Genomic DNA, 43,995 nt, shown 5'->3' on the forward strand with positions numbered 1-43,995 from the left:
CGCGTGGGGGGCCTGTGGATGTTCCTGGTCGGCGGGGTTGGATCCGGTGGGGTCGGCGAACCAGTCGTAGGGCGCGGCATCGTCGCCCGACACCTCCCAGGGCTGCGCGCCCGGCCGGTCCTCGGGCTCCGGCAGGTCCGGGGGCGGGCCTTGGAAGACGGGAATGGCGGGACGGGCCCTGGGGGCCGTGCCTTCGCCCGCAGGGCTGCCGAAGGGGGGCCTGCCGGGCGGGATGCCGGAGGCGGCGTCGGAGGGTGTGAACGCCGGTGGAACGTCTCGCCCGTCGGTCTGGCCGAAGCTCGGCGGTGGCGTCGCCGGTGCGGCCGAGTTGTCGGCTTCCGTGCGATCGTGCTCAGACCCGGGTTCCTGGCCACGCATAGGGCGAGCCTAGCGAGAGAGACGAGATCGTTACGTCGGTATAAGCGTTCCCGAAAGGATCCGGCATCCCGTTTGGGGCGTTACGCGTACGAAGCCGGGTTTCAGTTTCGTGGGCTTCCGGTGACCGAACGGTTGTCCAGCGCCTCGAACACCGTGGCCTTCGTGATGTCGTTGATGGCGGCGAAGAGCTGCTTACTGCCCTTCTTGTCGGGCTTTGTACCGTCCTTGTTCTGGAACCACACCATGATCGCGTAGTGGCCGTGCGTCAGGATCCGGGTGCCGCCGCTGCCCGAGCCGATGAACTTGGTGACACTGTCCTTACCCGCCAGCGGTTTGACGTAGTTCTGGGTGTCTCCGGCCTTGGCCACCTTGCTCGCGGCCTTGCTGGTGGTGAGGTTGGCCACGCCGATCGTGCCGATCACCTTGCCCGCCTTGTCGCGGAAACTGGCACGGAGGAGCTGAGTGCACTTGCCGGACTTGAGCGCCTTCTTGAGATCGTCGCCCAGGGCGCCGTCGTCGCACTTCTTGTCCTTCTTGGTGATCGTCCGCTCGTACGACCGCTTCGACACGGTGATCTTCTTCTTGCTGCCGAAGACCTCCTTCACCGAGATCGGGTCGGGGTCGGTGGAGCGGCTGCCCGCGAAGCCGTACTCGCCGGGAGGGGCGGACGGCAGGGGCACCGTGGTCATGCGGGGCTTGGCGGTCGTCGCGGGGACGGGGTCGTCGGCGTTCCACATGAACACCAGGCCGCCGCCGAGCAGGCCGAGCACGGCCACGCCGCTGATCGCGAACCACAGCGGGGCGCGCGAGCGCGAGCCCTCGTCGTACGGACTCCACCCGACCTTGCTCTGCGGGGCCGCCGGCGCCTGCTCCTTGGGCTCGCCCTCGGCGCGACCCTTGCGACGCGGTCGACGGAAGGCGCTGCCCGGTTCCTCGGGCGGGTTTCCCATCCCGTAGGGGGCGCCACCCGTGCCGCTCTCACGTTCCCCGTTGCCGTTGGAAACCATGGGGCGACATTACCGTGATGTTCGTCATCGGGTTCCGAAGTCCTGGGTCCACCACGGGCCGTCGGGGCCGTCGGCGACGCCGACGCCGATGGCCTTCAGCCGGCAGTCGAGGATGTTCCTGCGGTGGTCGCGGCTGTCCAACCACCCGCGTACGGCCTCGTCGGGGGTGTCGTAGCCGGCGCCGATGTTCTCGGCGGCCCCCCAGTGGTATCCCGCGCGCTCCATGCGTTCCCACGGGGAGTCGCCGCCGGGGGAGTTGTGCGCGAGCCGCCCGGTGCGGGCCATCTCCAGCGAGTGCGTACGGGCTGAGCGGGTGAGCCCGCGGTCGACCCTGAGCGGCCCGCACCCGTGCCGGGCCCTGGCCGCGTTGGTGAGCGAGACGACCCTCGACGCCATGCCCGCCATGACGCGCACCCCGCCTTCGTCGCTGCGGAGCTCCGCGGAGCCGTCGCCCTCGCTGTTGAAGCCGGGGATCTGCCCGTCGGGTTTCTTGGTGACCTTGGGGGTCGTCCTGCCGCGGGGGGTGGCCCTGGTCGTGATCTCCCGAGGGATGCGCTCGGCCTGCGGTTGGGCCTTCTTGGACGCCTTGGGCGCGGCCTGGGCGGTGGCGGCCGCGGGAGGGACGGTCTCTTCGAGGTAGACGTGGCGGGCGGGCTCGGCGTCGTCGGTCAGCCGGCCGATCAACACGCCCGTGAACAGAACCGCCATCAGGCAGGTCAGCACACCCAGGTGATTCCGGCGCCGAGCGCCCCGCTGGGTTGGCCGGGTGTGAGAGTTCTGCCACATACCGCCATCAACGATAGGGATGTCTGGTCCTGGGAAAGAAGGGGTCCCAGGGAAACGAAATCGAACCGTTCTGCGGTCGGGTAGACTCGTGCGAGGTTACCGGTCTTTTGACCAGCACGCCTCCGGGCGGGTAGCCTCATCGTTCGTTGTGTGCATAGGTCCAGCGTGACCAATGCGCGGCGCGTCCGGCGTCATCTCCCGTGTTGCGGAGACGGAAGGTCCGGGCCGTCGTGTGCCCGCACCGACCGACCAATGTTGCTGTCGCATCCGACAGCGCCGAAGACGCGAGCATAAAGAAGGCTACGACCGTGCGCACGTACTCACCGAAGCCCGCCGACGTCCAGCGTCAGTGGTACGTCATCGACGCGACCGATGTCGTGCTGGGCCGGCTGGCCAGCCACGTCGCGACCCTGCTCCGCGGCAAGCACAAGCCGATCTTCGCCAACCACGTCGACACCGGTGACTTCGTCATCGTCATCAACGCGGACAAGATCGCGCTGAGCGGCAACAAGCTCGAGCAGAAGAAGGCGTACCGTCACTCGGGCTACCCGGGCGGTCTGCGTTCCGTCAGCTATGGCGAGCTCATGGAGAAGCGGCCGGAGAAGGCCGTCGAGAAGGCCGTCAAGGGCATGCTGCCGAAGAACTCCCTGGGCCGGAAGATGGCGAAGAAGCTGAAGGTCTACGCGGGCTCCGAGCACCCGCACCAGGCCCAGCAGCCGGTGCCGTTCGAGATCAGCCAGATCGCCCAGTAAGTAGACCCGCGGGGGAGACCCCGGCGCCGAGTTTCGAAAGTAAGAGGAGAACCGTGGCTGAGCCCACCGGTGTCGAGACGGCCGTAGAGACGGCTGTGGTGGAGGACTTCTCCAGCGAGGAGTTCCCGTCCGAATACACCACCGAATCATCCGCCAGCGCTGACGCTCCCGTGCGCAAGCCCGTCACCACGGGCAACTCGTACGGCACCGGCCGCCGCAAGGAGGCGATCGCCCGCGTGCGCATCGTCCCCGGCACCGGCAAGTGGACGATCAACGGTCGTTCGCTGGACGTCTACTTCCCCAACAAGGTCCACCAGCAGATCGTCAACGAGCCCTTCGTGGTGCTCGGCGCCGAGGAGGCGTTCGACGTCATCGCGCGCATCGACGGCGGCGGCGTCACCGGCCAGGCCGGCGCGCTGCGCATGGGCCTGTCCCGCGCCCTGGCGGTCCTGGACGTCGAAGTCAACCGCCCGCCGCTGAAGAAGGCCGGCTTCCTCACCCGTGACGCCCGCGCCACGGAGCGGAAGAAGTACGGCCTCAAGAAGGCCCGCAAGGCTCCGCAGTACAGCAAGCGCTAAGTTGGCGCGCCTTTTCGGCACCGACGGGGTACGCGGGGTCGCAGGTCGCGACCTCACAGCGGAGCTCGCCATGGACCTCGCGGTCGCGGCGGCTCACGTCCTCGGCGATGCGGGCGCGTTCTCCGCTACCGGCCCCAGCCGTAAGAGCAGGCCGGTAGCGGTCGTAGGCCGGGACCCACGCGCCTCGGGGGAATTCCTCGAGGCCGCGGTGGTCGCCGGCCTCGCGGCGTCTGGAGTGGACGTACTACGCCTCGGCGTGCTGCCCACCCCGGCCGTCGCCCACCTCACGGCCGCCCTCGGCGCCGACCTCGGCGTCATGCTGTCGGCGTCGCACAACCCGGCGCCCGACAACGGCATCAAGTTCCTGGCCCGCGGCGGCTTCAAGCTGTCCGACGCGGTCGAGGACGAGATCGAGCGGCGGCTGGGCGAGGAATGGAGCTTTCCCGTCGGCTCGGCCGTGGGCCGCGTGCGGGACGCGTACGGCGAGGCCGACCGCTACATCTCCCACGTGCTGACCACGATGAGCACCACGCTCGACGGCCTCGACATCGTGGTCGACTGCGCACACGGCGCCGCCCACATGGTGGCGCCCGAGGCGCTGGTGCGCGCGGGAGCCAGGGTCGAACCCATCGGCTCCAGGCCCGACGGGCTCAACATCAACGCCGGCCACGGCTCGACCCACCTGGACAAACTCCAGCAGGTGGTCGTCTCGCGCGGGGCCGACCTGGGCGTCGCCTACGACGGCGACGCCGACCGCTGCCTCGCCGTCGACCACACCGGCTCGATCATCGACGGCGACCGCATCATGGCCGTCCTCGCCGCCGCCATGCACGCCGAGGGCCTGCTGGCGAAGGACACCGTGGTCGCGACCGTGATGTCCAACCTCGGCTTCAAGCTCGCCATGCGCGAGGCCGGCATCACCGTGGTCGAGACCGCGGTGGGCGACCGCTACGTGCTGGAGCGCATGAAGGGCGACGGCTACAACCTGGGCGGCGAACAGTCGGGGCACGTCATCATGCTCGACCACGCCACCACCGGCGACGGCCTGCTCACCTCGCTCCACCTGCTGGGCGTGGTGGCCAGGACGGGCGTGCCGCTCAAAGAGCTGGCCTCGGTGATGACGCCGCTGCCGCAGGTCCTGATCAACGTCAAGGACGTCGACAAGGGCAAGGCCTCAGTGCCCGAACTCGTCGCCGCCGTCCAGGAGGCGGAGGCCGACCTGGGTGAGACGGGGCGGGTGCTGATCAGGCCGAGCGGCACCGAACCGATGATCCGGGTCATGGTCGAGGCCGCGTCGGAGGAGCACGCCACCCAGGTGGCCGACCGCCTCGCCGACGTGGTGCGCAAGGCCTGCATCTGACTCACGTCGGGTACGGCACTCGCTGCCGTACCCGACGCTCATGAGCGGGACCTGAGCTGGGCGTCCATGGTCCAGATCCTTACCTTGACCCCGGTCACGCGGCTGCGATACAGCTCGCGTTCGGCGAGGATGCACAGGTCGCCGAGGCCGAGCTTGCTCATGACGTGATCGGTCAGCGGAACACCTGTGCCGGCTCCGGCGATGAGAGATGGCAGGAAGTCACCCCCCATTCGACCGTGTGCAGGACCCACGGCGCCTTTCCGTCGATCACCGATTCCAGGAGTTCGGCAAGTTTCCCCGCGTAGAGCCGGCGCAGTCGGCCGTCAGACAACTGGGCGATGTGGTTGCCGGTCTCGATCACCGTGGTTACGGGAAGGATGAGGCCGCAGTCACGTTCGTCCTCAGAAATTTGGTCAGCTCAACGTTACAGGTGACTACTCGTCTCCCGTGAGGGAGAAGGATCGCAGCCTGCGGCCCGCCCAGAAGACGGCCGCGACGGTGACGATGAGCAGAGCCGGTACGGCGAAGCCGAGCGTCACGTCGGCCTTGAGGAACGCCGAATCGGAGATCTGGTCGGCGATCGACTTGGCCCACTGCTGGATCGAGAACCTGCGGGCGCCCGGGACGAACCCGCCCACCACGGTCTCCCACACCAGGGCGTAGATGACGCCGATGGCCACCGCGTGCCGGGTCAGGACGCCGAGCAGGAGGAAGACGGCGGCGTAGGCGATGCCGGCCAGCAGCGCCCCGAAGGCGAACCCCGTGGCGATGCCGTCCTCGTTGCTGACCAGGAGCCAGGCCGCCACGTACGTCGGGACCGCCCCGAACACCGCCAGCAGCGACGCCGCCACCAGGAACTTCGTCCGGACGATGGCCGGGCGGGAGATCGGCTTGGACAGCAGGTGGATGATCGTGCCGTCGTCGATCTCCGGGGCGATGACCCCCGTGCCCGCGATCAGGCCCAGCAGGGGCAACATCGTGTTGATGGCGAAGTTGTCCATCAGCAGCATGGCCGAGCGCTGACCCGTCTCACCGAACAGGCGCAGCAGCACCGCCAGGGCGATGAGACCCAGCGGCAGCACCAGCAGCAGGATGATGCGCCGGCGGCCCAGCAGGGCGCGGTAGGTGATACCCGCCACTACGGTGTTCATCGCCTCACTCCGTTCGGCAGCTCGGTCGCTTCGGTGCCGGCGTCTTCGTCCGTCGCTGTGGTCGCTGCGCTCCCGTCGCTCCTCCTCCAGACGCCGGCGCTTCCTCGCGGGTTCATGGCGGCACTTCGATGGGAGATCGCCGGCGGTTCGGTTGCCGGGGTTTCGGATGGTCGCCGGTGCATCAGGTGCTCCTGGTGATGAGGTAGGAGAAGACGCTTTCCAGGTCCTCGTCCGCGGGGGAGATCTGGTGCAGGTGTACGCCCTCCTCCTTGGCGACCCGAGGGAGGAGCCGGGCGAAGCGGCGGAACTCGGTGGCCTGGACCTCCAGGCCGTCCGGGCGGAGGGTGATGCCGCCGGCCGAGGCGTCGCGGATGAGGGCGGCGGCGAGTTTCCTGTCGTCGCTCGAACGGATCATGAACAGGTGCGGCCGGTCGGTCATCAGGCGGCGGATCTCGCGGAAGTTGCCCGACGCCGCGTGGCGGCCCGCCACCAGGACCTCGATGTGCTGGGCGACCCGTTCGACCTCCTCCAGGATGTGGGAGCTGAACAAGATGGTCTTGCCGCCGGCGCCCATGGAGCGGATGAGGTCCATCAGCTGGAGGCGCTGGCGGGGGTCCATGCCGTTGAACGGCTCGTCGAGCAGCAGCACCGGCGGGTCGTGGACGAGCGCCGCGGCGACCTTGACGCGCTGGCGCATGCCTTTCGAGTACGTCTCGACGCGGCGGTCCTTCGGCTCCTCCATCTCGACCGTGGCAAGGGCCTTGCGGGCGGCTTGCGCGGGGTCGGGCAGGCCGTGGAGCCTGGCGGCGGAGAGCACGAACTGCCAGCCGGTCAGGAAGCCATACACACCCTCCCGTTCCGGGACTAGGCCGATATTTCGGTAAATGTGGTGGTTCTTCCAGACCGTATTTCCGTCCAGCGTGACCGAGCCGCCGGACGGTGCGAGGAAGCCGGCCATCATGTGGAGGAGCGTCGACTTGCCCGCGCCGTTGGGCCCGAGAAGGCCGGTGACGCCGGGGCCGATGGTCATCGTCACGTCGTTGACCGCCACCACGTTGCCGTACCAGCGGGAGACCTGCGAAAGCTCGATCTTCATCGCGAGGCCGCCTTCCGGTAACGCAGCGCGAGGGCGCCGAGCCCGACGCAGATCAGCACGACGAGGATCACCGCCGAGGCGGGGCCGTTCGGATAATCGCCCTCGATGGAGTGGGGCGGCGTGCCGAACACCCAGGACTGTACGGAGTCGACCAGCCAGAACGGGTTCATCAGCCACGCCCACGCCGCCTGCGCCTCGTTGCCGGTCGAGGCCAGCGTGCCGTAGACCACCGGGACCGCCGCGAAGGACAGCAGGTAGACGGTGATCACCGAGGCCACGCCGAGCCCGCGCCGGGGCGTGAACGAGGCCAGCGCCAGGCCGAAGGACGACAGGAGGAGCGCCAGGACGAGTGTCATGGTCATGGCGCCGGCGTACTCGCCGGTGGCGGGCGGGCCGGGGAGGTCGATCACGAGTTCGCCGGCGTACATGAGGGTGAGCGGCACCGCGACCAGCAGGAACAACGACGCGGTCATGGCGGCCACCTTGGCGCCGACGTACTCGACGATCGCCACGGGACGTGACAGGTAGAGCGGCAGCACGCGGTAGCGCAGGTCGGGGGCGACGACGGTGGGGGCCTGCGCGGCCAGGAAGACCGCCACCACGGCCTGCATGATGACGGCGTAGGCGCTGTAGGCGATCTCGCTTCGCTGGATCAGGGCCATCAAAGCGATGTTCACGATCGCGGGGATCAGCATGATGGTGGCCAGGGAGAACGGCATGATCTTGCTGCGTGCCGGGCGCCCGAGGCCGAAGACGCCGCGCAGGCTGTGCAGGGCCAGCGCTCTGGTGGCGTAGCCGCGGCCGAGCCGGGGGCCGTCGTAGTGCCGGTAGCCGATGTCGTAGATTTCAGACACTGGTGCTCTCCTCCCGGAAGACGTCCTCGATGCGGTGACGTCCCTGCTCCAGGCGGATGAGGCAGAGATCCAGGTCGACGGCGGCGTCGCGGATGGCGTCGTACGTCTCGGGCCCGAGCACCTTCACCACCAGCATGCGGCCCTGCGGCGACACGGTCTGGCCGTCGCTCGTCAGGCGGGCGGTCAGCGCGTCAAGGCCCTCGTCGACCTCGACCGTGACGGTCTGCGTGGCCTGGGTGAACTCGCCGATCGCAGAGGAGCGCAGCAGCCGCCCGGCGTCGATGACAATCACGTGGTCGCAGATGCGCTCCAGCTCGCCCAGCAGGTGGGAGGTGACGAGCACGCTGATGCCGAACTCGGTGCCGATGCGCCGGATCAGCGTCAGCATCTCGTCGCGGCCGCGCGGGTCGAGCCCGTTGGTGGGCTCGTCGAGAAAAATCAGTTTCGGGTCGTGGACCAGGGCCTGGGCCAGCTTGACGCGCTGCTTCATGCCGGTGGAGTAGCCCCCGACGGGTCGGTAGCGCTCTTCTGCCAGGCCGACGTGGCGCAGGACGTCGGCGGCCCGTTCGCGGGCCGCCGTACGCGGCAGCCCGGACATCTGGGCCAGGTGGACGACTAACTCGGTGGCGGAGACGTCGGGCGGAAGACACTCGTGCTCGGGCATGTAGCCGACGAGCCTGCGGATCTCCGCGCCCTGCGCGGTGACGTCCAGATCGAGCACCCGGGCGGTGCCGCCGGACGGTGGCAGCAGGCCGAGCAGGATCTTGATCAGTGTCGACTTGCCCGCGCCGTTCGCCCCGACCAGGCCGGTGACACCGGACCCCACGGTGACGGAGAGCTGATCGACCGCCGTGACGGTGGGAAAGCGCTTGGTCAGCCCCTCGGTGGCGAGGATGTGCATGTGCCGGACACTACCGGGCAGATCAGCGCTGTGGCCTCGTTCACACGGATGAACGACGTCCTACTTGAGGCCAGAATTTCCGCTGGACCATCAGGGTCGTGGTGCCCGCCAGGATCATGCCGGCCACGTTCATCGACAGCTGCGACACAGAGCCCGCGACCTGCGCCCACTGGCCGAACGCGAGCGCGACGGCCAGGTAGCCGGCGGCGGGCACCGTGGTGACGGAGATGAACACGCCGATCAGGGCCGTCGACTTGCCCGCCGTGATCGACAACACGCCGGCCACGCCCGCGAGCAGTGCCACGATGAACGACCACCGGTCGGGCGTGACGATGAACCTGACCTCCTCGCCGGTGGCGAGGTCGCCGGGGCCGATCCAGCCGAGCCCGTGGGAGACGAGCGCGCAGGCGAAGGTGACCGCGATCGCCGCCGCGAACCCCGTGATCAACGTACGGAGCGCGTGGACGACCAGCCGCCACCTGCGGCGCAGCAGGCCGAAGCAGACGGCCGCGATCGGACCGAACTCCGGGCTCAGCACCATCCCGCCGATGATCAGAATGAGGGAGTTCTGCAGCACGCCGATGCCGGCCAGTTGCGTGGCGATGGCGAGGAAGACCAGGAACGCCCACGTGATGCCCGACTCGTCCTGCACCCGGCGCGCGAACTCCTCCCAGATGACCGCGTCGTCGGGCTCCCCCGGCGCCTCCTCGACCGCCTCCTCCGCCGTCCTGGACAACGACAGGTCGACGTGCTCGACGGCGATCGAGCCCTCCTCCTCCAGCCATCCGAGCCGGCCCAGCACTTCGTTGGCCGACTCCCTGGCCGCGTCGCAGAGGATCACGTCGCCGCTCGGCAGGCGGGCGGCCCCGGGCAGAACGACGATGTTGGTGACGCCGGGGCAGTCCTCCAACACCCTCGTCACCTCGTCGGCGCGTGAGAGCGGGCTGATCAGGCGTAGATGGAGCATCCGGCCATTGTCGTCGATCGGACGTTGACGTGGTTTTGACCGGCGTACGCGAGGGTTTCTCGCATGTGCCGCTTCAACTGCCACGAACACGGTGAGGAGTGCTGGTTCGCCGGCATCGACGACCAGGGGTGCGGGGGCAGGTTCGCGCGCTTCGTGTTCGAGGAGGCGTTCAGGTCTGGCGGAGCCGTACGCGTCGCACCGAGTGATCGGCGGCCTTCTTGAGAACCAGGTCGGCGCGGCCTCTGGTGGGGGCGATGTTCTCGACGAGGTTACGTTCGTTGATGTCGCGCCAGACGTTGACCGCGAACTTCGTGGCCTCGTCGTACGACATTTCCGCGATGTGCCGGAAGTACGACTTCGGGTCTTCGAAGGCGGTCCGGCGGAGCTTGTGGAAACGTTCGACGTACCAGGTGCGGATGTCCTCGACCTTGGCGTCGACGTAGATGGAGAAGTCGAAGTAGTCGTTGACGGCGAGGGACGTGGGAGGGGCGGGCTGCAGGACGTTGAGGCCCTCGATGATCAGGATGTCGGGGCTTTTCACGGTCTGGTGGGCACTGGGGACGATGTCGTACTCGAGGTGGCTGTAGACCGGCGCCCGCGTCTCCGCGGCCCCGGCCTTGACCTCCGCGACGAACCTGACCAGTGCCCGTCGGTCATAGCTCTCGGGGAAGCCCTTGCGGTGCATGATGCCCTTCTTGTCCAGCACCGCGTTCGGGTAGAGGAAACTGTCGGTGGTGACCAGCTCCACGTGCATGTGCTCGGGCCAGCGGGCCAGGAGGGTGTGCAACAAGCGCGCCGTCGTCGACTTGCCGACCGCGACGCTGCCCGCGATGCCCAGGATGTACGGCACGCGCTGTTCGTCACGCCCGAGGAAGGCGCTCAGCACGCTGCTGCGTTGTTTGGACCCGGTGAAGTGCAAGTTCAGCAGCCGGGTCAGGGGGAGGTAGATGTCGGTGACTTCGGTCAGGTCGATGGGGTCGTCGACGCCGCGCAGCTCTTCCAGCTCGTCTGCGGTGAGAGTCAAGGGCGTGTTCTTGCGGAGCTCGCTCCACTGCTCCCTGCTCAGTTCCACGTAGCCGTTGTTCACCTAGGCAGCGTAGCGATGCGGGAGAGGCCGGATCCTGCCGGGGCGCGGGGAGGTTGTCCACAGGCTGTGGACGGCGATCCGGGGCTGCGAGAATCACCCCCGATTCCGATATATGAAGGTTTGTCGGGGGTTACTGTTGCGGGCGGGAGGCTTCCGTGGACCGTCGTCGTTTCATCACCAGCGTGGTCGCCGCAGCCGGCGTCGCGGGCCCCTTCGCCGGGGTGGCCTGCGCGGGCGCCCAAGGGGGTGCGAAGCCGGTGCGCGCGTACGGGCCGCCGCGTCCCGTACGCGATCTCCGTGACGGCAAGGTGCGCCTGCACCTGCCCGACGGGTTCAAATACCGCTCGTTCAGCCTCGCGGGCGACCGGTTCGGCGACGGCTCGGCCGTGCCCGGCAGGCACGACGGCATGGCGGCCTTCGCCGGCCCCAAGGGCAGCGCCGTCCTGGTCCGCAACCATGAGGTCAACGGGCCCGTCGGCGCGTTCGGCGACAAGGACAGAGCGTACGACCCCATGGCCGGGGGAGGCACCTCGACGCTGCAGGTCACCCGCTACGGAGAGGTGATCAAAAGTGGCCCGTCGCTCAGCGGCACCATGATGAACTGCTCGGGCGGCCCCATGTCATGGGGCGCATGGGTGACGTGCGAGGAGACGGTCAACGGCCCCGACGTGGGTGACGACTTCTCCGGCGGCGACAACTCCAAGCTCACCCGGCCGCACGGCTACATCTTCGAGGTGCCGCTCGGACGCCCGGCCGACGCCCGGCCGATCAGGTCGGCGGGACGTTTCGCGCACGAGTCGGCCGCCTTCGACCCCTCCACGGGCGCCATCTACCTCACCGAGGACAACTTCGGCTTCCCGTCCGGCTTCTACCGCTATCTCCCGCCCAAACACCCCGCCGTGGCCGGGCGGCTGCTCGACGGCGGCAGGCTGCAGATGCTCGCGGTCAAGGGCGCCAAGCGCAAGGACCTGTCCACGGGCCAGGAGCCGGGCGCCTCCTACGCCGTCACGTGGGTGGACATCGACGATCCCGACCCCCGCTTCACGGGCACGCCCTCCAACGACGAGGCCGTCCAGGCCGTGGGCCGGCAGGGCAGGGAGGCCGGCGCGGCGATCTTCTCCCGGTTGGAGGGCGCGGTCTACCACCAGGGGACGGTCTACTTCGTCTCGACCCAGGGCGGGGCCACCGCGTCCGGCGACACCCCGCCCGACGGGTTCGGCAAGGGACGGGGACAGGTCTGGGCGTACGAGACGTGGAGCCACCGGCTCAAGCTCGCCTACGAGTCACCGCGCTCGGAGGTGCTCGACCTGCCCGACAACGTGACGGTCAGCCGCCGCGGCACGCTGGTGTTGTGCGAGGACGGCGACGGCGCCAACTTCCTGCGCGGGCTCACCAGGTCGGGGGAGATCTTCGACTTCTGCCGCCTGGAGCCGATCCCCGGAGACGCCGGAGCCGAGTTCGCCGGCTCCACGTTCGGACCGGGCGGCCACACGCTCTACGTCAACGTCCAGGCCGAACACGGCATGTCGATCGCCATCTGGGGGCCGTGGGAGAAGGGGTTGTTCTAGGCTTGGTGCGGTGATCGTGGGCATCGGGGTGGACATCGTGGACATCCCCCGCTTCGAAGCGACGCTCCGCCGCACGCCGCGGCTGCGCGAGCGGTTGTTCACCGAGGCCGAACGGCCGCTGCCGGTGCAGTCGCTGGCGGCCAGGTTCGCCGCCAAGGAGGCCGTGGCCAAGGCGCTCGGCGCTCCCCGAGGGCTGGGGCACCAGGAGGCGGAGGTGCGCTGCGACGACCTCGGCAAGCCCGAACTCGTGATCACCGGGCGGGCCGCCGAGGTGGCGCGCGAGCTCGGGGTCAGACGCTGGCACCTCTCACTCAGCCATGACGCGGGCGTCGCCGTGGCCTACGTGATCGCGGAGGGATAACTTCGGATCATGCGCACCGCCTACACAGCCGACCAGATCCGTGGCGCCGAGCACGCGCTCATGGCCCTCCTGCCGGAGGGCACGCTGATGCAGCGGGCCGCGTGGGGGCTCGCCGCCGTCTGCGCCGACCTGCTCGGCCGCGTGTACGGCAAGCGCGTCGTGCTCCTCGTCGGCAGCGGCGACAACGGCGGCGACGCCCTCTACGCGGGCGAACGGCTGGCCCGGCGCGGGGCCCGGGTGGGCGCCGTGCCGGCCGGGTCCAAGATCCACGAGGCGGGCCTGCTGGCGTTCAGACGGGCGGGCGGCCGGGTCGTCGACCGGGCGGCGATCGACGACGCCGACCTGATCATCGACGGGCTCGTCGGCATCGGGGCGTCGGGGGCGTTGCGGGAGTCGCACGCGGAGCTGGCGGCCCAGGCGAACGCCGCCCGCGGCGCGATCGTCGCGGTCGACATGCCGAGCGGGGTCGACGCGAGCAGCGGCCAGGTGCCCGGAGCGGCCGTGCGGGCCAAGGTGACCGTGACGATGGGCGCGTACAAGACCGGGCTGCTCGTCGATCCCGGCGCGGCCTGCGCGGGCACGGTCGAGCTGATCGACATCGGGCTCGGCGCCCACCTGCCCGATCCCGACGTGGCGGCGCTGACCGGCGGCGACGTCGATCTGCTGCTGCCGCGGCCGGCCCACGAGTCGGACAAGTACCGCAGGGGAGTCCTGGGGGTCGCGGCGGGCGGCGACCTGTACACCGGCGCCGCCGTGCTCGCCGTGGGCGGCGCGCTGCGCGCGGGCGCGGGCATGGTGCGCTACGCGGGGACGCACGCGGCGGTCGCGCAGGTGCGCAGGCACTGGCCCGAGGCGGTCGTCACCGAGCTGGACCGGCCCTCGATCGACGGCGTCGGGCGGGTGCAGGCGTGGGTGCTCGGGCCGGGGCTCGGCACCGACGACTGGGCGCACGAGCTGGCGGCCAGGGTGCTCGCCTCCACCGTGCCCGTGCTGATCGACGCCGACGGGCTGACGCTGGTGGCCAGAGACCGGTCGTTGCTGCGCCGCGGCGCGCCCGTGCTGATCACCCCGCACGCGGGCGAGCTGGCGCGGCTGATCAGGGCCGAGCGCGACGACATCGAGTCGGCCCGGCTGGAGCACACCCGCGGGGCGGCGGCGGAGCTCGGCGTGACCGTGCTGCTCAAGGGCTCCACCACGGTGGTGGCGGAAGACGCGCGGCCGGTACGGGTCAACGTCACCGGCTCGCCGTGGCTGGCCACAGGGGGCACGGGCGACGTGCTGTCCGGGGTGGCCGGCTCGCTGCTCGCCCAGGGGCTGAGCTGCTACGACGCGGCGTCCTGCGGGGCCTACCTGCACGGGCTGGCCGGACGGCTGGCCGCCCGCGGCGCGCCGCTGACGGCGGCCGACGTGGCCACCGCCGTCCCCGCGGCCATCCGCGCGGTGAGCGGCGGCACGGCCTGACCGCGCGGCCCCGGTGGCGAAAGTCGTCGCCGCCGGGGCCGTGAGGGGTGAAAATCGCGCTCGACCACGTACGTGACCTGCCACACTAGAAGGATGTACTCCCCGATGGCCACGCCCGCGCAGGCTCGGGTCGACCTGGCTGCGATCAGGCACAACGTGGCCCTGCTCAAGGAGCGGGCCGGTGGCGCGGAGCTGATGGGCGCGGTCAAGGCCGACGCCTACGGTCACGGCCTGGTGCCCACGTCCGAGGCGGTCCTGGAGGGAGGCGCGAGCCGGCTCGGCACCGCGTTCGTCAGGGAGGCGCTCGCGCTGCGCGAGGGCGGTGTGACGGCGCCGATCCTGTCCTGGCTCGTCACCCCGGGAGAGCCGATCGACGAGGCGCTGCGGGCCGACGTCGAGCTGTCGGCCTCCGACGAGGGCATGCTCGGCGAGATCGCCGCCGCCGCACGGCGTACGGGCCGCACCGCGAAGCTGCACCTGGAGGCCGACACCGGCATGAGCAGGGGCGGCTGCCCGCCCGCCGCCTGGCCGGCGCTGCTGGCGGGGGCGCTGCGGCTGCAAGCCGAGGGCGTCATCGAGATCGCCGGTCTCTGGTCCCATTTCGCCTGTGCCGACATCCCCGGCCATCCGTCGATCGGGCGGCAGCTGGAGGCGTTCGAGGCGGCGCTGAAGCTCGCCGAGCAGGCGGGGGCCGCCGGCTCCCATGTGATCAGGCACATCGCCAACTCCGCCGCCACCGTGACGCTGCCCGAGGCCCGCTACGACCTGGTCAGGCCCGGCATCGCCCTCTACGGCCTGAACCCCGTGCCCGAGCTGGGCGACTTCGGTCTCAGGCAGGCCATGACACTGGTGGCCCAGGCGGGGCTGGTCAAGCGGGTCCCCGAGGGCTCCGGGGTGTCCTACGCCCACCTCTACGTCACCGAGCGCGAGACGACGCTCGCCCTCGTGCCGCTCGGATACGCCGACGGTGTTCTGCGGCACGCGACGGGGAAGGCGGAGGTGCTCGCGGGCGGGCGACGCAGGACGGTCGCCGGCCGGGTGTGCATGGACCAGTTCATGATCGACATGGGCGACGACCCGCTGTCGGCCGGAGACGAGATCGTGCTGTTCGGGCCGGGCGACAGGGGCGAGCCGACCGCTCAGGAGTGGGCGGATAATCTCGGCACGATCACGCATGAGATCGTGACCAGGATCGGTTCGCGTGTGCCGCGGGTCTACGAGCACAGGAGTTCGCGATGACCCGGGGCACCTCGCGGCGGGCATGAGCGGGAGAAGGGTCGGGGAGATGACGACGACAAGACGGCGCAGGGTAGGGATCGCCGGCGCGCTCGTCGGTGCGGCTTCCGCCGGTGTCGCGGCGGCGGCGCTGGCCAAGCGCTACGCGGTCGGCCGCATCAGGTTGCGCCCCGATGACGAGGCCAGCGAGCCGTTCGGCGAGTTGCGGGGCAGGGAGCGCACGCTCGTCACCTCCGACGGCAAGGCCCTGCACGTCGAGATCGACGGCCCCGACGACGCGCCGCTGACCGTCGTCTTCTGCCACGGCTACTGCCTCAGCCTGGAGTCCTGGCACTACCAGCGCAAGGACCTGCGGGAGAACTACCGGCTCGTGCTGTGGGACCAGCGCTCCCACGGCCGCTCGCAGCGCGGCGGCTCCGACGACAGCACGATCGACCGGCTGGGCGACGACCTGGCCGAGGTGATCGACGCCTACGTGCCCGGCCCGTGCGTGCTCGTCGGCCACTCCATGGGCGGCATGACGATCATGGCGCTGGCCGACCGCCGTCCCGAGTTGTTCGGCGAGAAGATCCGCGCGGCCGCGCTCGTCGCGACCTCGGCGGGCAAGCTGGCCGAGATCACCCTCGGCCTGCCCGCGCTGCTGTCCAAGGTCGTGCACAAGGTGGCCCCCACCACGGTGTCGATGCTGGGCAAACGCGGCGCGCTGGTCGACCGCACCCGCCACGCGGGCAGCGACATCGCCTTCCTGATGACCCGCTACATGGGCTTCGGCGACTCCAGGAACGTCAGCCCGACCCTCGTCGACTTCGCCGAGTCGATGATCAGGGCGACGCCGACCGAGGTGGTCGCCGACTTCTACCCCGCGCTGATGAACCACGACAAGCTCTCCGCGCTGCACGTGCTCGACCCGGTGCCCACCGCGATCCTGGTGGGCGACGGCGACTGGCTGACCCCGCCCGAGCACAGCAGGGCGATCGCCGCCGCGCTGCCCAAGGCGCAGCTCACCGAGGTGCCCGACACCTCGCACCTGATCCAGTTGGAGCGTCCGGGCATCGTCAACGACGCGCTGCGCGACCTGGTGAAGAGGGTGGAGCTCTAGTGCGGCTCGCCACCCCGGAGGACATGCGCGCCTACGGCGCCCGCCTGGCCGCGCGGCTGCGCCCTGGAGACCTGCTCGTCCTGTCGGGCCCGCTCGGCGCCGGCAAGACCACGCTCGTGCAGGGCATCGCGGAAGGGCTCAAAGTACGCGGCCCGATCACCTCGCCCACGTTCGTGATCGCCAGGGTGCACCCGTCGCTGCGCGGGGGGCCGCCGCTCGTCCACGTCGACGCCTACCGGCTGGGCGGCGACCTGGAGGTGGACGACCTCGACCTGGACGCCTCGCTGGAGGAGTCGGTCACCGTCGTCGAATGGGGCGAGGGGCTCGTGGAGGGCCTGGCCGACGACCGGCTGGAGATCCACATCGACCGCGAGGCGGGCGACGAGGCCCGCGTCGTGACCCTGCGCGGCGTGGGCGAACGATGGGCCGACACGCCGCCTGAGCCGCCTCAAGAGTAAAACGGCGGTCAAGTACCGGCAATGCTGGCACCCTTGACGTACCCGGACGATGATGTAAATCATGATCATTGGCTAGGGTTCGCCCAGAATTTCTGGGTATCAGGAGGGGCGACGTCCATCTCTTTGGTGGATGCTGGGGTGCAAGACGGCAAAGTGGGGTGCGGCCGGTGCTCAGGGACAGGCGAGTCGCGTACGCGGGGGTCATCGTCATTCTCGGTCTGACCGGCTGCACAGCCTCGGCCGAAGCAGATCCGACGACGACACCCACCCCCACGGCGAGCGGCACCACCGCGGCCCCGACGGCCAGTGGCAGCCCGAGCGCCACCGCCACCAGGCAGACCATCTCGGTGCAGCTCAACCCCGACCGCGTCACCGCGGGCGAGACGTCCACGGTGTGGATCCTCGCCAACTGCCCGGTCCCGACCGGCGGTCCCGCCCACACCGGCACCGCCACGTCCAAGGCGTTCATCAACGGCGTCACGCTCAACCCGGTCCCCGCCGCGTCGATCACCCCCACCCCGACCGCCACGCCGGCCAACGGCTCGCCCTGGGTGCGCGGCGACGCGCAGGTCTCCGGTACGGTCCGGCGCGGCAGCTACCGCGTCGACGTCAAGTGCGACGGCACCAACGACATGGGCAGGGCCACGCTCAGGATCGTCGCGGCCGAGCCCGACGACGACCCGACAGGACTGCCCAGCAAGGCACCCAAGGCGGGCGGCGGCGGCACGTACGCGAAGGACGCGAGCGACGAGTCGTCGATCCCGCTCGGCCCCGCCGGCGCGCTGATCGCGCTGGCGCTGGCCGCCGGCGTCGGCATAGCGGTCAAGCGCCGTAAGGCATAGACCATGGCCCGTCCAGGACGGGTGGTGCTCGCGGGCGCCGTGACGGGACTGCTGCTGGTCGCGTTCGGCAACAACCTCAAGACCGGCACCACCCCCGCGAAAGCCGTCGTACCGGAGAGCATCGACATCCCGTCGATCGACGTCGAGGCCCCGCTGATGGAGCTCGACCTGCTGAAGAGCGGCGAGATCGAGCTGCCGCCCTACGAGAAGCCGAAGATGGCCGGCTGGTTCACCGGCAGCGCCGTGCCCGGAGAGAAGGGCGCCTCGGTCATCATCGGCCACGTCGACACCAAGACGGCGCCGGCCGTGTTCTACAAGCTGCGGAACTTACGCAAGGGCGAGACCGTCAAGGTGGAACGCAGCGACGGCAAGACCGTGACATTCAAGGTGGACGGCATCGAGCAGGTGCACAAGGACGCCTTCCCCGCCAAGCGGGTCTACGTCGAGGACGGGCTCAAGCTGGTCACCTGCGGCGGCAAGTTCGACTACGCCAAGGGCGAATACCTGGATAACGTCATCGTGTACGCGTCCCCCGCCTGAAATCGGTTGCGCCCTCCGGGACGATGAGGACATGAATGCGGAGAGCAACCCGCCCGCGTCCGGCGTCCGGGTGCCGTGGCACGGCGTGCACCCGCCGGTGCGTGCGGCGGTCGAACGGTTCCTCGGCGATCCCGTGGCCGAGGCGACCACGCAGCTCGGCGGCTTCTCTCCGGCCGCCGCCGTACGACTGCGCACCGAAGGCGGCAGACGGGCGTTCGTCAAGGCCGTCGGCCCCGAGCCGAACGCCGACACCGTACGCATCTACCGGAACGAGCTGAGGATCGCCGCCGCGCTGCCCGCGGACGTGCCCGCCCCCCGCCTGCTCACGGGCATCGAGCTGGACGGCTGGGTGGCGCTGGTCTTCGAGGACGTCGAGGGCGCGCATCCCGAGCTGCCGTGGCGGCGCGACCAGCTCGACCGGGTGCTGGCCGCCCTCGACGAGTTGTCGGCCGCGCTCACCCCCTCCCCGATCGACCTGCCGCGGGCAGGCACCACGTTCGGCTCGTCGTTCGACGGCTGGCGCAGATTGCTCGGCGAGGACACGACCGGCCTCGACCCGTGGGCGCTGCGCCACCTCGGCGGACTGGCCGAGCTGGAGTCGGGCTGGGCCGCGGCCGCGGCGGGGGACACCCTGGTCCACGCCGACGTGCGGGCCGACAACATCCTGCTCACCGACGACCGGGTCCACTTCGTCGACTGGCCGTGGGCCTGCCTGGGCACGTCCTGGTTGGACCGGGTGTGCCTGCTGCCGTCCGTCGGGATGCAGGGCGGGCCGCCCCCGTACGAGCTGTGCACCGACCCCGATCCCGCCATCACCGCGGTGGTCGCGGCCATGGCCGGCTACTTCGTCTGCCAGGGCCGCATGCCCGGCCCGCCCGGCCTTCCCACGGTCAGGGCGTTCCAGCGGGCGCAGGGCGTCGTGGCGCTCGACTGGCTGCGGCGGCGTACGGGCTGGGCCTGACGGCCCCTCACACGGGCTCCCACGGGCCTCTGGAGGCGCACGCGCTGGGCGGGCGGACCGTCCTGCTCGTGCTCGCTCACGGCCGGGAGAGACCCTTACGGCGGGTACGCTAGACAGTCGTGCTGGTCCTGGCCTTTGATACCGCGACACCCGCCGTCACCGCCGCGCTCCACGACGGGGAGCGGCTGCTCGCCGAGTCGACGACGATCGACGCCCGGCGTCACGGTGAGCTGCTCGCCCCGACCGTCCAACGGGTCCTGACCGAGTCGGGGGCCTCGGTGCGCGACGTCACGGCCGTCGTGGCGGGCAGCGGTCCCGGGCCCTACACCGGGCTGCGTGTCGGCCTGATGACCGCGCAGGGGTTGTCCGCCACGCTGGGCGTGCCCTCCTACGGCGTGTGCACGCTCGACGCGCTCGCCTTCGGCAGCGGCCTGGCGGAGCCGTTCCTGGTGGCCACCGACGCGAGGCGCAAAGAGGTGTTCTGGGCGCGCTACACCGACGTGCGCACCCGGGTGGAAGGGCCGTCCGTCGACCGGCCCGCCGAGGTGCCGGTGGAGGGGCTGCCGGTCGTGGGAGCTGGTGCCGCGCTTTATCCCGACATATTGGGGGAGCGGAGCGATGTGTCCCCCTACCCGAGCGCCGGGGCGCTGGCCGCGCTCGCGGCCGAGCGGCTCGCCGCGGGCATCACGCTCGGCCCGCCCCGTCCGATCTACCTGCGCAGGCCCGACGCCGTGGTGCCGGGCGCGCCGAAGAGGGTGACGGCGTGAAGCTCAGGCTGATGACCGAGGCCGACCTGCCGGCGGTCATGGCGATCGAACAGGCCACTTTCCCGCTCGACGCGTGGAGCGAGGGCATGATGCGCGGCGAGCTGGCCGACATGCCGCGCTCGCGCCACTACGTGGTGGCCCTGGTCGACGACGAGATCGTGGCCTACGCCGGGCTCGCCGCCGCGGCCGACCAGGCCGACGTCCAGACCATCGCGGTGCTGGAGAAACACCAGGGCACCGGCATCGGCAGCGCGATGCTCACCGAACTGCTGGCCGAGGCGCACCGCAGGGGAGCGCGCGAGATCTTCCTCGAAGTACGCGCCGACAACGCACGCGCGCAGACGGTCTACCGGCACTTCGGGTTCGAGGAGATCGGCACCCGACGCCGCTACTACGACGACGGCACCGACGCGATCATGATGAGAAGGAAGCTCGATGGCTGACGAACCGCTGGTCCTGGGGATCGAGACCTCCTGCGACGAGACCGGCATCGGCATCGTCAGAGGCCACACGCTGCTGGCCAACACCATCGCCTCCAGCATGGACGAGCACGCGAGGTTCGGCGGCGTGGTGCCCGAGGTCGCCTCGCGCGCCCACCTGGAGGCCATGACGCCGACCGTGGAGGCGGCGCTGTCAGAGGCCGGGCTCGCCTTCTCCGACATCGACGCCGTCGCCGTGACCGCGGGCCCAGGGCTCGCCGGCGCGCTGCTGGTCGGGGTGGCCGCGGCCAAGTCCTACGCGCTCGGCCTCGGCGTGCCCCTCTACGGCGTCAACCACCTGGCCGCCCACGTCGCCGTCGACCAGCTGGAGCACGGGCCGCTGCCCAAGCCGTGCGTCGCGATGCTCGTCTCGGGCGGCCACTCGTCGCTGCTGCTCGTGCCCGACGTCGCCGAAGACGTGATCTCGCTCGGCTCCACCGTGGACGACGCGGCCGGTGAGGCGTTCGACAAGGTGGCGCGCGTGCTGGGGCTGCCCTTCCCCGGAGGGCCGCACATCGACAGGGCCGCCCGCGAGGGCTCCGGCGCGGCGATCGCCTTCCCCCGGGGCAAGATCGACGACGGCACGCTCGACTTCTCCTTCTCCGGGCTCAAGACGGCCGTGGCGCGCTGGGTCGAGGCCCGTGAGGCGTCAGGGCAGTCCGTGCACGTGCCCGACGTGGCGGCCTCCTTCCAGGAGGCCGTGGTCGACGTACTGACCCGCAAGGCGTTGCAGGCGTGCGGGAAATACGGGGTGGACGACCTGCTGATCGGCGGCGGCGTGGCGGCCAACTCCCGGCTGCGCGCGCTGGCGCAGGAGCGGTGCGAGGCGGCAGGCGTGCGCCTGCGGGTGCCGCGGCCGGGGTTGTGCACCGACAACGGCGCCATGGTCGCGGCTCTCGGGTCCGACCTGGTTGCGGCCGGAGTCACCCCTTCGGCCCTGGAGATCCCGGCTGACTCCTCGCTGCCGATCACGACGGTCCACGTCTGAGAGCATTGTGAGACGCCTGTGCTCTGTCCCGTTCTGGTCTTCCGGGAAGTCCGGCCGGGTCGCAGCGCCGTTCGCTACTGGAAGTCTGCGCTCTCTTCGTTGGACAAGACGCGGGCGAACGCGGCGTAGGTCGGCGTGCCAGGCTGTCGATCCAGTACGGCGAAGCGAATGTGGTCGAAGCGGTTGCGCGTGGCCAGCGCCCGGGCGAACGTGTCGGCGATCAGCCGGGGCTCGTTGCCGAACACCCCGCACCCCCACGCTCCGAGCACCAGCCGGCGGTGGCCATGGGCCTGCGCCACATCGAGCACACGAACGGCCCGTCCCCACAGCGCGGCCGGTATGCAGCCCGCCACCTGCGGCTGGTTGCGCGCGATGGCCCGCGCGTTCGGCGCGGCCGCGGTCAGGAACGCCACGCGATACGGCTCGTCGAGCAGGCGGCCCTTGTCGTCGCGGAAGACCGGCACACCGGGCGAATAGACGACGCGGTCGCTGTAACGCAGGTCGCCTTGGGCGCGGTGGTAGGCGTAGAACTGCGGGACAGCGGTGAGGCAGGCGTACAGCGCCGATGCCCTGGCCAGGCTCTCCTCCTGTGCCTGGGCGCCGGTGACGAACCCGCCGCCGGGGTTCTTGGCCGAGGCGAAGACCAGGCAGGCCGGATCGGTGCCGTCGCCCGCCATGGCTCGGGCCGCCTGCAGGGTGGACTCATTCGTGACCTCGATGCGCGGACCCGGACTCTCCTGCTCGGCTCCCGCGTCGCCCAGGGCCGTGTCCAGGCCCTCCTCGGGAAGGTAGAGCCGGGTGCCCGCCAGAGCATGGGCGACGTCGTCGGCGAGAGACACCCATTGGCCACCTGGCGACGTGTAACCGCCCTGTTCGACGGTAGCGACCGTGTCTCGTGCGATCGCGCGTAGCCGGGTACTCATGATCCGCATGGTGACATCGAGGCGATCCCCGTCGCGAGGGATTTTCCCCGCGCCGGGCTCTGGAGGGGCCGTACGTGGGCGCGGGCAGGCCGGAGAGGCATGCCCGCGCGAGCGGTCAGTCCTTCGCCCTGGTGGGGCGGAGCAGGGCCTCGGCCAGCGCCAGCATGGTCTCCTCCAGGGCCCCGAGCCGCTTGTTGAGGTCGTCGGCGGCGGGCTGGACGATGCCGGTGACCGTCTCGGCCAGCTCGTCGCGGTCGGGACGGGTGCGGACCAGCTCGGTGAGCACGCCGGCGGCGTCGGCAAGGCGCTCGGCCTGGTCGCCGGTCTGCGAGCGGATCAGCTCGCCGACCCGCTCCGGGATGGCCGCGGGCAGCTGGCCGACGCGCTGGCTCACCGACTCGATGCGGTCGTCGACGGCCTCCAGGTGCTCGCTGGCCTGCGCGGCGCGGGTGGCCAGGCCGTTGACGTGGGTGTCGAGGACGTTGAAGCGGCTGTCGAGCCCTCCGAGGTGGCCGTCGATGGCGTCGAAGCGGCTGCTCAGGTGCTCTTCGGCCTCGCCGAGACGCTCGTCGATGGCGTCCACCTGGCTGTCGAGCCGGTTGAAGCGGCCCTCGGTGCGGGTGGTGCTCTCGCCCACGCGCTGGTCGGTGGCGGCCATGCGCTCGTCGAGCGCGGTGAAACGGGCGTCGACGCGTACGTCGAGCGCGTCGAAGCGGTCGTCGTGGCGGCCCAGGTGGCCGTCGAGGATGCCCAGGCGCTTGTCGACCCCGCCGAGGCGGCCGTCCACCGAGGTGAGGTGCTTGTCGACGCCGCCCAGCCGGGTGTCCATGCCGTCGACCCTGGTGTCGATGTCGGCCAGGCTCTCGCCGGCGGACTCCAGCCGGCCGCCGAAGTCGGTGACCTTGGCGTCGAGGCCGGACAGCGTGCTCTCGGCCCGCTCGAGCCGGGCGTCGACGCCGCCGAGCCGGGCGGTCAGGCGCTGCTCGCTCTCGCCGAGCTGCACGGCGAGGTGGCGGTCGGTCTCGTCGAGCCTTGCGGTGAGCCGCTGCTCGACGTCGGACAGGTGGCCGGTGAGCTGGGCGTCGGCCTCCTTGAGCCGGATGGCGAGCCGTTCGTCGGCCTCGACGAGGCTCCTGGCCAGGCGCTGGTCGGTCTCGTCGAGGCGGGCGGTCAGGCGCCGGTCGGTGCCCTCCAGGCGCACGGTGAGCCGCTCGTCGGTCTCGTCGAGCCGGGTGGTGAGGTGTTTGCCGGCCTCGTCGAGCCGGGCGGTCAGGCGCTGGTCGCTCTCGTCGAGGCGGGCCGTCATGCGCTGCTCGACCGCGTCGAGACCGGCCCTCAGCTGCTCGGCCGAGTCGGCGATGCCCTCGGACAGGTCGCCGATCACGCCTTCGACGCGGTCGGTGCGGGTGGCCAGGTCGGCCATCGACCGGTCGAGCCGGGTGAAGCGGCCGGCCGCGGCCTCCATGCTGGTGCTGAGCGTGGTCAGCCTGGCGGCGAAGTCGGACATGCCCTTGGTGATGCCGTCGGCGGTGTCGAGCACCGCCTTCAGCCGGTCGAGCGCCTCGTCGACGCCCTCGCCCACGGTGCCGACGTCGGCGCGTATGGTGGGCAGCTCGGCCACGGGGGCGACGCGGGCGTCCACGCCGCCCACCCGCTCGCCGACGGCGTCGACGTGGTCGCGGACCGCCTCCACGTGCTGCGCCAGGCCCTCGGCCCACATCGGCGGCTTGGCGGTGATGTCGTCGAGCCGCCCGTTGACCGCCTCCAGTGTGCCGCTCAGGCCGCCGAGCTCGCGCTCGCGCACCTCGCGCAGGAGCCACTCCATGCCCTCCAGCCGCTGGCGGATCTCGTCGAGCATGGCGCCCTGGGTGCGCTGCTCGTAGACGTGATCCTGGGAGGCGCGCTGCAGCAGGTCTCGCATTCTCTCGGAGATGGCCAGATGGCCGCCTGCCTGAAGAAGGGTGGTGTGGTTGGAATGATCCACCGAAAGCTCCTTCGCTCGCCGACGGTCTGCCGCGCAGCGGTGGGGTAGGTCCGGTTTGCAGATGAAAGAGCGAGAACACGGTTTACCGCAGTGGGGGAGAACTCCCGCCCGCCCACCTTAGCCTTTTGATCAAGGTACGTCAGCGGCGAATTCAAAGATCGATCGAAACCGAAGAATGCCCGAAATGCCAGCTCAGATGGGGGGTGGCTGGTTGCAGATGATGACCGATGGTTTATCGGCAATGCGTGTCAGGATGACGACCGCGGATTCATCCCCTTTGAGCCGCAGATCGCTGCGCAGGCGTTCGATGTCGACGGCGGAGGCGCGCTTCTTGATAGTGACATTTCCGATTTTCCGCTCCCGGAGTGCGGCGCGTAGTTTCTTCAGCGAGAACGGGAGTACGTCGTCTATCTCGTATCTCGTGGCCCATGGGGTGTCCACGGGAGCGTCGCCCGTGATGTACGCGATCATCGGATCGAGCAGGCGGCCGGCGACCAGCTCGGCCACCTCGCCCACGAGGTGCGCGCGGATGGCGGCGCCGTCGGGCTCGTAGACGTACCGGCCGGCCGGGCCCGTGCCGGCCTCGACGCCGGTGGCGGCGAGAGTGTGGCCGCCCGGCAGGAGGGTGGCCCGCCTGCCCGCCTCATGGGCCGCGCCGGTCCAGAGTGTCGCCTCTTTGACCTCGCCCTTGAAGGACACCCACTCGGCCTGCGCCCCTTCGGGGATGAACGTGTAGGGGATGCCGGGGGCGACCTTGAGGCAGGCCGTACGGGCTCTGGAGACGAGGTCGAGCACCACGGGCCAGGGCGGCGAGTAGGCCGTGGGGTCGAAGGTGCGGCCCCTGCTCGTACGCCGCGCAGGATCGGCGAAGAGCACGTCGTAACGCTCCGGCTCGACGGCGGCCGCGTCGGCCACCCTCACCGTCACCCGGTCGCCCAGCCCGAGAGCCTCGGCGTTGGCCCTGGCCACGGCGGCGGTCAGCGGGTCGGTGTCGACGGCCTCCACGGTGCACCCCGCGCGGGCCAGCGCCAGCAGGTCGCCGCCGATGCCGCAGCAGGCGTCCACGACCCCGGGCGCGGGTGCTTGCGCGGCGATCAGGCGGGTGGCGCGGTGCTCGGCGACCTCCGTCCTGGTGGACTGCTCGAGGCCGTGCGGTGTGAAGTACATCAGCCGGGCGTCATCGCCGAACTTGGCCGTGGCCCGCTCCCTGAGGGCCGCCTGGGTGAGCGCCGCCGAGGTGAGCGCCGCGTCGTACGTCCTGCGCAGTCTCGTGGCGGCGGCCACCGGGTCGGCGCCGGCGAGCTCACCGGCCTCGGCCAGCGCCCGCCGCCCGCGCGGGGTCAGCAGCTCGTCGAAGGCGTGGAGGTCCACGTGGCACGACGTTAGCGCCACGACACGGCGCCAGGACACAGCGGCCCGACCCGGCGCCACGACCCGGCGCCACGACCCGGCGCCACGACCCGGCGCCACGACCCGGCGCCACGACCCGGCGCCACGACACGGGCTCGCGAATCGCGCGGCCGGAGAAGCGGCCGGAGAAACATCTCGAAACCCTGTATGACCGGCCATTACCCTGGTAGAGGACTGTCGCGGGCCCTGTGATCGCTCTCAGCAGACGCGTTCGTGTTGACTGTCAAGCCCCTCTTGCATATGTTTCCTGTTGGCACTCTCCCCTTGAGAGTGCCAACGTGCGACGAGGCAGGTCTGACACCCGCGACGGCAGGCCCAGCTGGTCGCCTCTTCTAGATCATTCAAATCTGAAGGGGAGGTCCGATCGTGACGACCGCCACCAAGGTTCCCGTTAAGCCGCTCGGCGACCGCATTGTGGTTCAGCCGCTTGAGGCCGAGCAGACCACCGCTTCCGGCCTGGTCATCCCGGACACCGCCAAGGAGAAGCCGCAAGAGGGCAAGGTCCTCGCGGTGGGCCCCGGCAACTGGGACGAGGACGGCGACAAGCGGATTCCGCTCGACGTCTCCGAGGGCGACATCGTCCTCTACAGCAAGTACGGCGGCACCGAGGTCAAGTACGGCGGCGAGGAGTACCTCGTGCTCTCCGCCCGCGACGTTCTCGCGATCATCGAGAAGTAAGCCGGTGCGTCGGGCCCCGGGCGCTCCAAGGGGCGACCGGGGCTCTCGACGCTAGGAGAGGACTTTTCAGCTATGGCGAAAATCCTGACGTTCGACGAGGACGCGCGCCGCTCACTCGAGCGTGGCGTGAACGCCCTCGCGGACGCCGTGAAGGTGACCCTTGGCCCGCGTGGCCGCAACGTCGTCATCGACAAGAAGTTCGGTGCGCCGACGATCACGAACGACGGTGTGACCATCGCTCGTGAGGTCGAGTTGGAGGAGCGCTACGAGAACCTCGGTGCCCAGCTCGCCAAGGAAGTTGCCACCAAGACCAACGACATCGCCGGTGACGGCACCACCACCGCCACCGTGCTGGCCCAGGCCATGGTCCGCGAGGGCCTGCGCAACGTGGCGGCCGGCGCCTCGCCGCTGTCGCTCAAGCGCGGCATCGACAAGGCCGCCAATGAGATCAGCGAAAAGCTGCTCGCCACCGCCCGGCCGGTCGAGGACAAGAAGGAGATCGCCAACGTTGCGACGATCTCCGCCCAGGACGCGCAGATCGGCAACCTGATCGCCGAGGCGTTCGACAAGGTGGGCAAGGACGGCGTGCTCACCGTCGAAGAGTCCAACGCCATGGGCATGGAGCTCGAGTTCACCGAGGGCATGCAGTTCGACAAGGGCTACCTGTCGGCCTACATGGTGACCGACCCCGAGCGGATGGAGTCCGTCCTCGAGGACGCCTACATCCTGCTCACCCAGGGCAAGATCGCCTCCATCGCGGACTTCCTGCCGCTGCTGGAGAAGATCGCCCAGACGAAGAAGCCGCTGCTCGTGGTCGCCGAGGACGTCGAGGGCGAGGCCCTGGCCGTCCTGGTCACCAACAAGATCCGCGGCACCTTCACCTCCGTGGCCGTCAAGGCCCCGGGCTTCGGCGACCGCCGCAAGGCGATGCTGCAGGACATGGCCATCCTCACCGGCGGCCAGGTCGTCAGCGAGGAGATCGGCCTCAAGCTGGAGCACGTCGGTCTGGAGGTGCTCGGCCAGGCCCGCCGCGTCGTGGTGACGAAGGACAACACCACCATCGTCGACGGCGCCGGTGACGCGCAGGCCATCGAGGACCGCGTCAAGGAGATCAAGATTGCCATCGAGCAGTCCGACTCCGACTGGGACCGCGAGAAGCTCCAGGAGCGCCTGGCCAAGCTCGCCGGCGGTGTGTGCGTGCTGCGTGTCGGCGCCGCCACCGAGGTGGAGCTGAAGGAGAAGAAGCACCGCCTCGAGGACGCGATCTCCGCGACGCGCGCCGCGATCGAGGAGGGCATCGTCTCCGGCGGCGGCACCGCGCTGATCCACGTCGCCAAGGGGCTCGACGACCTCGAGCTGTCCGGCGACGAGGCCACCGGCGTCGGCATCGTGCGCCGCGCGCTGGTCGAGCCGGCCCGCTGGATCGCCGAGAACGCCGGTCTCGAGGGTTACGTCGTGACCCACAAGATCGCCGAGCTGGAGGCCGGTCACGGCCTCAACGCCGCGACGGGCGAATACGGCGACCTGCTCGCGCAGGGCGTCATCGACCCCGTCAAGGTGACCCGGTCGGCGGTGCAGAACGCGGCTTCGATCGCGGGCATGCTCCTCACGACCGAGGTGCTCGTGGTGGACAAGCCCGAGGAGGAGGCCCCGGCCGACGGCCAGGGTCACGGTCACGGCCACGGCCACTGACCGCTTCTCCCGCTTCACGGCCCGCATCCCCTCGGGGGTGCGGGCCGTTCGGCGTTCCAGGGCACAGGGTGCGGTCGTGCGGCGCTCTGGTGGCGCGGGCCCGCATGACGTCCCCCGGTGGCGCCCTCCGGCTCCCGGGGCGCCTACGGCTGCCTCATGGCCGTGGCGGTGACGCTCGGTGGCGCTCGGTGGCGCTCATGGCCGTCTGGCCTGCCGCGTCTCTGAGCGGCTTACCGGGCCGTTGGGGGGAAGTGGGGGAAAAGGTGGAATATTGCAGTAAACCGGAAGAGGGCAGTAAGCGTCTGTGTCTGACAAATGTCGTGCATTCCCGGTTATGAGACGAAACATTATGTCAGCCGTTTCGCCGTAGTGTACCCATTTGATTACTGATAGTTATCATCGCTTCAGATGTGACCAATCCGTAGCCGTTCGCCATGACGACAGGCCGGATCAGTGCGGGCATCATGCCTATCGTGAGCGAGGGAAGCGTCGCCGACGCCAAAATTGGGGTAAGGCTCGCGTCGAGACTTCCGGCACGGACGGATGACTCCGACCTTAGGGAACTGACGAGCCTCGCCGTGCAGGGAGATCGCAGTGCGATCGAATCTCTGCTCGGCGAGTTGCGTCCGATGGTGGTGCGGTATTGCCGTGCCAGGCTGGGCAGGGTTTCGGGGCAATATCACATTGCCGATGACGTCGCCCAGGAGGTGTGCATCGCGGTCCTGTCCGCGCTGCCGCGCTACCGCGACATGGGGCGGCCGTTCGCCTCCTTCGTGTTCGGGATCGCCTCGCACAAAGTGGCCGACGCGCTGCGCAGCTCCGTGCGCTCGGCCGTACCTACCCAGGACCTGCCCGACGGGCCCGACGACGGGCCGGGGCCCGAGGAGACGGTGGTCCGCTACATCGAGGTGGAGCACGCGCGCAGGCTGCTGGCCAGGCTGCCGGAGAACCAGCGGGAGTTGCTGCTGTTGCGGGTGGTGTCGGGGCTCTCCGCCGAGGAGACCGGTAATGTACTCGGCATGTCACCGGGTGCGGTCCGCGTCGCCCAGCATCGGGCGCTGGCCAGGTTGCGGCAGATGGCCGAGCTGGAGTCAGCTTGACGCCAGAGGACGAGACCGATGCGCTGCTCGACGCGCTCGGCCGTGGAGAGATGCCCGGCTCAGGCGATCCGGCAGCACGGTTGCTGGCCGTGCTGCTCGACGACGTGGATCAGCGGCGCTCCTCCGTGTCGATGACGCCATCGACATAGCCTCTGGCGTACTCCCAGCTGACGTAGTCGGCGGGATCGGGGTGGAAGGCCGGCTCGTGGACCTGTGGCTGGCCTTTCTCGATCATCTGTCGCAGGTTGCCGCGCAGCAGCTCCCAGTCGAAGAAGTGCTGCTCGCCGCATTCGGGGCAGTCGAGCACGAGGCCCAGCACACCCTGCGGTTCGAGCAGGGAGCGGAAGACCTCGACGTCGGCGAGGTCGGTGATGGCCTCGTCGCGTTCGGCCGCGGTGAGTGGCTCGGCGTCGTCCAGGGCGCCCATCGCCGAGGAAGGGTCGTTCGGGTCGTCCGCGAACGGGTCGCGGGGGACGTCTTCCAGCACCTTCCCACCATATGACCGATGCGGCCCGAGCGGTGGCTATTACCTCAGCCATCCGCGTCTGGCGGCCTCCACGCCTGCTTGGAAGCGTGACTGGGCGCCCAATTCGGCCATGGCCCCGGCGAACCTCGCTCGTACCGTCCTGACCGAGATCCCGAGCTGCCGGGCTATCGACTCGTCACACAGGCCCTGCGCGGCCAGGCGCAGCACCTGAGCCATCCCGTCAATTCCGCGGCCCCACGGCAGAGGCGTGGCGCGGCCCCACAGCTCGATGAAGAGGGCGCGGAGCATGCCCACCACGATCGGCGTGCGTACGAGGTAGAAGTGGTAGGCGTGGTCGGGCAGGTTGCCGCCCCAGAACGCGGGCAGGCCGGCCACGTCGGCGCCGGCGGTCATGAACCAGCTCGGCACACGGTCCAGCGTGCGTACGTTGCCGCCGGCTTCGAGCAGGCGGGTCAGCAGATCGCGTACGCCCGGGAGTGTCAGGGCCGCAACCGGCAGGATCATGTGAACGGCCAGAAGATTTCGTTGTTGCGCATCAATCCACGGATCCGCAAATTTACGAGCAAAATCGCTCATTGTGCGTTCGTCCGGGATTGCTGTGTGCAATTCCATCGGCGGCGACTGCACGGCCATACCGACCACGCTTTCGAACAGGACGTCGGCCCCGTTCAACATCTCCACCGTGAAAGGCCCGCTCTGGTAGTCGCGGCCGGCGTCGTAGTCGTGGATCAGGCCGCGGATGGACGCGAGCGCCGAATCGATCATGCGGCTCTCCTCGGCCAGCCGCTCCAGCCGCTCGGCGATCACCCGGCCGAGCGCCGCCGCGGGGTGGCGGGCCAGGTATTCGCCCGACCGTTCGTCCACCACGCCCAGTTTGACCAGGTCGTCGAGCTGACGGGTGACCTTCTCCACGGGGCCGTCGATGGCCTGTGCGAGATCGGTGCGGGTGGCTCTGTGCAGGCGCAGCACCGTTGAGTAGAGCGCCCTCTGGGCAGGGTCGAGGCCCAGCGTCTCATAGGGATCTGACGCGGCTCTGGGCTCATTGCGCATCGTGGGCGGCTCCGTAGGGGGGACACGGGCGTGCCGCGAGAATAACGCCGCATTGCGCCCGTGTCCTCACCTTCCGCCGACTGATGGAGGGAGGTGTGCAACTTTGTGCAATTGCACGTTTTCACCTTGCGATTGTGCCGTTGAGTGACGCAGGCTTTACCTAGCGTCGGCATCCGAAAGCGGGCGTGGCAGCGCCGCCCATCAGGACGCGGAGGGGGGTTCGGTGGTGCGCACGCGCCACCACGCCCGGGTGCCGGTGGCTGGGGGATGGGACGGGTCACCGACCGTCCCATCCCCCAGCGCTGTGAGATGCCGGGAGTACGACGGACCGTGGGGGTCATCGTGCTCCCGGCACTGCGCGCCTCCTGCCGCGGGACCGGGAAAGGTCCCCGCGCGCCGGGCCCCGAGGCCGTGAACACGATTTTGGAGGCAGGCCCTAGACTTGGCTGCATCAGCGCATCGGCAGGAGGGGGCCGCAGCATGTCCAAGTTCACCGAGATGGGTCTGACCTTCGACGACGTGCTGCTGGTTCCTGGATATTCCGATCTGCAACCGGGCGACGCCGACACCCGGTCCCGCCTGTCCCGTGGCGTCACGCTGTCCATCCCGCTGGTCTCCGCCGCGATGGACACCGTCACCGAGGCCCGCATGGCGGTCGCCATGGCGCGGCAGGGCGGCATCGGCATCCTGCACCGCAACCTGTCGGTCGACGAGCAGGCCCAGCAGGCCGACCTGGTCAAGCGTTCCGAGGCGGGCATGGTCACCAATCCGGTGACGTGCAGCCCCGACGACACGCTGGCCGACGTCGAGCGGCTCTGCGCGACCTACCGGATCTCGGGGGTTCCCGTCACCGACGTGTCGGGCACGCTGGTCGGCATCGTGACCAACCGCGACATGCGCTTCGAGACCGACCAGTCGCGGCCCGTGCATCAGGTCATGACCAAGATGCCGCTGGTCACCGCGCCGGTGGGGGTCTCGCGTGACGACGCCTTCGCCCTCCTGAGGAAAAACAAGATCGAGAAGCTGCCACTCGTCGACGCCGACGGCAGGCTGCGCGGCCTGATCACGGTCAAAGACTTCACCAAGAGCGAGCAATACCCTCTGTCCACCAAAGACGCCGACGGCCGGCTCATCGTGGGGGCGGCCGTCGGCGTCGGCGGTGACGCGGAGGTGAGGGCCAAGGCGCTGATCGAGGCCGGGGTCGACGTGGTGGTGGTCGACGTCGCGCACGGCCACTCCAAGGGCCTGGCCGACATGATCGCCAAGGTCAAGGCCAACAGCAAGGTCGAGGTCATCGGCGGCAACATCGCGACGAGGGCGGGCGCGCAGATGCTGGTCGACGCGGGCGCCGACGCGGTCAAGGTGGGCGTGGGGCCCGGCTCCATCTGCACCACGCGGGTGGTCGCCGGGGTCGGCGCCCCGCAGGTGACCGCCATCCACGAGGCCTCCAAGGCGTGCGCGCCCGCGGGCGTGCCGGTGATCGGCGACGGTGGCCTGCAGTATTCCGGCGACATCGTCAAGGCGATCGCCGCCGGCGCCGACACGGTCATGCTGGGCTCGCTGCTCGCGGGGTGCGAGGAGTCGCCCGGCGAGCTGATCTTCATCAACGGCAAGCAGTTCAAGTCCTACCGCGGCATGGGCTCGCTCGGCGCCGTACGCAACCGCGAGCGCGGCGGCGCCTCCTTCAGCAAGGACCGCTACGCCCAGGCGGACGTCGGCGGCGAGGACAAATACATCCCCGAGGGCATCGAGGGTCAGGTGCCCTATCGCGGTCCGGTCTCGGCCGTCGCCCACCAGCTCATCGGCGGGCTGCGCCAGGGCATGTGGTACGCCGGCTGCCGCACGATCTCGCAGATGCACACCGACTGCGAGCTCATGCCGATCACGGCGGCGGGCCTCAAGGAGAGCCACCCCCACGACATCCAGATGACGGTGGAAGCTCCGAACTATCACAGAAGGTAAGTTCATGACTCAGCAGGTGGAGATCGGCCGGGGAAAGACCGGGCGGCGGGCATACTCGCTCGACGAGATCGGGCTGGTGCCCTCGCGGCGCACCCGTGACCCGGAGGAGGTCTCGATCGCCTGGCAGATCGACGCCTACCGGTTCGAGTTGCCCGTGGTGGTCGCTCCCATGGACAGCGTGGTCTCGCCGGCCACCGCCATCGAGATCGGGCGGCTGGGCGGGCTGGCCCCGCTCGACCTCGAAGGGCTCTGGACCCGCTACGAGGACCCGTCGCCGCTGCTGGAGGAGTGCTCGACGCTCGACGCCGCGGCGGCCACCAAGCGGCTGCAGGAGATCTACGCGGCCCCGATCCAGGAGGACCTGATCGGCCGGCGGATCGAGGAGATCCGCTCCTCCGGCGTGACGACCGCCGTGCGGTTGTCGCCGCAGCGCACGGTCCAATACCACAAGGCCGTGATCGACGCGGGCGTCGACATCTTCGTCATCCGCGGCACGACAGTCTCCGCCGAGCACGTGTCGGGGCGGGCCGAGCCGCTCAACCTCAAGCAGTTCATCTATGAGCTCGACGTGCCGGTCATCGTGGGCGGCTGCGCGACCCACACGGCCGCTCTCCACCTGATGCGCACGGGTGCGGCGGGGGTGCTGGTCGGCTTCGGCGGCGGCGCCTCCCACACGACGCGCAACGTGCTCGGGGTGGCCGTGCCGATGGCCACCGCGATCTCCGACGTCGCCGCGGCCAGGCGCGACTACATGGACGAGTCGGGCGGCCGCTACGTGCACGTGATCGCCGACGGCGGCATGGGCACGTCCGGCGACATCGCCAAGGCCATCGCCTGCGGGGCCGACGCCGTGATGGTGGGCTCGCCGCTGGCCCGCGCCGCCGAGGCGCCCGGCCACGGGTTCCACTGGGGCTCCGAGGCGCACCACCCCGACCTGCCGAGGGGGCGACGGGTCGAGTTCGGGACGGTGGGGACGCTGGAGCAGATCCTGCACGGGCCGTCGAGCGTGGCCGACGGCTCGATGAACCTCATGGGCGCGCTCAAGCGCACCATGGCCTCCACCGGCTACTCCGACATCAAGGAGTTCCAGCGGGTCGAGGTCGTGGTGGCCCCGACCCACTCCTGACCTGTCCCGATCCGCCACCGCGGTCCACCGGCGGCACTGCGCGCCAGGCCGCGGTGAAGTTATGGTTTCGGGCATGGAATCCCTTGAAGAGCGAGTTGCCCGGCTGGAAAGGCAGATCGCCCACCTTGAGCGGCACCTCGGCATCGACCCCGCGCTGATCGACTCCGTCGACGGAGATTCACGACTGCCGCCCGACTTCTACGCGGCGATGCGCAAGGGGAAGAAGATCCTGGCGATCAAGATCTACCGGGAGGCCACCGGGGCGTCGCTGATGACCGCGAAGAAGGCGGTCGAGGAGATGGAGCGGCAGGGCCTCGGCCGCGGGTGAGCTCGGGCCGCTCCGGCCCGGCAGGGCGGCTCATCACCACCGCGCGCAACCGGCTCAGCGGGTGTAGGTCGTCACCAGGGTGCCGTTGCTGAACGTCTCGGTGCCGGTCAGGGTGAACGTCGTCGGCCGGAAACCGCCGTGGAAGGCCGGGATGCCCGCTCCCGCCACCACCGGGTAGCACTTGATGATCAACTCGTCGATCTCCGGCAGGAGCTGTGCGGCCACGTTGCCGCCGCCGCACAGCCAGATGTCGAGCCCGTCCTCCTGCTTCAGCCGCCGCACCAGGCCGAGCGGGTCGCCGGGGACCAGCTCGATGGCGGGCTCGTCGACGCTCTTGATGGTGTTGGAGATGACGTACTGCCTCATGTGCGGGTAGGGGTTGGTCGTGCCCGTCTCCAGGCCGATCTCGTACGTGCCCCGGCCCATGAGCACGGTGTCGAAGCGCTGGTTGGGGGCGTCGAAGCCGGTCTGGGCCCGGATGGGGGCGGGCACCGTCTCGGGGAGGCGGGCGTTGATCCACGCCGCCAGGTCGTCGGCCACCGGGTAGAAGTCCATTTCGCCGTTCGGGCCCGCGATGTAGCCGTCGATGGAGGTGGCGACGTAATACGTGAGCTTGCGCAAGACTACTCCCTCTAAAGTACTATGATCGAAGTGCTTTCACCGTAGTACTACAAATGGAGTGGTGTCAAGGTGGTCAGACAGAACGTCGCCCGGCGGGCGGCACTGGTCGACGCGGCGATCGAGGTGCTGGCCGAGGAAGGCGCCCGCGGGCTGACGTTCAGGGCGGTGGACGCCCGGGCCGAGGTGCCGACCGGCACCGCGTCCAACTATTTCGCCAGCCGCGACGACCTGCTGACCCAGGCGGGCGGCCGGATCTACGAGCGGCTGCAGCCCGACGCCGCCACCATCGCCGCGAGCCTCGCCGGGCCGCGCGACCGCGACCGGGTGACCGGCCTCATGCACGAGATCGTCGACCGGATCTCGGCCTTCCGGTCAGGCTACCTGGCGCTGCTGGAGCTGCGACTGGAGGCGACCAGGCGGCCCCGCCTGCGCGAGGTGCTGACCGAACGCATCCGCGCCGACGTCGAGGCGAACGTACGCCGCCACCGCCAGACCGGCCTGCCCGGCGATGACACCACCGTGGTCCTGCTCTACCTGGCGCTCAACTGGCTGATCGTCGAGCGGCTCACGCTGCCGGACGTGTTCGGCGAGGAAGAGGCGCACGTGCTCGTGAGCGCCGCCGTCGAACGGCTGCTCCCATAGCATGCGGGGATGACTGATCACCGGCACACCCACAAGCTCGTCCGCGACGGCGATCTCATCACCAAGCGGTACGTGGACGGCAAGCCGGGCGCGGCGGAACGTGAATGGCGGGCGCTGACCCTCCTGGCGGAGCACGCCCCTGCGCTGGCCCCCGAGCCCGTGGCCTTCGACGGCCGTTCGGTCACGATGACGTGGATCGACGGGCTGCCGATGCGCGGGATGGAGGTGCGGGCCGAGCACGTCGCCGCCATGGCCGAGGCACGCGCCCGGCTGCACGCCGCACTCCCGTACGCCGTCCTGCGGGACGTGCCCGAGCGCCCATGGGCGGACCCGGTGGTCACCGACTGGGTCAGGAGTCGCGCCGCGGCATGGGAGCCCAGGGGGCCGCTGGACGGCCAGGCCGTCGAAGAAGGGCTGCGGTGGCTGGAGAGCCGGTCGCCGGGCGAGCCGGGCACCACGCCCGCGTTCGGCGCGGGGGACGGCAACCTGGCCAACTTCCTGTGGGACGGCTCCCGCGTCCGCCTGGTCGACTTCGAGGACTGCGGGCGCAGCGACGTGGCGTACGAGGTGGCCGAGATCGCCGAGCACGTGTCGATGTGGGTGGACGGCGAGGTGGAGATCGTGCCCGCGTTCGGCCTGAGCCCGCGGGAGGAGCGGCGGACGTTCGAGCACCGCAGGCTGCACGCCCTCATGTGGTTGTTCCTGCTGTCCCACGATTCCGCCGACGCGCCGCGCAACCCGCCAGGCACCTTCGAACGGCAGGCCGAGCGGGTGCTGGCGCGGCTGGCAGCGTGAACGCGACTCAGCCCGTGAGCACGCCCAGCAGGTGCGTGACCTCCCTGGACACCGCGTCGCGCCCGGCCTTGAGATATTTCCTGGAGTCGACGACCCGCTCGTCGTGGGCCAGATAGTCGCGGATGGCGCCGGTGAACGCCTTGTTCAGGTGGGTCGCGATGTTGATCTTCTTCATCCCGTTCCCGACGGCCTCGCGCAGCACGTCGTCGGGCACCCCCGACGAGCCGTGCAGCACCAGCGGCACCGGCACCGCGGCCCGCAGCTCGGCGATGAGCTCCAGATCGAGCACAGCGTCCTTGGACGTCATGGCGTGCGAGGTGCCCACCGCGACCGCCAGCGCGTCGACGCCCGTCCGCGCCACGTAGTCGACGGCTTCGTGGGGTTTGGTGCGGGCGCCCGGCGCGTGCACGCCGTCCTTGCCCCCGACCTCGCCCAGCTCGGCCTCCACCCACACGCCGCGCGCATGGCACCAGGCGGCCACCTCGGCCGTGGCGGCGACGTTCTCCTCGTCGGGCAGGGCCGAGGCGTCGTACATCACCGAGCCCAGCCCCAGCTCCACCGCCTCCTCCACGAGCGCCCTGTCGGTGGCGTGGTCGAGGTGGACCGCGACCGGCACGTCCGCGCGGCGGGCGATCGCGAGCGCGGCCAGCGCGACGGGCTCCAGCGCGCCGTGGTAGCGCACGCAGTTCTCGCTGATCTGCAGCACGACCGGCAACCCCAGCGCCTGCGCGCCGGCCACGATGGCGGTGGCGTGTTCGAGCTGGATCAGGTTGAACGCGCCCACCCCTGCGGGCGACTGGCTGACGATGTCGCCGATGGCGGCGAGGGGCATGGCAGTGGCTCCTTACGTAATGATGATCCCGGGGTGGATGTCGGCGTACACGTCGGGGTCGACGTCACCGGCCACGGGCGCGGCCACGGCCGCCGCACCCAGCGCCGCGGCCCGCCTCAGCCTGTCATGCCACGGTGCCCGCTCGACCAGCCCCAGCGCCAGCCCGGCGACCAGCGCGTCACCCGCACCCGTCGGGTTTCCCTCCACGGTGTACGGCATGCGCGCCCTGAACGTTCCCTCACCCGTGACCGCCAGCAGCCCTTCGGCCCCCATGGACACCACCACGGCCCCGGCTCCCCGCTCGCGCAGCGCCCGGGCGCCCTCGGCGGGGGCGCCGCCGGGCACCGCCCTGGCCAGCTCTTCCGCGTTGGGCTTGACCACGGACGGGCGGCCCGCCGGCGCGTGGCGCAGCGGTTCGCCGTCGGCGTCCACGATCGCGGGCACGCCCTGGTCCGCCGCGATCGAGGCGAGGGCGGCGTAGGTGTCGAGGGGCACGCCGCGCGGCAGGCTCCCCGACAGGACGACCGCGTCGGCGGCGGCCACGAGCTTCTCGTAGTGCCGTACGAAGCTCGCCAGCTCGCCGGGGGCCACCTCGGGACCGGGCTCGTTGAACAGCGCCGTACGCCCGGCGCCGCCGTCCGTGACGGCCAGGGTGGTGCGGGAGTCGGCGGCGATGGGCGTCAGGGCGCCCGGCAGCCCGGCCGCCCGCAGATCGCCTTCGACCGCCTGCCCCGTCGGCCCGCCCGCCAGGCCGGTGACCAGCACCTCGTGGCCGAGCGCCGCCAGCACCCTGGCCACGTTGACGCCCTTGCCGCCGGCCCTCCTGTGCACGGCGGTGACCCGGTTGACGCCGTCCCAGTCGACCGAGGGCAAGGCGTACGTCACGTCGAGGGCGAGGTTGAGCGTCACGGTGAGGATCATCAGGGCTCCGTGACCCAGACGCCGTCCTTCATCACCCCGGTCACCTCCAGTTCGTCGGACAGCACCACCAGGTCGGCGGCCTTGCCGACGGCGATCGAGCCGATCCGGTCGGCCAGGCCGAGCACCCGCGCGGGCGTCAGCGAGGCCACCTGCACGGCGTCGGGCAGCGACATGCCCACCTCCCGCACGCTGCGCCGGAACGCGACGTCCATGGTCAGTGTGGAGCCCGCGATCGAGCCGCCCTCGACGAGCCGGGCGACGCCGCCGTCCACGCGCACGCCCATCGAGCCGAGCACGTAGTCGCCGTCGCCGAGACCGGTGGCCGACATGGCGTCGGTGATCAGCGCGGTGCGGCCGGGGCCCGCCACTTCGTAGGCCAGCCGCAGCATGGCCGGATGCACGTGAACCCCGTCGTTGATCAGCTCGATGGTCACCCGCTCGTCGTCGAGCAGCGCGGCGACAGGCCCGGGGGCGCGGTGGCCGAGCGGCGGCATCGCGTTGTAGAGGTGGGTGGCCACGCTCGCGCCCGTCTCGATGCCGGCGATCGTCTGCTCGTAGCCGGCGTCGCTGTGGCCCACGGCGGCGAGCACGCCCTCGGAGACGGCCAGCCGGATCGTGTCGAGCGCACCGGGAAGCTCGGGCGCGATGGTGACCATGCGTACGTGGCCGCGCCCGGCCTTGACCAGCTCGGCGAACTCCTGCGGCGAGGGCTCGCGCAGCAGCGTGGGGTCGTGCGCACCGCAGCGGGCCCGTGAGATGTAGGGGCCCTCGAAGTGGATGCCGGCCAGCAGCCCTTCCTCGCAGAGCTCGGCCAGCGCCGACGCCGCCCGGACGAGCCGGTCGGGGGAGTCGGTGACGAGGCTTGCCATGGTCGTGGTGGTGCCGTGGCGCCGGTGCAGCGCCACGGCCTCACGGGCCTGGTCGGGCTCGCCGGTCGGGAAGGAGCCGCCCGCGCCGCCGTGGTTGTGGATGTCGACGAAGCCGGGCACGACGTGCCGCCCGCCCACGCTCAGGCCGGTACCGGGGGCCGATCCGTGGCCGACATGCGTGATGCGGCCGTCTTCTATGGTCAGCCACCCTTCGTGGATTCCCCCGGGTGTCACGATCCTGGCGTCGGCAAGAGTAAGGCTCATGGAGAAAGAATCACAGATCGCGTGAGGTGCATGGGCTCGTCGGGGTTCAGCTGCTGGGCGAACGCGCGGGCGACGGCCACCCGCTGGGCGCGGATCAGCTCGGCCATGGGGTCGAGCCCGCTCTCGAAGAACATGCCGCCCGCCTGCTCGACCTGCCCGCGCAGGCCGTCGGGCGGGGCGCCGAGCATCCAGGTGACGCGTCCGGGGCCGGCGATGCTGATCGGGCCGTGCCGGTATTCCATCGCCGGGTACGCCTCCGTCCACGAGCGGGACGCCTCGCGCATCTTCAGCGCGGCCTCCTGCGCCAGCCCGACCGTCCATCCGGCGCCGAGGAAGCTGAACTGCTCGGCGTTGACCAGTTCCTCGGGCAGCGGCGCGGCGACGGCCCGCTCGGCGTCCTCGATGGCCTGGGTGAGGTCCTCGCCGAGGCCGGCGCGCAGCAGGGCCAGCTGCGTGGTGGCGAACCTGGTCTGCACGACCGACCGCTCGTCGGCGTAGTCGAGCACCACGACCTCGTCGGCGGCCCGCATGATCGGCGTCTCCGGGTCGGCGGTGATGGCCGAGATCTTCGTGGTGGTCCTGGCGAGCAGTTCCAGGACCTCGGTGGTGGTGCCCGAGCGGGTCAGCGCGAGCACGCGGTCGTACGAACGTCCTGAGGGCGTCTCGGAGGCGGCGAAGGCGTCGGTCTCCCCGTGCCCGGCCCGCTCCCGCAGTGTCGCGTACGCCATCGCGATGAACCATGACGTGCCGCAGCCGACGACGGCCACCCGCTCGCCGTGGCGCGGCAGCGCGTCGGCGGGAACGTCGGCGACGGCGCGGCGCCAGCAGGACGGCTGGGACGCGATCTCGGCCTCGGTGTGGCTGGTCACCACGTGCCTCCCCATGGTTGATTGTTTCTGCATTTTTTATACCAGGTAAGTGCATGAATGGACACGGGTGGCTGCGGCCTCCAGGTTGTGCCACGCTTGCTGCTGACCTCGTCCTCCAGGGAGGCCTCGTGTCCCGCTACGACCGCTGGAACGCCATCCTCGAGCTGCTCTCCCGGGAGGGCAGGCTGTCGGTGGAGGAGGCGTCCCAGGCGCTCGACGTCTCCACCGCGACGATCCGGCGGGACTTCGACCAGCTCGCCCAGCAGCAGATGCTCATGCGCACGCGGGGCGGCGCGGTGGCCCAGAGCGTCAGCTACGACCTGCCGCTGCGCTACAAGACGGCCAGGCACGCCGGCGAGAAACAGCGCATCGCGGCCGCCGCGGCGGAGTTCGTGACGCCGGGAGGCGTGGTGGGGCTCAACGGCGGCACCACCGCCTCCGAGCTGGCCCGCACGCTCGCCACGGCGCCCGCGCTGGAGAGCGGCTTCACCATCGTCACCAACGCGCTCAACATCGCCGCCGAGCTCACCGTCCGCCAGCACGTCAAGATCGTGGTGACCGGCGGGGTGGCCAGGCAGCAGTCGTACGAGCTCATAGGGCCGCTGGCGACCGGGGTGCTGGAGCAGGTGACGCTGGACGTGGCGTTCCTCGGGGTCGACGCGCTCGACATCCAGCTGGGCGCGTCGGCGCACCACGAGGGCGAGGCCAGCGTCAACAACCTGCTGATCAGCCGCGCCGCGCAGGTCGTCGTGGTGGCCGACTCGTCCAAGGTGGGCAAGCGGGCGTTCTCCCGCATCTGCCCGATCGGGCAGATCGACACGCTCGTCACCGACGCCCAGCTCTCCGACGATCTGGCGGGCGAGCTGACGGACGCGGGGGTAAAGGTCGTACGCGCCTGACCCGCCCAGGCGTTACAGGGCGATGCCGGGGCGGGTAGGAATGCGACACAGGCGACAAGCCATCCCAGGGGGAAACATGGCGTCGGGAAGGAGCGTGGCCCGTCTCGGGCCCGCGGAGCGCGCCGAGGCGCTGGAACGCATGGCCGGGCGCGAGCTCGACGTGGTCGTGGTCGGCGGGGGAGTCGTGGGAGCGGGGGTGGCTCTCGACGCCGCCACCCGCGGGCTCGACGTCGGGCTGGTCGAGGCCCGCGACTTCGCCTCGGGCACCTCGTCGCGCTCCTCCAAGCTCATCCACGGCGGTCTGCGCTACCTGGAGCAGCTCAACTTCGAGCTCGTGCGCGAGGCCCTCCAGGAGCGGGCGCTGCTGCTGCAGCGCATCGCGCCGCACCTCGTCAAGCCGGTGCCGTTCCTCTTCCCGCTGACGCACTACGGCTGGGAACGGGTCTACGTCGGCGCCGGGGTGGCGCTCTACGACACGCTCGGGCTCGCCTCAGGGGCCGCCCGCGGCGTGCCCGGCCACCGGCACCTGTCCAGGTCGCGGGCGCTGCGGCTGGCGCCCGCGCTGAAGAAGAGCGCGTTCACGGGCGCCATCCAGTACTGGGACGCGCAGGTCGACGACGCCCGCTACGTGATGACCATGCTGCGCACCGCGGCCACCTACGGCGCCCACATCGCCCCCCGGGCGCAGGTGGTGGGGTTCCTGCGGGAGGGGGAGCGGGTCACCGGCGTACGCGTGCGCGACCTGGAGAGCGGCGAGGAGTTCGAGGTCCGCGCCCAGCAGGTCGTCAACGCCACCGGCGTCTGGACCGACGACATCCAGGAACTGGTCGGCGGCCGGGGCCAGATCCACGTACGCGCCTCCAAGGGCATCCACCTCGTGGTCCCACGCGACCGCATCCAGTCGCTGACCGGGATCATCCTGCGTACGGAGAAGTCCGTGCTCTTCGTGATCCCCTGGGGACGGCACTGGATCATCGGCACCACCGACACGGAGTGGACCCTCCACAAGGCTCACCCGGCCGCCTCGATGGCCGACATCGACTATCTGCTCGACCACGTCAACGCCGTGTTGTCCGTGCCCCTGAGCCGCGACGACGTCGAAGGCGTCTACGCGGGGCTGCGCCCGCTGCTGTCGGGCGAGTCGGACGAGACGTCCAAGCTGTCCAGGGAGCACGTGGTCGCGCATCCGGTGCCCGGCCTGGTGATGATCGCCGGCGGCAAGTACACGACCTACCGCGTCATGGCCCGGGACGCGGTCGACGCCGTGGCGCACGGCCTCGACCAGCGAGTGCCCCGTTCGTGCACCGACCGCATCCCGCTGGCCGGCGCGGAGGGCCACCAGGCGCTGTGGAACTCCCGCCACCGCATCGCCCAGACCTCCGGGCTGCACGTGGCCAGGATCGAGCACCTGCTGCAGCGCTACGGCTCGCTGATCGACGAGGTGCTTGAGCTGATCGAGCATGACCCGTCGCTGGGCAGGCCGCTGAGCGGGGCCGACGACTACCTGCGCGCCGAGATCGTCTACGCCGCCACGCACGAGGGCGCCCGGCATCTCAATGACGTGCTGACCCGGCGTACGCGCATCTCCATCGAGACCTTCCACCGCGGCGTGGCCGTGGCGCAGGAGTCGGCCGAACTGCTCGCCGCGCCGCTCGGCTGGGACAACGAGCAGGTCAAGCGGGAGGTGGGATATTTCACCAAGCGCGTGGAGGCCGAGCGCCGCTCCCAGGAGCAGGACTCCGACCAGGAGGCCGACGCGATCAGGCTCGGCGCGCCGGAGATCGTCCCCGTGGTCGCGCCGGAGGCCTGAGCGATCACTCCGCCGGGATCCACGCCTGCTCGTCGAGCGTGGCGGCGTCGTTGACCTGCACGCCCTGCGTCGAGACCGTCCATAGCGAGTCGCCGATGACGACCGAGCGCTGGATGCCGGGCCGGAACCCGCGCTCGTCGCTCTCACGCTGCGCCGGATGCTTGATCGTGCCGAGCTTCGACACGCCCGAGTCGTCGATCTTCAGCGCGAGCGCGCCCGACTCGTCGCCGCTCCTCAGCGGGATCACCGCGAGGCCGGTTCCGGGCCAGTAGAGGAAGGCGTGCGGGTCCCACTCGGCCTCGGAGCCGGAGTCCTTCTGGAACAGCTGCGACAGCCTGCGCGGGGCGGCGGGATCGCTCACGTCGAACAACGACACCTGCGTGCCCTGCGTCCTGCCCTCCTTGTCCGCTTCCTGGCCGATGCCGATCAGCCGGCCGTCACCCGCCGGGTGCAGGTAGGCGGAGTAGCCGGTGATCTTCAGCTCGCCGGTCACCTTCGGCGCCGCCGGGTCGCGCAGGTCGAGGGTGTAGAGCGGGTCGACCTGCTTGAACGTGACGGCGTAGCCGATCGCGCCGATGAAGCGGACCGAGTAGATGCGCTCGCCCTTGCCGAGCCCGCCGACCTCGCCCTTCTTGTCCATCGTGGCGGCGTCGAGCACGTACACGGTGCTGGAACTGGTCCGGCCGTCCCCGGAGCCGAGCGTGGTGGCGACGCGGAGGTGGCCTTCGTGCTCCGACAACGAGTACTGGTTCAGCAGGCGGCCCGCCACCTTCCCCGACGCCACGTAGGCGGGCGGACCCGGCTTGGAGACGTCGAACCGGTGGATCTGCGTCTCCTCGGGTGGGAGCGTGGGCGTCGGCCGGGGCGCGGGACGCGACGTCGCCGTGACCGTCATCCTGGTCGGCGGAACTCCGGACGTGTCGCCCGTCACGGTGGGTTCGCTGGGGGTGGGCTCCTCGGCCGGCGCCACGCCCGACCCGGTGCTACGGCCGGGCGAAGCGGGGGCGCTGGTGGGGGCGTCGGGTGAGGTGGTGTCGCCCGGCCGTAGCACCGGGT

Annotated in this window: 46 protein-coding genes and 1 pseudogene; 25 read left to right on the forward strand and 22 right to left on the reverse strand. The window is 70.5% G+C overall.

The window, feature by feature from the left end:
* The 3 genes and pseudogenes from GUY59_RS23515 to GUY59_RS23525 all read right to left on the reverse strand — a co-directional run.
* Positions 1-378: pseudogene (locus tag GUY59_RS23515) on the reverse strand (hypothetical protein); the annotation flags it as partial.
* 101 nt (positions 379-479) lie between these two features.
* Complete coding sequence (locus GUY59_RS23520; RefSeq protein WP_138201788.1) at positions 480-1,385, reverse strand: hypothetical protein; 906 nt, start codon at positions 1,383-1,385, stop codon at positions 480-482.
* A 24-nt stretch (positions 1,386-1,409) separates the two neighbouring features.
* Positions 1,410-2,093: a CAP domain-containing protein gene (locus tag GUY59_RS23525; RefSeq protein WP_161714657.1), complete on the reverse strand. Its 684-nt coding sequence runs from the start codon at positions 2,091-2,093 to the stop codon at positions 1,410-1,412.
* A gap of 386 nt (positions 2,094-2,479) precedes the next feature.
* On the opposite strand from GUY59_RS23525, the gene rplM reads away from it, so the two are divergent.
* The 3 genes from rplM to glmM are packed head-to-tail and all read left to right on the forward strand — an operon-like array spanning position 2,480 to position 4,861.
* Complete coding sequence (gene rplM, locus GUY59_RS23530; RefSeq protein WP_132334437.1) at positions 2,480-2,923, forward strand: 50S ribosomal protein L13; 444 nt, start codon at positions 2,480-2,482, stop codon at positions 2,921-2,923.
* Positions 2,924-2,976: 53 nt separating this feature from the next.
* Positions 2,977-3,501 (forward strand): 30S ribosomal protein S9, encoded by a 525-nt coding sequence (gene rpsI / locus GUY59_RS23535; protein WP_132334436.1) that lies wholly within the window; start codon positions 2,977-2,979, stop codon positions 3,499-3,501.
* Between the two features lies 1 nt (position 3,502).
* On the forward strand, positions 3,503-4,861 hold the full coding sequence (gene glmM, locus GUY59_RS23540; RefSeq protein ID WP_138201790.1) for a phosphoglucosamine mutase: 1,359 nt from the start codon (positions 3,503-3,505) through the stop codon (positions 4,859-4,861).
* Positions 4,862-4,899: 38 nt separating this feature from the next.
* On the opposite strand, the gene GUY59_RS50070 is transcribed toward glmM, so the two are convergent.
* From GUY59_RS50070 to coaA, 8 genes are all read right to left on the reverse strand, one after another.
* Positions 4,900-5,022, reverse strand: a complete 123-nt coding sequence (locus GUY59_RS50070) for a hypothetical protein (protein ID WP_269128874.1) — start codon at positions 5,020-5,022, stop codon at positions 4,900-4,902.
* 11 nt (positions 5,023-5,033) lie between these two features.
* Positions 5,034-5,222 carry a hypothetical protein gene (locus GUY59_RS23545; protein WP_138201791.1) on the reverse strand — a complete coding sequence of 63 codons (189 nt, stop codon included), beginning with the start codon at positions 5,220-5,222 and terminating at the stop codon, positions 5,034-5,036.
* Positions 5,223-5,295: 73 nt separating this feature from the next.
* Positions 5,296-6,012: an ABC transporter permease subunit gene (locus tag GUY59_RS23550; protein ID WP_138201792.1), complete on the reverse strand. Its 717-nt coding sequence runs from the start codon at positions 6,010-6,012 to the stop codon at positions 5,296-5,298.
* A gap of 181 nt (positions 6,013-6,193) precedes the next feature.
* Entirely contained in the window at positions 6,194-7,108 is a 915-nt protein-coding gene (locus tag GUY59_RS23555) for an ABC transporter ATP-binding protein (RefSeq protein ID WP_138201793.1), read from the reverse strand.
* Positions 7,105-7,962, reverse strand: coding sequence for an ABC transporter permease (locus GUY59_RS23560; RefSeq protein WP_132334432.1), 858 nt, complete (start codon positions 7,960-7,962; stop codon positions 7,105-7,107). Before GUY59_RS23560 ends, GUY59_RS23555 begins: the two co-directional genes overlap by 4 nt.
* Complete coding sequence (locus GUY59_RS23565; RefSeq protein ID WP_138201794.1) at positions 7,955-8,863, reverse strand: ABC transporter ATP-binding protein; 909 nt, start codon at positions 8,861-8,863, stop codon at positions 7,955-7,957. The genes GUY59_RS23560 and GUY59_RS23565 overlap by 8 nt, the downstream gene beginning before the upstream one ends.
* 40 nt (positions 8,864-8,903) lie before the next feature.
* Positions 8,904-9,830, reverse strand: a complete 927-nt coding sequence (locus tag GUY59_RS23570; RefSeq protein WP_138201795.1) for a DUF389 domain-containing protein — start codon at positions 9,828-9,830, stop codon at positions 8,904-8,906.
* Positions 9,831-9,999: 169 nt separating this feature from the next.
* A complete protein-coding gene (coaA, locus tag GUY59_RS23575) occupies positions 10,000-10,902 on the reverse strand; it encodes a type I pantothenate kinase (RefSeq protein WP_138201817.1) in 903 nt (300 codons plus the stop codon).
* Between the two features lie 170 nt (positions 10,903-11,072).
* On the opposite strand from coaA, the gene GUY59_RS23580 reads away from it, so the two are divergent.
* From GUY59_RS23580 to tsaD, 12 genes are all read left to right on the forward strand, one after another.
* Positions 11,073-12,485, forward strand: a complete 1,413-nt coding sequence (locus tag GUY59_RS23580; protein ID WP_138201796.1) for a PhoX family protein — start codon at positions 11,073-11,075, stop codon at positions 12,483-12,485.
* A gap of 10 nt (positions 12,486-12,495) precedes the next feature.
* Positions 12,496-12,846 carry a holo-ACP synthase gene (locus GUY59_RS23585; protein WP_132334428.1) on the forward strand — a complete coding sequence of 117 codons (351 nt, stop codon included), beginning with the start codon at positions 12,496-12,498 and terminating at the stop codon, positions 12,844-12,846.
* Between the two features lie 9 nt (positions 12,847-12,855).
* Positions 12,856-14,307 (forward strand): NAD(P)H-hydrate dehydratase, encoded by a 1,452-nt coding sequence (locus tag GUY59_RS23590; protein ID WP_138201797.1) that lies wholly within the window; start codon positions 12,856-12,858, stop codon positions 14,305-14,307.
* A gap of 105 nt (positions 14,308-14,412) precedes the next feature.
* Entirely contained in the window at positions 14,413-15,546 is a 1,134-nt protein-coding gene (gene alr / locus GUY59_RS23595; protein ID WP_138201818.1) for an alanine racemase, read from the forward strand.
* A 46-nt stretch (positions 15,547-15,592) separates the two neighbouring features.
* On the forward strand, positions 15,593-16,642 hold the full coding sequence (locus GUY59_RS23600; protein ID WP_138201798.1) for an alpha/beta fold hydrolase: 1,050 nt from the start codon (positions 15,593-15,595) through the stop codon (positions 16,640-16,642).
* Positions 16,642-17,100 carry a tRNA (adenosine(37)-N6)-threonylcarbamoyltransferase complex ATPase subunit type 1 TsaE gene (gene tsaE / locus GUY59_RS23605; RefSeq protein WP_330849197.1) on the forward strand — a complete coding sequence of 153 codons (459 nt, stop codon included), beginning with the start codon at positions 16,642-16,644 and terminating at the stop codon, positions 17,098-17,100. The genes GUY59_RS23600 and tsaE overlap by 1 nt, the downstream gene beginning before the upstream one ends.
* A 167-nt stretch (positions 17,101-17,267) precedes the next feature.
* The gene (locus GUY59_RS23610) at positions 17,268-17,942 is read left to right on the forward strand and encodes a hypothetical protein (RefSeq protein WP_138201799.1); all 675 of its coding nucleotides are present in this window, start codon (positions 17,268-17,270) and stop codon (positions 17,940-17,942) included.
* 3 nt (positions 17,943-17,945) lie between these two features.
* Positions 17,946-18,482 (forward strand): class F sortase, encoded by a 537-nt coding sequence (locus GUY59_RS23615; protein ID WP_171055423.1) that lies wholly within the window; start codon positions 17,946-17,948, stop codon positions 18,480-18,482.
* 31 nt (positions 18,483-18,513) lie between these two features.
* Complete coding sequence (locus GUY59_RS23620; protein WP_138201800.1) at positions 18,514-19,443, forward strand: aminoglycoside phosphotransferase family protein; 930 nt, start codon at positions 18,514-18,516, stop codon at positions 19,441-19,443.
* 119 nt (positions 19,444-19,562) lie between these two features.
* Positions 19,563-20,210, forward strand: a complete 648-nt coding sequence (gene tsaB, locus GUY59_RS23625) for a tRNA (adenosine(37)-N6)-threonylcarbamoyltransferase complex dimerization subunit type 1 TsaB (RefSeq protein ID WP_138201801.1) — start codon at positions 19,563-19,565, stop codon at positions 20,208-20,210.
* Between the two features lie 11 nt (positions 20,211-20,221).
* Positions 20,222-20,653, forward strand: a complete 432-nt coding sequence (rimI, locus tag GUY59_RS23630; protein WP_138201821.1) for a ribosomal protein S18-alanine N-acetyltransferase — start codon at positions 20,222-20,224, stop codon at positions 20,651-20,653.
* Entirely contained in the window at positions 20,646-21,677 is a 1,032-nt protein-coding gene (gene tsaD / locus GUY59_RS23635) for a tRNA (adenosine(37)-N6)-threonylcarbamoyltransferase complex transferase subunit TsaD (protein WP_138201802.1), read from the forward strand. The genes rimI and tsaD overlap by 8 nt, the downstream gene beginning before the upstream one ends.
* Positions 21,678-21,751: 74 nt before the next feature.
* On the opposite strand, the gene GUY59_RS23640 is transcribed toward tsaD, so the two are convergent.
* The 3 genes from GUY59_RS23640 to GUY59_RS23650 all read right to left on the reverse strand — a co-directional run bounded on the left by GUY59_RS23640 (position 21,752) and on the right by GUY59_RS23650 (position 25,955).
* Entirely contained in the window at positions 21,752-22,609 is an 858-nt protein-coding gene (locus GUY59_RS23640; protein WP_330849198.1) for a TIGR02452 family protein, read from the reverse strand.
* 106 nt (positions 22,610-22,715) lie between these two features.
* A complete protein-coding gene (locus GUY59_RS23645; protein WP_161714658.1) occupies positions 22,716-24,584 on the reverse strand; it encodes an apolipoprotein A1/A4/E domain-containing protein in 1,869 nt (622 codons plus the stop codon).
* 192 nt (positions 24,585-24,776) lie between these two features.
* On the reverse strand, positions 24,777-25,955 hold the full coding sequence (locus tag GUY59_RS23650; RefSeq protein WP_138201804.1) for a class I SAM-dependent methyltransferase: 1,179 nt from the start codon (positions 25,953-25,955) through the stop codon (positions 24,777-24,779).
* 405 nt (positions 25,956-26,360) lie between these two features.
* On the opposite strand from GUY59_RS23650, the gene groES reads away from it, so the two are divergent.
* The 3 genes from groES to GUY59_RS23665 all read left to right on the forward strand — a co-directional run bounded on the left by groES (position 26,361) and on the right by GUY59_RS23665 (position 29,464).
* A complete protein-coding gene (gene groES / locus GUY59_RS23655; protein WP_043623565.1) occupies positions 26,361-26,672 on the forward strand; it encodes a co-chaperone GroES in 312 nt (103 codons plus the stop codon).
* A gap of 72 nt (positions 26,673-26,744) precedes the next feature.
* Positions 26,745-28,364: a chaperonin GroEL gene (groL, locus tag GUY59_RS23660; protein WP_138201805.1), complete on the forward strand. Its 1,620-nt coding sequence runs from the start codon at positions 26,745-26,747 to the stop codon at positions 28,362-28,364.
* A gap of 464 nt (positions 28,365-28,828) precedes the next feature.
* The gene (locus GUY59_RS23665) at positions 28,829-29,464 is read left to right on the forward strand and encodes a sigma-70 family RNA polymerase sigma factor (RefSeq protein ID WP_132334441.1); all 636 of its coding nucleotides are present in this window, start codon (positions 28,829-28,831) and stop codon (positions 29,462-29,464) included.
* A gap of 109 nt (positions 29,465-29,573) precedes the next feature.
* Here GUY59_RS23665 and GUY59_RS23670 read toward each other — a convergent pair whose 3' ends face one another.
* Positions 29,574-29,951 carry a DUF5319 domain-containing protein gene (locus GUY59_RS23670; protein ID WP_090930411.1) on the reverse strand — a complete coding sequence of 126 codons (378 nt, stop codon included), beginning with the start codon at positions 29,949-29,951 and terminating at the stop codon, positions 29,574-29,576.
* A 39-nt stretch (positions 29,952-29,990) separates the two neighbouring features.
* A complete protein-coding gene (locus tag GUY59_RS23675) occupies positions 29,991-31,001 on the reverse strand; it encodes a helix-turn-helix transcriptional regulator (protein WP_138201806.1) in 1,011 nt (336 codons plus the stop codon).
* A gap of 480 nt (positions 31,002-31,481) precedes the next feature.
* Between GUY59_RS23675 and guaB the strand changes: the two genes are divergently transcribed.
* From guaB to GUY59_RS23690, 3 genes are all read left to right on the forward strand, one after another.
* Positions 31,482-32,963 carry an IMP dehydrogenase gene (gene guaB, locus GUY59_RS23680; RefSeq protein ID WP_138201807.1) on the forward strand — a complete coding sequence of 494 codons (1,482 nt, stop codon included), beginning with the start codon at positions 31,482-31,484 and terminating at the stop codon, positions 32,961-32,963.
* Positions 32,964-32,967: 4 nt separating this feature from the next.
* Complete coding sequence (locus GUY59_RS23685) at positions 32,968-34,089, forward strand: GuaB3 family IMP dehydrogenase-related protein (protein ID WP_171055424.1); 1,122 nt, start codon at positions 32,968-32,970, stop codon at positions 34,087-34,089.
* A gap of 73 nt (positions 34,090-34,162) precedes the next feature.
* A complete protein-coding gene (locus GUY59_RS23690; RefSeq protein WP_138201808.1) occupies positions 34,163-34,417 on the forward strand; it encodes a hypothetical protein in 255 nt (84 codons plus the stop codon).
* Between the two features lie 54 nt (positions 34,418-34,471).
* Here GUY59_RS23690 and GUY59_RS23695 read toward each other — a convergent pair whose 3' ends face one another.
* Positions 34,472-35,038, reverse strand: coding sequence for a dihydrofolate reductase family protein (locus GUY59_RS23695; protein WP_138201809.1), 567 nt, complete (start codon positions 35,036-35,038; stop codon positions 34,472-34,474).
* Between the two features lie 69 nt (positions 35,039-35,107).
* On the opposite strand from GUY59_RS23695, the gene GUY59_RS23700 reads away from it, so the two are divergent.
* Both GUY59_RS23700 and GUY59_RS23705 read left to right on the forward strand, forming a co-directional pair.
* Complete coding sequence (locus tag GUY59_RS23700; RefSeq protein ID WP_132338024.1) at positions 35,108-35,680, forward strand: TetR/AcrR family transcriptional regulator; 573 nt, start codon at positions 35,108-35,110, stop codon at positions 35,678-35,680.
* Between the two features lie 9 nt (positions 35,681-35,689).
* Positions 35,690-36,475 (forward strand): phosphotransferase family protein, encoded by a 786-nt coding sequence (locus tag GUY59_RS23705; RefSeq protein WP_138201810.1) that lies wholly within the window; start codon positions 35,690-35,692, stop codon positions 36,473-36,475.
* Between the two features lie 7 nt (positions 36,476-36,482).
* Here GUY59_RS23705 and GUY59_RS23710 read toward each other — a convergent pair whose 3' ends face one another.
* The 4 genes from GUY59_RS23710 to GUY59_RS23725 are packed head-to-tail and all read right to left on the reverse strand — an operon-like array spanning position 36,483 to position 40,230.
* Positions 36,483-37,307 (reverse strand): class II fructose-bisphosphate aldolase, encoded by an 825-nt coding sequence (locus GUY59_RS23710; RefSeq protein WP_138201811.1) that lies wholly within the window; start codon positions 37,305-37,307, stop codon positions 36,483-36,485.
* Between the two features lie 12 nt (positions 37,308-37,319).
* Entirely contained in the window at positions 37,320-38,228 is a 909-nt protein-coding gene (locus GUY59_RS23715; RefSeq protein ID WP_138201812.1) for a 1-phosphofructokinase family hexose kinase, read from the reverse strand.
* Positions 38,228-39,361 (reverse strand): N-acetylglucosamine-6-phosphate deacetylase, encoded by a 1,134-nt coding sequence (nagA, locus tag GUY59_RS23720; RefSeq protein WP_138201813.1) that lies wholly within the window; start codon positions 39,359-39,361, stop codon positions 38,228-38,230. Before nagA ends, GUY59_RS23715 begins: the two co-directional genes overlap by 1 nt.
* Positions 39,358-40,230, reverse strand: a complete 873-nt coding sequence (locus GUY59_RS23725) for an SIS domain-containing protein (RefSeq protein WP_212746214.1) — start codon at positions 40,228-40,230, stop codon at positions 39,358-39,360. Before GUY59_RS23725 ends, nagA begins: the two co-directional genes overlap by 4 nt.
* A gap of 128 nt (positions 40,231-40,358) precedes the next feature.
* Here GUY59_RS23725 and GUY59_RS23730 point away from each other — a divergent pair, with 128 nt between their 5' ends.
* Entirely contained in the window at positions 40,359-41,129 is a 771-nt protein-coding gene (locus GUY59_RS23730) for a DeoR/GlpR family DNA-binding transcription regulator (RefSeq protein WP_138201815.1), read from the forward strand.
* 76 nt (positions 41,130-41,205) lie between these two features.
* Positions 41,206-42,939 carry a glycerol-3-phosphate dehydrogenase/oxidase gene (locus tag GUY59_RS23735; protein WP_138201816.1) on the forward strand — a complete coding sequence of 578 codons (1,734 nt, stop codon included), beginning with the start codon at positions 41,206-41,208 and terminating at the stop codon, positions 42,937-42,939.
* 4 nt (positions 42,940-42,943) lie between these two features.
* Here GUY59_RS23735 and GUY59_RS23740 read toward each other — a convergent pair.
* On the reverse strand, positions 42,944-43,995 hold a 1,052-nt coding region (locus GUY59_RS23740; RefSeq protein ID WP_201761252.1), incomplete at its 5' end, for a beta-propeller domain-containing protein.

The organism is Nonomuraea sp. K271 (genome assembly GCF_009908215.1).
Classification (GTDB): domain Bacteria; phylum Actinomycetota; class Actinomycetes; order Streptosporangiales; family Streptosporangiaceae; genus Nonomuraea; species Nonomuraea longispora.

Coding starts and splice junctions, on each gene's coding strand:
- GUY59_RS23520 (WP_138201788.1), bottom strand. CDS start 1,385: ATGGTTTCCAACGGCAACGGGGAACGTGAGAGCGGCACGGGTGGCGCC.
- GUY59_RS23525 (WP_161714657.1), bottom strand. CDS start 2,093: ATGGCGGTTCTGTTCACGGGCGTGTTGATCGGCCGGCTGACCGACGAC.
- GUY59_RS50070 (WP_269128874.1), bottom strand. CDS start 5,022: ATGAGCAAGCTCGGCCTCGGCGACCTGTGCATCCTCGCCGAACGCGAG.
- GUY59_RS23550 (WP_138201792.1), bottom strand. CDS start 6,012: ATGAACACCGTAGTGGCGGGTATCACCTACCGCGCCCTGCTGGGCCGC.
- GUY59_RS23555 (WP_138201793.1), bottom strand. CDS start 7,108: ATGAAGATCGAGCTTTCGCAGGTCTCCCGCTGGTACGGCAACGTGGTG.
- GUY59_RS23565 (WP_138201794.1), bottom strand. CDS start 8,863: ATGCACATCCTCGCCACCGAGGGGCTGACCAAGCGCTTTCCCACCGTC.
- GUY59_RS23570 (WP_138201795.1), bottom strand. CDS start 9,830: ATGCTCCATCTACGCCTGATCAGCCCGCTCTCACGCGCCGACGAGGTG.
- GUY59_RS23590 (WP_138201797.1), top strand. CDS start 12,856: ATGCGCACCGCCTACACAGCCGACCAGATCCGTGGCGCCGAGCACGCG.
- alr (WP_138201818.1), top strand. CDS start 14,413: ATGGCCACGCCCGCGCAGGCTCGGGTCGACCTGGCTGCGATCAGGCAC.
- GUY59_RS23600 (WP_138201798.1), top strand. CDS start 15,593: ATGACGACGACAAGACGGCGCAGGGTAGGGATCGCCGGCGCGCTCGTC.
- GUY59_RS23615 (WP_171055423.1), top strand. CDS start 17,946: ATGGCCCGTCCAGGACGGGTGGTGCTCGCGGGCGCCGTGACGGGACTG.
- GUY59_RS23620 (WP_138201800.1), top strand. CDS start 18,514: ATGAATGCGGAGAGCAACCCGCCCGCGTCCGGCGTCCGGGTGCCGTGG.
- rimI (WP_138201821.1), top strand. CDS start 20,222: ATGACCGAGGCCGACCTGCCGGCGGTCATGGCGATCGAACAGGCCACT.
- tsaD (WP_138201802.1), top strand. CDS start 20,646: ATGGCTGACGAACCGCTGGTCCTGGGGATCGAGACCTCCTGCGACGAG.
- GUY59_RS23640 (WP_330849198.1), bottom strand. CDS start 22,609: ATGCGGATCATGAGTACCCGGCTACGCGCGATCGCACGAGACACGGTC.
- groL (WP_138201805.1), top strand. CDS start 26,745: ATGGCGAAAATCCTGACGTTCGACGAGGACGCGCGCCGCTCACTCGAG.
- GUY59_RS23665 (WP_132334441.1), top strand. CDS start 28,829: ATGCCTATCGTGAGCGAGGGAAGCGTCGCCGACGCCAAAATTGGGGTA.
- GUY59_RS23675 (WP_138201806.1), bottom strand. CDS start 31,001: ATGCGCAATGAGCCCAGAGCCGCGTCAGATCCCTATGAGACGCTGGGC.
- guaB (WP_138201807.1), top strand. CDS start 31,482: ATGTCCAAGTTCACCGAGATGGGTCTGACCTTCGACGACGTGCTGCTG.
- GUY59_RS23685 (WP_171055424.1), top strand. CDS start 32,968: ATGACTCAGCAGGTGGAGATCGGCCGGGGAAAGACCGGGCGGCGGGCA.
- GUY59_RS23690 (WP_138201808.1), top strand. CDS start 34,163: ATGGAATCCCTTGAAGAGCGAGTTGCCCGGCTGGAAAGGCAGATCGCC.
- GUY59_RS23705 (WP_138201810.1), top strand. CDS start 35,690: ATGACTGATCACCGGCACACCCACAAGCTCGTCCGCGACGGCGATCTC.
- GUY59_RS23710 (WP_138201811.1), bottom strand. CDS start 37,307: ATGCCCCTCGCCGCCATCGGCGACATCGTCAGCCAGTCGCCCGCAGGG.
- GUY59_RS23715 (WP_138201812.1), bottom strand. CDS start 38,228: ATGATCCTCACCGTGACGCTCAACCTCGCCCTCGACGTGACGTACGCC.
- nagA (WP_138201813.1), bottom strand. CDS start 39,361: ATGAGCCTTACTCTTGCCGACGCCAGGATCGTGACACCCGGGGGAATC.
- GUY59_RS23735 (WP_138201816.1), top strand. CDS start 41,206: ATGGCGTCGGGAAGGAGCGTGGCCCGTCTCGGGCCCGCGGAGCGCGCC.